The organism is Rhizobium arsenicireducens (assembly GCF_964021225.1).
In genome coordinates, this window is sequence record NZ_CAXHYK020000001.1 from 1,469,393 (window position 1) to 1,525,441 (window position 56,049).

53 protein-coding genes, 2 pseudogenes and 3 riboswitches (2 of these 58 only partly in view) are annotated in these 56,049 nt (G+C 63.3%); of the genes and pseudogenes, 19 read left to right on the forward strand and 36 right to left on the reverse strand.

The features are described 5' to 3' along the window. The 5 genes from cobJ to ACWPVA_RS06975 all read right to left on the reverse strand — a co-directional run. Positions 1–1,797, reverse strand: partial view of a precorrin-3B C(17)-methyltransferase gene (gene cobJ, locus ACWPVA_RS06955; RefSeq protein WP_454286989.1) — the 5' portion only. It extends 228 nt beyond the left edge of the window; 1,797 of the gene's 2,025 nt are visible here — the first part of the coding sequence; it begins with the start codon at positions 1,795–1,797; its stop codon lies beyond the left edge, outside the window. Further along, positions 1,794–2,543: a precorrin-2 C(20)-methyltransferase gene (cobI, locus tag ACWPVA_RS06960; protein WP_454286990.1), complete on the reverse strand. Its 750-nt coding sequence runs from the start codon at positions 2,541–2,543 to the stop codon at positions 1,794–1,796. Before cobI ends, cobJ begins: the two co-directional genes overlap by 4 nt. 241 nt (positions 2,544–2,784) lie before the next feature. Then, entirely contained in the window at positions 2,785–4,032 is a 1,248-nt protein-coding gene (gene cbiE / locus ACWPVA_RS06965) for a precorrin-6y C5,15-methyltransferase (decarboxylating) subunit CbiE (RefSeq protein ID WP_454286991.1), read from the reverse strand. Beyond that, a complete protein-coding gene (locus tag ACWPVA_RS06970; RefSeq protein WP_454289548.1) occupies positions 4,025–4,660 on the reverse strand; it encodes a precorrin-8X methylmutase in 636 nt (211 codons plus the stop codon). The genes cbiE and ACWPVA_RS06970 overlap by 8 nt, the downstream gene beginning before the upstream one ends. 171 nt (positions 4,661–4,831) lie before the next feature. Beyond that, complete coding sequence (locus ACWPVA_RS06975) at positions 4,832–6,250, reverse strand: sirohydrochlorin chelatase (RefSeq protein WP_454286992.1); 1,419 nt, start codon at positions 6,248–6,250, stop codon at positions 4,832–4,834. A gap of 355 nt (positions 6,251–6,605) precedes the next feature. Here ACWPVA_RS06975 and ACWPVA_RS06980 point away from each other — a divergent pair, with 355 nt between their 5' ends. From ACWPVA_RS06980 to ACWPVA_RS06995, 4 genes are all read left to right on the forward strand, one after another. Beyond that, on the forward strand, positions 6,606–6,776 hold the full coding sequence (locus ACWPVA_RS06980) for a hypothetical protein (RefSeq protein WP_156951546.1): 171 nt from the start codon (positions 6,606–6,608) through the stop codon (positions 6,774–6,776). Positions 6,777–6,957: 181 nt separating this feature from the next. After that, positions 6,958–7,743 carry a TSUP family transporter gene (locus tag ACWPVA_RS06985; RefSeq protein ID WP_454286993.1) on the forward strand — a complete coding sequence of 262 codons (786 nt, stop codon included), beginning with the start codon at positions 6,958–6,960 and terminating at the stop codon, positions 7,741–7,743. Positions 7,744–7,855: 112 nt separating this feature from the next. After that, complete coding sequence (locus tag ACWPVA_RS06990; protein ID WP_454286994.1) at positions 7,856–8,218, forward strand: nuclear transport factor 2 family protein; 363 nt, start codon at positions 7,856–7,858, stop codon at positions 8,216–8,218. After that, a complete protein-coding gene (locus ACWPVA_RS06995; protein ID WP_454286995.1) occupies positions 8,215–9,003 on the forward strand; it encodes a helix-turn-helix domain-containing protein in 789 nt (262 codons plus the stop codon). Before ACWPVA_RS06990 ends, ACWPVA_RS06995 begins: the two co-directional genes overlap by 4 nt. Positions 9,004–9,039: 36 nt before the next feature. On the opposite strand, the gene cobO is transcribed toward ACWPVA_RS06995, so the two are convergent. The 10 genes from cobO to ACWPVA_RS07045 form a co-directional block, all read right to left on the reverse strand. Continuing rightward, positions 9,040–9,675 carry a cob(I)yrinic acid a,c-diamide adenosyltransferase gene (gene cobO / locus ACWPVA_RS07000; protein ID WP_454286996.1) on the reverse strand — a complete coding sequence of 212 codons (636 nt, stop codon included), beginning with the start codon at positions 9,673–9,675 and terminating at the stop codon, positions 9,040–9,042. A 23-nt stretch (positions 9,676–9,698) separates the two neighbouring features. Continuing rightward, a complete protein-coding gene (gene cobN / locus ACWPVA_RS07005) occupies positions 9,699–13,772 on the reverse strand; it encodes a cobaltochelatase subunit CobN (protein WP_454286997.1) in 4,074 nt (1,357 codons plus the stop codon). 275 nt (positions 13,773–14,047) lie between these two features. Next, complete coding sequence (gene cobW / locus ACWPVA_RS07010; protein ID WP_454286998.1) at positions 14,048–15,121, reverse strand: cobalamin biosynthesis protein CobW; 1,074 nt, start codon at positions 15,119–15,121, stop codon at positions 14,048–14,050. A gap of 2 nt (positions 15,122–15,123) precedes the next feature. After that, positions 15,124–15,645: a bifunctional adenosylcobinamide kinase/adenosylcobinamide-phosphate guanylyltransferase gene (gene cobU / locus ACWPVA_RS07015; protein ID WP_454286999.1), complete on the reverse strand. Its 522-nt coding sequence runs from the start codon at positions 15,643–15,645 to the stop codon at positions 15,124–15,126. 233 nt (positions 15,646–15,878) lie between these two features. Next, positions 15,879–16,255, reverse strand: a riboswitch (cobalamin riboswitch). A gap of 44 nt (positions 16,256–16,299) precedes the next feature. Next, positions 16,300–17,028: a hypothetical protein gene (locus tag ACWPVA_RS07020; protein ID WP_454287000.1), complete on the reverse strand. Its 729-nt coding sequence runs from the start codon at positions 17,026–17,028 to the stop codon at positions 16,300–16,302. 63 nt (positions 17,029–17,091) lie between these two features. Continuing rightward, a complete protein-coding gene (locus ACWPVA_RS07025; RefSeq protein ID WP_454287001.1) occupies positions 17,092–17,883 on the reverse strand; it encodes an ATP12 family chaperone protein in 792 nt (263 codons plus the stop codon). A 9-nt stretch (positions 17,884–17,892) separates the two neighbouring features. Next, positions 17,893–18,546, reverse strand: a complete 654-nt coding sequence (locus tag ACWPVA_RS07030; RefSeq protein ID WP_454287002.1) for an HAD-IA family hydrolase — start codon at positions 18,544–18,546, stop codon at positions 17,893–17,895. After that, a complete protein-coding gene (locus ACWPVA_RS07035; RefSeq protein WP_454287003.1) occupies positions 18,543–19,535 on the reverse strand; it encodes an RluA family pseudouridine synthase in 993 nt (330 codons plus the stop codon). Before ACWPVA_RS07035 ends, ACWPVA_RS07030 begins: the two co-directional genes overlap by 4 nt. Before the next feature lie 98 nt (positions 19,536–19,633). After that, a complete protein-coding gene (gene crcB, locus ACWPVA_RS07040) occupies positions 19,634–20,011 on the reverse strand; it encodes a fluoride efflux transporter CrcB (RefSeq protein ID WP_454287004.1) in 378 nt (125 codons plus the stop codon). 74 nt (positions 20,012–20,085) lie between these two features. After that, a complete protein-coding gene (locus ACWPVA_RS07045; RefSeq protein WP_454287005.1) occupies positions 20,086–20,622 on the reverse strand; it encodes a flavodoxin domain-containing protein in 537 nt (178 codons plus the stop codon). 283 nt (positions 20,623–20,905) lie between these two features. Between ACWPVA_RS07045 and ACWPVA_RS07050 the strand changes: the two genes are divergently transcribed. Beyond that, complete coding sequence (locus ACWPVA_RS07050; RefSeq protein ID WP_454287006.1) at positions 20,906–21,181, forward strand: hypothetical protein; 276 nt, start codon at positions 20,906–20,908, stop codon at positions 21,179–21,181. 86 nt (positions 21,182–21,267) lie between these two features. On the opposite strand, the pseudogene ACWPVA_RS07055 reads toward ACWPVA_RS07050, so the two are convergent. Beyond that, positions 21,268–21,660, reverse strand: a pseudogene (locus ACWPVA_RS07055) (copper chaperone PCu(A)C); the annotation flags it as partial. Positions 21,661–21,881: 221 nt separating this feature from the next. Further along, positions 21,882–22,220 (reverse strand): hypothetical protein, encoded by a 339-nt coding sequence (locus ACWPVA_RS07060; protein WP_454287007.1) that lies wholly within the window; start codon positions 22,218–22,220, stop codon positions 21,882–21,884. A 282-nt stretch (positions 22,221–22,502) separates the two neighbouring features. After that, positions 22,503–22,591: riboswitch (glycine riboswitch) on the forward strand. Positions 22,592–22,593: 2 nt separating this feature from the next. After that, positions 22,594–22,676, forward strand: a riboswitch (glycine riboswitch). A gap of 64 nt (positions 22,677–22,740) precedes the next feature. On the opposite strand from ACWPVA_RS07060, the pseudogene gcvT reads away from it, so the two are divergent. The 5 genes and pseudogenes from gcvT to ACWPVA_RS07085 all read left to right on the forward strand — a co-directional run bounded on the left by gcvT (position 22,741) and on the right by ACWPVA_RS07085 (position 28,475). Beyond that, positions 22,741–23,882: pseudogene (gene gcvT / locus ACWPVA_RS07065) on the forward strand (glycine cleavage system aminomethyltransferase GcvT). Between the two features lie 114 nt (positions 23,883–23,996). Then, positions 23,997–24,359, forward strand: coding sequence for a glycine cleavage system protein GcvH (gcvH, locus tag ACWPVA_RS07070; protein ID WP_454287008.1), 363 nt, complete (start codon positions 23,997–23,999; stop codon positions 24,357–24,359). Next, positions 24,356–27,220, forward strand: coding sequence for an aminomethyl-transferring glycine dehydrogenase (gene gcvP, locus ACWPVA_RS07075; RefSeq protein WP_454287009.1), 2,865 nt, complete (start codon positions 24,356–24,358; stop codon positions 27,218–27,220). The genes gcvH and gcvP overlap by 4 nt, the downstream gene beginning before the upstream one ends. A gap of 347 nt (positions 27,221–27,567) precedes the next feature. Next, positions 27,568–27,876 carry a flagellar basal body protein gene (locus ACWPVA_RS07080; RefSeq protein WP_454287010.1) on the forward strand — a complete coding sequence of 103 codons (309 nt, stop codon included), beginning with the start codon at positions 27,568–27,570 and terminating at the stop codon, positions 27,874–27,876. Positions 27,877–28,100: 224 nt separating this feature from the next. Beyond that, positions 28,101–28,475 carry a tudor domain-containing protein gene (locus tag ACWPVA_RS07085; protein ID WP_454287011.1) on the forward strand — a complete coding sequence of 125 codons (375 nt, stop codon included), beginning with the start codon at positions 28,101–28,103 and terminating at the stop codon, positions 28,473–28,475. A 104-nt stretch (positions 28,476–28,579) separates the two neighbouring features. Here ACWPVA_RS07085 and ACWPVA_RS07090 read toward each other — a convergent pair whose 3' ends face one another. The 9 genes from ACWPVA_RS07090 to ACWPVA_RS07130 form a co-directional block, all read right to left on the reverse strand. Further along, the gene (locus ACWPVA_RS07090; protein ID WP_454289549.1) at positions 28,580–29,227 is read right to left on the reverse strand and encodes a LysE family translocator; all 648 of its coding nucleotides are present in this window, start codon (positions 29,225–29,227) and stop codon (positions 28,580–28,582) included. A 3-nt stretch (positions 29,228–29,230) separates the two neighbouring features. After that, the gene (locus tag ACWPVA_RS07095; RefSeq protein ID WP_454287012.1) at positions 29,231–29,680 is read right to left on the reverse strand and encodes an Lrp/AsnC family transcriptional regulator; all 450 of its coding nucleotides are present in this window, start codon (positions 29,678–29,680) and stop codon (positions 29,231–29,233) included. Positions 29,681–29,838: 158 nt separating this feature from the next. Further along, positions 29,839–30,234 carry a Fe-S cluster assembly scaffold SufA gene (sufA, locus tag ACWPVA_RS07100; RefSeq protein ID WP_454287013.1) on the reverse strand — a complete coding sequence of 132 codons (396 nt, stop codon included), beginning with the start codon at positions 30,232–30,234 and terminating at the stop codon, positions 29,839–29,841. A gap of 76 nt (positions 30,235–30,310) precedes the next feature. Continuing rightward, positions 30,311–30,691: an SUF system Fe-S cluster assembly protein gene (locus tag ACWPVA_RS07105; protein WP_454287014.1), complete on the reverse strand. Its 381-nt coding sequence runs from the start codon at positions 30,689–30,691 to the stop codon at positions 30,311–30,313. Positions 30,692–30,701: 10 nt separating this feature from the next. Further along, positions 30,702–31,946 carry a cysteine desulfurase gene (locus ACWPVA_RS07110; protein WP_454287015.1) on the reverse strand — a complete coding sequence of 415 codons (1,245 nt, stop codon included), beginning with the start codon at positions 31,944–31,946 and terminating at the stop codon, positions 30,702–30,704. After that, positions 31,939–33,213: a Fe-S cluster assembly protein SufD gene (gene sufD / locus ACWPVA_RS07115; RefSeq protein WP_454287016.1), complete on the reverse strand. Its 1,275-nt coding sequence runs from the start codon at positions 33,211–33,213 to the stop codon at positions 31,939–31,941. Before sufD ends, ACWPVA_RS07110 begins: the two co-directional genes overlap by 8 nt. Positions 33,214–33,236: 23 nt before the next feature. Then, positions 33,237–33,992 (reverse strand): Fe-S cluster assembly ATPase SufC, encoded by a 756-nt coding sequence (gene sufC / locus ACWPVA_RS07120; protein WP_454287017.1) that lies wholly within the window; start codon positions 33,990–33,992, stop codon positions 33,237–33,239. Between the two features lie 74 nt (positions 33,993–34,066). Beyond that, the gene (gene sufB, locus ACWPVA_RS07125; protein WP_454287018.1) at positions 34,067–35,536 is read right to left on the reverse strand and encodes a Fe-S cluster assembly protein SufB; all 1,470 of its coding nucleotides are present in this window, start codon (positions 35,534–35,536) and stop codon (positions 34,067–34,069) included. Between the two features lie 144 nt (positions 35,537–35,680). Continuing rightward, positions 35,681–36,847 carry a cysteine desulfurase family protein gene (locus ACWPVA_RS07130; protein ID WP_454287019.1) on the reverse strand — a complete coding sequence of 389 codons (1,167 nt, stop codon included), beginning with the start codon at positions 36,845–36,847 and terminating at the stop codon, positions 35,681–35,683. Between the two features lie 216 nt (positions 36,848–37,063). Here ACWPVA_RS07130 and ACWPVA_RS07135 point away from each other — a divergent pair, with 216 nt between their 5' ends. Next, positions 37,064–37,741, forward strand: coding sequence for an alpha/beta hydrolase (locus ACWPVA_RS07135; protein ID WP_454287020.1), 678 nt, complete (start codon positions 37,064–37,066; stop codon positions 37,739–37,741). Between the two features lie 174 nt (positions 37,742–37,915). Next, on the forward strand, positions 37,916–38,779 hold the full coding sequence (locus ACWPVA_RS07140) for a patatin-like phospholipase family protein (protein WP_454287021.1): 864 nt from the start codon (positions 37,916–37,918) through the stop codon (positions 38,777–38,779). On the opposite strand, the gene ACWPVA_RS07145 is transcribed toward ACWPVA_RS07140, so the two are convergent. Next, positions 38,765–39,910 (reverse strand): anhydro-N-acetylmuramic acid kinase, encoded by a 1,146-nt coding sequence (locus tag ACWPVA_RS07145; protein ID WP_454287022.1) that lies wholly within the window; start codon positions 39,908–39,910, stop codon positions 38,765–38,767. The genes ACWPVA_RS07140 and ACWPVA_RS07145 overlap by 15 nt on opposite strands. Before the next feature lie 133 nt (positions 39,911–40,043). Between ACWPVA_RS07145 and tyrS the strand changes: the two genes are divergently transcribed. The 6 genes from tyrS to ACWPVA_RS07175 all read left to right on the forward strand — a co-directional run bounded on the left by tyrS (position 40,044) and on the right by ACWPVA_RS07175 (position 45,941). After that, positions 40,044–41,300: a tyrosine--tRNA ligase gene (tyrS, locus tag ACWPVA_RS07150; RefSeq protein ID WP_454287023.1), complete on the forward strand. Its 1,257-nt coding sequence runs from the start codon at positions 40,044–40,046 to the stop codon at positions 41,298–41,300. A gap of 498 nt (positions 41,301–41,798) precedes the next feature. After that, the gene (locus ACWPVA_RS07155; protein ID WP_454287024.1) at positions 41,799–42,410 is read left to right on the forward strand and encodes a transglutaminase-like cysteine peptidase; all 612 of its coding nucleotides are present in this window, start codon (positions 41,799–41,801) and stop codon (positions 42,408–42,410) included. 311 nt (positions 42,411–42,721) lie between these two features. Next, positions 42,722–43,513, forward strand: a complete 792-nt coding sequence (locus tag ACWPVA_RS07160; RefSeq protein WP_454287025.1) for a hypothetical protein — start codon at positions 42,722–42,724, stop codon at positions 43,511–43,513. 130 nt (positions 43,514–43,643) lie between these two features. After that, complete coding sequence (locus tag ACWPVA_RS07165) at positions 43,644–45,065, forward strand: D-alanyl-D-alanine carboxypeptidase (RefSeq protein ID WP_454289550.1); 1,422 nt, start codon at positions 43,644–43,646, stop codon at positions 45,063–45,065. A gap of 46 nt (positions 45,066–45,111) precedes the next feature. Continuing rightward, a complete protein-coding gene (locus ACWPVA_RS07170; RefSeq protein WP_454287026.1) occupies positions 45,112–45,384 on the forward strand; it encodes a hypothetical protein in 273 nt (90 codons plus the stop codon). Positions 45,385–45,413: 29 nt separating this feature from the next. Next, positions 45,414–45,941: a gamma carbonic anhydrase family protein gene (locus tag ACWPVA_RS07175; protein WP_454287027.1), complete on the forward strand. Its 528-nt coding sequence runs from the start codon at positions 45,414–45,416 to the stop codon at positions 45,939–45,941. Positions 45,942–45,983: 42 nt separating this feature from the next. Here the strand turns inward: ACWPVA_RS07175 and ACWPVA_RS07180 are convergent, their stop codons facing one another. The 3 genes from ACWPVA_RS07180 to ACWPVA_RS07190 are packed head-to-tail and all read right to left on the reverse strand — an operon-like array spanning position 45,984 to position 48,208. Then, positions 45,984–46,382, reverse strand: a complete 399-nt coding sequence (locus ACWPVA_RS07180; RefSeq protein ID WP_454287028.1) for a Fur family transcriptional regulator — start codon at positions 46,380–46,382, stop codon at positions 45,984–45,986. A 7-nt stretch (positions 46,383–46,389) separates the two neighbouring features. Further along, positions 46,390–47,199 (reverse strand): zinc ABC transporter permease subunit ZnuB, encoded by an 810-nt coding sequence (znuB, locus tag ACWPVA_RS07185; protein WP_454287029.1) that lies wholly within the window; start codon positions 47,197–47,199, stop codon positions 46,390–46,392. Then, positions 47,192–48,208, reverse strand: coding sequence for an ATP-binding cassette domain-containing protein (locus ACWPVA_RS07190; RefSeq protein ID WP_454287030.1), 1,017 nt, complete (start codon positions 48,206–48,208; stop codon positions 47,192–47,194). The genes znuB and ACWPVA_RS07190 overlap by 8 nt, the downstream gene beginning before the upstream one ends. 109 nt (positions 48,209–48,317) lie before the next feature. Between ACWPVA_RS07190 and ACWPVA_RS07195 the strand changes: the two genes are divergently transcribed. Then, positions 48,318–49,331: a zinc ABC transporter substrate-binding protein gene (locus tag ACWPVA_RS07195; protein WP_454287031.1), complete on the forward strand. Its 1,014-nt coding sequence runs from the start codon at positions 48,318–48,320 to the stop codon at positions 49,329–49,331. Between the two features lie 91 nt (positions 49,332–49,422). On the opposite strand, the gene lpxB is transcribed toward ACWPVA_RS07195, so the two are convergent. The 6 genes in view from lpxB to bamA are tightly spaced (at most 49 nt apart) and all read right to left on the reverse strand, a layout consistent with a single transcriptional unit that may run on beyond the window. Beyond that, a complete protein-coding gene (gene lpxB / locus ACWPVA_RS07200; RefSeq protein ID WP_454287032.1) occupies positions 49,423–50,598 on the reverse strand; it encodes a lipid-A-disaccharide synthase in 1,176 nt (391 codons plus the stop codon). Beyond that, positions 50,595–51,470: an LpxI family protein gene (locus ACWPVA_RS07205; RefSeq protein WP_454287033.1), complete on the reverse strand. Its 876-nt coding sequence runs from the start codon at positions 51,468–51,470 to the stop codon at positions 50,595–50,597. The genes lpxB and ACWPVA_RS07205 overlap by 4 nt, the downstream gene beginning before the upstream one ends. A gap of 5 nt (positions 51,471–51,475) precedes the next feature. Further along, positions 51,476–52,291, reverse strand: a complete 816-nt coding sequence (gene lpxA / locus ACWPVA_RS07210) for an acyl-ACP--UDP-N-acetylglucosamine O-acyltransferase (RefSeq protein WP_454287034.1) — start codon at positions 52,289–52,291, stop codon at positions 51,476–51,478. Then, positions 52,288–52,755 (reverse strand): 3-hydroxyacyl-ACP dehydratase FabZ, encoded by a 468-nt coding sequence (gene fabZ / locus ACWPVA_RS07215; RefSeq protein ID WP_454287035.1) that lies wholly within the window; start codon positions 52,753–52,755, stop codon positions 52,288–52,290. Before fabZ ends, lpxA begins: the two co-directional genes overlap by 4 nt. Beyond that, positions 52,752–53,810 (reverse strand): UDP-3-O-(3-hydroxymyristoyl)glucosamine N-acyltransferase, encoded by a 1,059-nt coding sequence (lpxD, locus tag ACWPVA_RS07220; protein ID WP_454287036.1) that lies wholly within the window; start codon positions 53,808–53,810, stop codon positions 52,752–52,754. Before lpxD ends, fabZ begins: the two co-directional genes overlap by 4 nt. Before the next feature lie 49 nt (positions 53,811–53,859). After that, on the reverse strand, positions 53,860–56,049 hold the 3' portion of the coding sequence (gene bamA, locus ACWPVA_RS07225; protein WP_454287037.1) for an outer membrane protein assembly factor BamA. Its footprint extends 168 nt past the window's final position; only the last 2,190 of its 2,358 coding nucleotides appear in the window; its start codon lies beyond the right edge, outside the window — the gene reads right to left on this strand; it ends in the stop codon at positions 53,860–53,862.

Below are 56,049 nucleotides of genomic sequence, written 5' to 3' on the forward strand. Positions count from 1 at the left end.
GGCCGGGCGGTATTCGAGCAGCTTGTCGCGGGCGTAAGCAAGCTGGGTGCGGCGCTTCATCGACACGGGATTGTAGAAGGCAATGACGAAATCGCCCTCGCCCGCGGCCTTAACCCGGCGCTGGATATGTTCCCAGGGGGTCAGAAGGTCGGAGAGCGAAATGGTGCAGAAGTCGTGGCCGAGCGGCGCGCCGATGCGGGCGGCGGCGGCCTGGAGCGCCGAAATGCCCGGCGAGACCTGCACTTCGATGCGCGACGCCGCATCCGAAATGCCGCCCTTGTCGAACAGTTCGAACACCAGCGTCGCCATGGCATAGATGCCGGCATCGCCCGAGCAGACGAGGGCTACGGTCTTGCCCTCGCCCGCCAGTTCCATCGCATGGACGACGCGTGCCTCCTCCTTGCCAAGGTCGAAATCGTGGCGGGTCTTGCCGATGGCGAGCGGACCGAGCAGGTCGAGATAGAGCGAGTAGCCGACGAGATCGGTAGAGGCCATGACCATGGCCGAGACCTCCGGCGAGCGCCACTGGTCGGCGCCAGGGCCGATGCCGACGACGTAGAGTGTGCCGCGCGCCCGGCCGATTGTCACCGGATCGACGGTCGCGGCGCTATGGGCGATCGCGGCGGTGACGCCCTTCGACTTGATTTTTGGGAAGACGAGGTCGCCGCTGCTGCCGACGCCGGCAAGGGCAGCGCCTTCGGCCACGCCATGGCAGCCGACCTCGGCAAAGACAATGTCCGACGGGTTCTTCAGCCGCGGCGCTTCCGCTTCCAGCCGCGCGGCGGGGAAGAAGCGGGCCGGCACGCCGAAATGCGCGGCGACGTCGTGGATCGCGGTTTCATCGGCCTTGACGTCGATCGAGGCGACGGCGGCGAGGCTCTGCCAGGCGAGGTCACTGTCCGCCAAAGCCTGTTCGGCGAGCGCGATTGCTTCCTCGCTCGATGCATGGCGTTCGCAACCCATGCCAAGCACCAGCGTCTTCGGATGATAGACCAGTTCGAGCGGACCGGCGTGTTTTGGGCGGTCAGTGACCGTCAGCGTCACCGTGCCGTCCTCGGCGAAGGGGATGCGGGAGGAGATGAGCCAGGCGGCGACACCCCCCTCTGCCCTGCCGGGCCTCTCCCCCTCAAGGGGGGAGATCGGACCATCGCCCGTGTCGAGTAGCGCGGCTGCGCCGGCGCGCGGATGGGCAGCGTTTTCGACAGACAGAGCGCCTCCCCGAGCACCTGCGATCTCCCCCCTTGAGGGGGAGATGTCGCGAAGCGACAGAGGGGAGTGTCCCGCAAGTTCGACGAAAACTTGCGCCTTCGCCCCGGCCACAAGCTCCGCCATCACGGCCTTGGCGTCGGCCGGATTGGTGAGCCCATAGTCCTGCGGCGACTGGTCGAGGGCGACGCCGAATTTCACGTCGCCGGCGGTGGTCACCGCGGCATGGGCATCGAAGGCTGCGGCGATGGTACGGGCAAGATCGTTGGCGCCATGGTGGCCGCCGAGCAGCGGGACGACTGAGGCGCCATCTTCTGAGACGGCGACGACGGCCGGTTCCCTGTACTTGTCGGCAAGCAGCGGCGCCAGGATGCGGATCAGCGCGCCGGAGGCCATCACCGCGACGATCGGCCGGCCGGCGGAGAAGAGCGCCGTCAGATGGGACCTGGTCTCATCGAAGGCGACGTCGACATCCGAGGTGCGGGCCCGGGCGCCGTGGAGTTCGCCGCCGATTGCGTCGGCGATCTTGCGGCCAAGCGATCGGCTCGCCTCGGACAGGATGACGACGGCGGGTTGTGATGCGAGGGTCATGGCGTCTTTCCGTCATGGCGGGGCGTTGCGGCGGCAAGCGATGCATTCCAGCCCTCCCCGCCCTTGTAGATCAGGATCATCGAGAAATAGGGCGCGACGTCTTCCGCCACGGCGGACAGCGGCAGCACGCGCTGTTCGGGCAGGCTGACGCGTTCGACATAGCCGGCGCAAGCGGTCAGCCCCATGGCCTCGATCAGCGCGCGGATGCGGTGAAAATGCCGGCCGACCTTGATGATGGCCACGGCGGCGGCGGCGTCGATCCGGCTCCTCAGCGTCTCGTCGTCGAGCGGTCCCGGCACGACGGAAAGCAGGTCGTTGCGCGCGGCGAGCGGCCGCCCGAGGGCGGCAGCGGCCGCCATCATCGACGACACGCCGGGCACGATCTCGGTCTCGTAACGGTCCGACAAGCGATCGAACAGATACATGAAGGAGCCGTAGAAGAAAGGATCGCCCTCGCACAGCACGGCGACATCGAGGCCCGCATCGAGGTGGCGCGATAGCGTCTCGGCCGCTTCGTCGTAGATCTCCCGGGCGGGAAACCGCTCGACCCGCATGGGCACGACGATCGGCACCTCGACCTGGTGGAAACTCAGGTAAGCGGCGGCGATCTGGCGCGCGAAGCTCGGGCCGGTGTCCGGAGCGGGATAGGCGACGACCGGGGCAGCACTCAGGATGCGGTGCGCCTTCAGCGTGATCAGTTCCGGATCGCCGGGGCCAAGGCCGAGGCCGTAGAGTTTGCCGGTCATGAGGATCGCCCCTCGCTCTTCTGAAAAATACCCCCTCTGCCCTGCCGCGCATCTCCCCCACAAGGGGGGAGACAGGCACGCGGGAAGGCCCGCGACCTCAGGGGGACGTAGGTCAACGCCCGAACAGCAATGTCCGCGAGGAGAGAATGGCCGCCGCGCAACACGTTGGCGACACGGGTCTCTCCCCCCTTGTGGGGGAGATGGCCGGCAGGCCAGAGGGGGTCTTGAAAGGCGAAAAGGGTCATGCAATTTCCCCCTTCGTCACCGACCAGATCGTCACCGGCATCAGCGACTTCCAGCCGCAATAGCGGCCGACCGGGGCGGCGCGGGCGACGGAAAGGCGGATCAGTTCGCCGCCGAAGGCGCCGCGCAGGTCGGCGAGGCGCGCCTCGCCTTCGATCGTCACGGCATTGGCGACCAACTGGCCGCCGGGAGCGAGCGCCTCCCAGCAGGCCTCGAACAGACCCTCGTGATTGATGCCGCCGCCGATGAAGATCACGTCCGGCTCTTCCAGCCCTTCAAGCGCATCCGGCGCCGCACCCTCGACGATCTCCAGATCCGGCACGCCCAGCGCATCGGCATTGGCGCTGATCATCGCAATGCGCTCGGCCTTGCCCTCGATGGCGATGGCGCGCGTGCCCATGCCGGTGCGCATCCATTCGATGCCGATCGAACCGCAGCCGGCGCCGACGTCCCAGAGTAGCGCATTGGGAAAGGGCTGGAGCTGCGACAGGGTGACGGCGCGGATCTCGCGCTTGGTCAACTGTCCGTCATGGCGGAAGGCTTCGTCCGGCAGGCCCGGCACGGGCGAAAGCAGCGGCGATTCGGAGGCACAGTCGATCGCCAGCGTGTTGAAATCGGATAGCGGCGGCGTGTTTTCCAGCATCTGCTGCGCCGTCATCACGGTGATCCGCTCGGCATCGCCGCCCATGTGCTCGAGCACCGACAGCATCGAGGCGCCGAAGCCGCGCTTCACCAGAAGGGCGGCGGCGGCAATGACGGTCGAGGCATCCGAGGTCAGCGCCAGGATGCGGGCGCGCGGCAGGAGATGACGGTTCAAGTGGGTGAGCGGGCGGCCATGCAGGGAAATCTGCGCCACAGATTGCAGCGGCCAGCCGAGCCGCGCGGCCGCCAGGGAAAACGCCGAGGGAGACGGCAGGATCACCATTTCCTCGACCGGGACATAACGCCTGAGCGTCGCGCCGATGCCGAAATGCATGGGATCGCCGGTGGCGAGAATGGTGACCGGCGCGCCGCGCAACCTCATCACTTCGCTGAGCGTCTCGCGAAAGCCGGCGCTCCAGCTGAGAATGCGCTTCAGGCCCGGCAGATGCGCGCCTTCCAGCACGCTGTCCAGCCGCTCGCCCAGCACGATCGTCTCGGTCTGCCAGAGCAGCGCCTGGGCCTGCGGGGTCAGGCTGGCAAGCCCGTTGTCGCCAATGCCGATGATGGTGAGCCAGGGTGTCGTTTCGGCCGTTCTGTCAGTCATTGGCGCCGAGCCCCCCGGCCAGTGCGTTGACGGCGGCAGACGCCATGGCCGAGCCCCCACGCCGGCCGCGAACGGCGATGAACGGTACGCCGCGACTGTCCGCGATCAACGCCTCCTTGCTTTCGGCGGCGCCGACGAAACCGACCGGAAGTCCGAGGATCAGCGCCGGCTTCGGCGCGCCGGCATCAAGCCGCTCCAGCAGGCGGAAGAGCGCGGTCGGCGCATTGCCGATGGCGACGACGGCGCCGGCGAGATGCTCGTCCCACAGATCGACCTGGGCGGCCGAGCGGGTATTGCCGATCCCGGCGGCCTTCGGGCGCACGCGCGGGTCGTTGAGCAGGCAGATCACCTCGTTCTCCGCCGGCAGCAGGCGGCGGATGATGCCGTGGCGGACCATTTCCACATCGCAGAGCACCGGCGCGCCTTTGGCCAGCGCCGCCGCTCCGGCCTCGAAGGCGCCGGCGGAAAAGACAATGTCGTCGGTCAGATCGGTCATGCCGCAGGCATGGATCAGCCGGATCGCCAGCTTTTCCATACCGCCGGAAAAACGCGCGAGGTCCGCTTCGCCGCGGATCGTCTCGAAGGACTGGCGATAGATCTCGGCGGGATCGCGGATGTAGTCGAGGATCGTCATGAACCGCCCCTCATCCGGCTGCCACCACCTTCTCGCCGCTCGCGGGGAGAAGGAACGTATGGCACCGCCCAGGCCTCATCCCCCTTCTTCCCGTCAAGACGGGCAGAAGGTCCCGGCAGGGGGATGAGGGGCAGACGCCCGCCAGCGATTGTGCCACCTGCCCCATCACTTCTTCTTCTGCATCGACTTCGGGCCGAGCGGATGGTCGGCGTGCGGGTACGGGGCATGATGATGGTCGTGGTGGCCGTGATCGTGGGAATGGCCGCCGGCATGATCGTGGTCATGGCCGTGGCCATGACTGTGACCATGGTCATGTCCGGGTCCCTGCGCATGGGCGTGATCGTCATGTTCATGGTCATGGGCATGCCCATGGGTATGGTCGTGATGATGGTCGTCGTGGCCCTGCTCGTGGCCGTGGTGATGGCCGCAGCCGCAGCTCGGGCCGTGCTCGTGGACATGCACCTTGCCGCTCGACGGCGCGTTCATCACGGCCTCGAGTTCGGCGTCGGGAGCCGCGTTCATCAGGTGGCCGTACTTGCCGCCGAGCGTGGTCGAGGGGGCGTAGTCGAAGGCCGGCTCTAGCTCGTTCGGCTCGGCATGGGAATGAACGGGCGTCCAGGGCAAGCCGTGCTCCTTGCAGAAATCGGGGTCGCGGCAGGAGGCGTCGCAATCGCCCTTGCACGGACAGTTTTCCAGGCCGCCGCCAATGCCTTCGACATGGTGGTGATGGCTCTCCTGCGGCTGGCCGATATCGGCCTCGAAGCCCAGCACCTGCTCGCGGTATTTGCACATCTGGCAGTTCATCACCGCCGCGCCCTCGAGGATTTCCTTGACCCGGTCCTGGAAGGCGTCGAGCACCAGCGGATGGTCGTTGAGATAGCTCGCCTTGACGAACTGGATCTCCGTGTGACGCGCCGCCACTTCGTCGGTGTAGGAATAGATGCGTTTCACCAGCACGCCGGTGAAGAGGAAATACGGGAAGACGATGATGCGCTTGTAGCCGAGCTTGGCCGCATGGGTGAGCCCCGGCTCGACCAGCGGGAAGGTCACGCCGGAATAACAGGTCTCGCCCCAGCCGAAGCCCATGCCTTCCCAGAGCATGCGCATGACCTTGGAAGCGTTGGAATTGGCGTCCGGGTCGGACGAGCCGCGGCCCACAACCATCAGCAGCGTGTCGTGCTTGTCGACCACGCCGAGCGTCCGGTTGGCTTCGTCGACCGCCTGCTGGATGCGGTCGCCGGCGGCACGGATCATCTTCAGGTCGATGCCGAGCTCGCGACCGTAATTGATGACCATGCCGGGGTTCTGGGCCTGGTAGGTGTTGAGCACGGAAGGAATGTCGTTCTTGGCATGGCCGGCGGCAAAGAGCATGCCCGGCACGGCGAGAACCCGCGTCACGCCCTCGGCGCGCAGCTTGTCGAGGCCGGCCGAGATCACCGGATTGCAGAATTCGAGATAACCGTATTCCACCGGCATGTCGGGGTTTCTGGCCCGCAGCGCCTCGGCGATGATGGCGAATTCGCGCGCCGCATTCTGGTTTCGGCTGCCGTGGCCGCAGACCATGATTCCGAGTTTTTCCGACATGTATAGGCCTCCTGCTTCGTTTTCTCATGTACGAAGCGCCGGAGCCGGCACCTGACGGCAACTCCATGGCCTTTACGGACAGCTCCGGAATTGGCCCCCTGCTTGGGTCGGCCGCACCGGACTATTTCCAGCCTGTCGAACAGGCGCCGTCGCACATGGACAAGAGCTTTAGCCAGTCGGCACCATCAGGTCAAACCTGTTTGCGCCATTCTGTGGGCCATCCGCGCTCGGACGGACGCGACGGCCCACGGGACCGGACGGAGACTATATTTCCGACCTCATGGAACTTTGGTCGGTCCACGTCATTAGACGATGTCGTCCTGAGCCCAGGACCACCCATTTGGAGCACCATACAATGTATCTGAGCCGCCCCACCCAGGCCGTTTTCGTCATCGCGGTTCTGCTTGCCATCGCGGCAGTGTTGATTTTCCTCAATATCCTGCCGTTTGCGGCGATTCCGTCGTTCTGGATCATGACCGCCGCCTTCGTTCTCCTGCTGCTGGGTAATCTCGTCAGAGGCATGTGATCCCGGCCGGCCGGGAGTTGCGCCCTCCTTCGCTGGCCAGGCGGGAGAGCGGACTTCCGGGCGGCGGGCCTTTGAGGCGCAACAGCACAGCGAACGGGCTTTTTGTGCCGTCCGGTTTGTGCGATAGGGGCAGTCGGGCGAAGCGATCCGCCTGCCGTTTCCCTCCGTGCGGACCTTTGCCTTGCCCGAAATCCTGTTCTCCACGCTGCTGCTATTGTTCATCGCCGCCTTTCTGGCCGGCTTTATCAATTCGATCGCCGGCGGCGGCGGGCTGATCACCATTCCCGCCATGCTGATCGCCGGCATCCCGCCGCTCCAGACCCTCGGTACCAACAAGCTCCAGTCGATGTTCGGCGCCGCCTCGGCGACGATCGCCTATGCCCGCAAGGGCCACGTGGACCTCAGGAGCCAGTTGCCGATGGCGGCGCTGGCCGGGCTCGGCGGCGCCCTTGGGGCGGTGCTTGCCACCGTGGTGCCCGGCGACGTGCTGCGCGCGCTGATGCCCTTCCTGCTGGTGGCGATCGCCGCCTATTTCGCGCTAAAGCCCAATCTTTCGGATGTCGACCGCCATCAGCGCATGACGCCCTTCGTCTTCGGCCTGACCCTCGTGCCGCTGATCGGCTTTTATGATGGTGTGTTCGGCCCCGGCACGGGATCGTTCTTCATGCTGGCCTTCGTATCGCTCGCCGGCTTCGGCATGCTGAAGGCCACCGCCCACACCAAGCTCCTCAACCTCTCCTCCAATCTCGGCGCTTTCCTCGTCTTTCTGGCAAGCGGCGTGGTGCTGTGGAAGGTCGGGCTGCTGATGGGCATCGGCCAGTTTCTCGGCGCCCAGGCAGGCTCGAAGCTCGCCATGAAGAACGGCGCCAAGCTGATCAAGCCGCTGCTGATCGTCACCTGCGTGGCGCTCGCCACCAAGCTGCTGATGGACCCGACCAATCCGGTGCGGGTCTGGGTGGGGTTCTGAGACGCCGCGAGACAATCGGCCCTCCATTACCTCCGAGGTAATTGATGCTATGACGCTCCTTGCCGATGATCGGGCTGCCTGGACGAACCGGGCACCCACAAGGAGCAAGATCATGGACACTGCAAACACCATCGCCGAACGCTACATCGCCGTCTGGAACGAAACCGACGCAGCCCGGCGCCATACGCTGATCGTAGAAAGCTGGCTGGAAGGCGCGACCTATGTCGATCCGCTGATGGCCGGAAAAGGCTATGCGGAGATCGACGGACTGGTCAGTGCCGTCCAGGCCCGCTTCCCCGGTTTCCGCTTCGCCCTGCTTGCTGCGGACGGCTATGGCGACCGCCTGCGCTTCTCCTGGAAGCTCGGTCCGGCCGACAATGACGAGATGATCAAGGGAACCGACTTTGCCATCGTCGAGGACGGCCGGCTGAGGGAGGTCAACGGCTTCCTCGACAAGGTCCCGGCGGCCGCATGACCGCCCGGAGCCTGGGTGACATCCTGCGCGAATGGCGGCGGCGCCGCCATTTAAGCCAGCTCAACCTGGCGCTCGACGCCGAAATCTCGCAGCGGCACCTGAGCTTCATCGAAAGCGGGCGCGCGGCGCCCAGCCGCGACCTGCTGCTGCATCTGACCGAGCGGCTGGGCGTGCCGTTGCGCGAGCGCAATCCGATCCTGATCGCCGCCGGCTATGCGCCGGTCTTCGCTCAGAGATCGCTGGACGATCCGGCCCTCGTGGCCGCCCGGGAGGCAATCGACCTCATTCTCAAGGGGCACGAGCCTTTCCCGGCGCTCGCCGTGGACCGCCACTGGACGCTGGTCTGCGCCAATGCGGCCCTTGGCCTCCTGCTTGCCGGCGTTACGGACGAAAGACTGCTTGCGCCGCCGGTCAACGTGCTTCGTCTGAGCCTTCATCCCGATGGCCTTGGCCGCCGGATCATCAACTTTGCCGAATGGCGCAACCATCTGCTGGAGCGGCTGCAGCAGCAGATCGCCGGCAGCGGCGACCCGGTGCTGCGCGCGCTTCTAGAAGAGCTCATCGCCTTGCCGGTGCCGCCGACGACGCGGCGCGCTGTGACGGGCGTCCCGCGCAATCTCGGCGACATCGCCGTGCCGCTCGAGATCGAGACCGAGGCCGGCGTGCTTTCGTTCCTGTCGATGACGACGGTATTCGGCACGCCGCTCGACATCACACTGTCGGAACTGGCGATCGAATCCTTCGTTCCGGCCAATGCGGAGACGGCGGCGATCCTAAGGCGATGACCCGTCCGCACGGTGGGCGGAGCTAACGTGCCCCGCTCAGAACTCCACCCCGATCTGCGCCTTGATGCCGGAGCGGAACGGGTGCTTCACCAGTTCCATCTCGGTCACCAGGTCGGCGATCTCGATCAGCTCGTCCTTGGCGTTGCGGCCGGTTAGCACGACATGGGTCATTTCCGGCTTCTCGGTCTCCAGGAACTCGACCACATCGGCGATGTCGATGTAGTCGTAGCGGATGGCGATGTTGATCTCGTCGAGCAGGACCATGGAATTTCCCGGATCGCGGATCAGGTCCTTGGCCTTTTCCCAGGCGGCCTTCGCCATGGCGATGTCACGCGCCTTGTCCTGGGTTTCCCAGGTGAAACCCTCACCCATGGTGTGGAACTCGCACAGGTCGGAAAAGTGCTTGAGGATCAGGTCGCGCTCGCCGGTCGACATGGCGCCCTTGATGAACTGCACGACGGCGCATTTCTTGCCGTGGGCGATATGGCGGAAGATCATGCCGAAGGCGGCGGACGACTTGCCCTTGCCCTTGCCGGTGTGGACGATGATCAGGCCCTTCTCGCCGGTCTTGGTGGCCATGATCTTCTCACGCGCGGCCTTCTTCTTCGCCATTTTTTCCGCGTGGCGGGCGAGATCGGCTTCGGGTGAAGCGCCGGGAAGCTCGTCAGTCATCGTGTCATCCTCCAATTGTCGTTTCAGGCACGACCTTGCGCGAGCCGCGAAAGGTCGAACATCGCCGAATTGCTGCGCGGCGTCCACAACCCGCGGTCGATCGCCTCGATCAGCCGTTCGGACATTTCGCGCAGCGCCGCCGGGTTTTTCTCCGCCATGAAATCGCGAACGCGTTCGTCGAGGACAAAGGCCTGGTAGACCGCCTCGAAATGATGGTCGCGCACGGCACCGGTGGTAGCGGAAAAGGCGCACATGTAGTCGACGGTCGCGGCGATCTCGAAGGCGCCCTTGTAGCCGTGGCGCATAACGCCGTCGATCCACTTCGGGTTGACGACGCGGGCGCGCACGACGCGGCCGATCTCCTCCTCGAGCGTGCGGATCACCGGCTTTTCCGGCCGCGAATGATCGTTGTGATAGACGGTCGGACGGCTGCCCGCGACATGCTCGATCGCTGCCGTCATGCCGCCCTCAAACTGGTAATAGTCGTCGCTGTCGAGCAGATCGTGCTCACGATTGTCCTGGTTCTGCACCACCGCCTGCACCGTGCGCAGCCGTTCCTCGAACAGGCCGCGCTCGGCCTTGCCGTCTTCACCGGCGCCATAGGCATAGCCGCCCCAGACGAGATAGGCTTCAGCGAGATCGCCGCGGCGCTCCCAGCCCTTCTCGTCGATCAGCGCCTGCAGGCCTGCCCCATAGGCACCGGGCTTGGAACCAAAGACGCGGTAGGCGGCGCGACGGGCGGCCGCCTTGTCATCCAATCCATCCGCCACCAGCCGCGCGGTCTCGGCCCGCACGCGGGCGGCGATCGGGTTGTCGGCCTCGTCCTCATCGAGGGCAGCGACTGCCCGTACCGCCTTATCGTAGAGCGCGATCTGTTCCGGGAAGGCGTCGCGGAAGAAACCGGAGATGCGGAGCGTCACGTCGACGCGCGGGCGGCCGAGGATCGCCTGCGGCAGGATCTCGTAACCGGTGACGCGGCGCGAGGCCATGTCCCAGAGCGGCTTGACCCCGATCAGCGCCAGGGCCTGGGCGATGTCGTCGCCGCCGGTGCGCATGTTGGACGTGCCCCAGGCGGTCAGACCAAAGGAGGTCGGCCACTCGCCATGGTCCTGCACGTAGCGCTGGATCAGCAGTTCGGCCGATTTCTTGCCGAGTTCGTAGGCGGCAGGCGTGGGGACCGAACGGCTGTCCACCGAATAGAAGTTGCGGCCGGTGGGCAGGACGTCCGGCCGACCGCGAGTCGGCGCGCCGGAGGGACCGGGCGGCACGAAGCGGCCGGAAAGACCGGTGAGCAAACCTTCGATTTCCGCTGGGCCTGAGCGGATAATCGAGGGTTTGAGGCAGTTTTCGATCTCGTCGAGCACGGCGCGGGTTTGGCGCCAGTCGACGGGGCAGGACGCGGTGCCCTCAACCAGATGTGCGGCGAGAAGCTCGATGCGCTCGACGGTATCGCCTTTGGTGCGCCACGGCGCGTCGGTGAGATCGGCGAGGGCGGCGGGTTTCGGACCGGTCCAGGGATCGGACATGATGCAGTCGAGGGGGTCGAAATCGGCGTTCGTGCCCGAAATATCCCCCTCTGGCCTGCCGGCCATCTCCCCCACAAGGGGGGAGAGCACCCGTGGCCGGCCTTGACGTTCGACGGAAGCGTCCGGCGCAAGTGGAAGCCCCTCCCCCTTGTGGGGAGGGGTTGGGGAGGGGTTTTCTTTCGCAAGAACATCCGCCGCAATCGCCCGCTGCAGGCTCTGATCGCCGCCCTCGCCCAGAGCGCGCGGCACACGGGCCAGAGCCACGGTCAGGTCGGTCAGCAGCCGGCCCTCCGGGGCAAGACCGAAAATATGCAAACCGTCGCGGATCTGCATTTCCTTCAGGTCGCAGAGATAGGCGTCGAGCTTTTCGAGCGCCGTCTCTTCTGCCTCGCCCCTGGCGATGCCGGCGTCCTGGTCGAGGCCGATATCGGCGATAAGGTCGAGGATCTGTTTCTTGAGCAGTTTCAGCCGGCGCGGATCGCCGCCGGCGGCCTCGTAATATTCGTCGACCAGTGCCTCCAGGTCCTTCAGCGGCCCATAGCTTTCGGCGCGGGTCAGCGGCGGCGTCAGGTGGTCGATGATGACGGCGGAGGTGCGGCGCTTGGCCTGGGTGCCCTCGCCCGGGTCGTTGACGATGAAGGGGTAGAGATGCGGCAGCGGGCCGAAGACGGCTTCCGGGTAGCAGGTTTCCGACAGCGCCAGCGCCTTGCCCGGCAGCCATTCCAGATTGCCGTGCTTGCCCATGTGGATCACCGCATGGGCATCGAACTCCTGGCGCAGACAGGCGTAGAAGGCAAGATAGCCGTGCGGCGGCACGAGATCGGGAGAATGGTAGGTTTCCTTCGGGTCGATATTGTAGCCGCGCGCCGGCTGAATGCCGACCACGACGTTGCCGAGGCGCGACAACGGCAGAGCGAACCGGCCGTCGAGGAAGAACGGATCCGTCTCCGGTCCGCCCCAGCGCGCGGTGACGTCTTGCTGAACCTTTTCCGGAAGACTTTCGAAGAAGCTAATGTAATCGCTTGCTGATAGCGTTTCGCGGATCTCGCGGCCGTCGGTCGCCGCATTGGTCGGGCCGGCCATCAGGTGGGTCATCAGCGCATCGCCGTCGGCGGGCAGAGCGTCGAGTGTGTAGCCTTCGGCGGCCATGGCGCGCAGGACTTCAACGGTGCCGGCCGGCGTGTCGAGGCCGACGCCGTTGCCGAGGCGGCCGTCGCGGTTCGGATAATTTGCCATGACCAGCGCCACCCGCCGCTCCGAAGCCGGCGTCGACCTGAGCCGCGCCCAGTTGGCGGCCAATCTTGCGACGAAGGCGGCGCGGCCGGCATCGGGCTCGTGGGTGACGATATTGGTCTCGACACGGGCATCGAAACGGGCGGCGGCCTTGAAGGAGACGGCACGCGTCATCACCCGGCCGTCGACCTCCGGCAGTGCGACGCTCATCGCGAGATCGCGAGCGGTGAGGCCCTGCGACGAGGCCTCCCAGGCCTCGCGGTTGGAGGATGAGAACAGCGCCTGAAGAACGACCGCGCCGCCCTCGTCCAGCACGGTCGAGACCCGCTCGGCCCCCGGCGCCGAGACGGCAAAGCCGGTGGCGTTGATGACCACAGCGGGCGGCGCCTTGGCGAAGATCGAGCGCAGCGTCTCGACCGAGACGGCGTCCTTCAGGCTGGAGACGAACACCGGCAGCGCTCTCAGCCCTTCGGCCTTCAAGGCGTCGATCAGCGCCTCGACCGGCTTGGTTTCGCCGCTTTGCACGAGGGCGCGGTAGAAGCAGACGGCGGCGACGGGCAGCGGCGTGCGTTCACCCCCCTCTGGCCTGCCGGCCATCTCCCCCTCAAGGGAGTGCTCGGCGCCAGATAGCCCCTCATCCGCCCTTCGGGCACCTTCTCCCCGCAGGCGGGGAGAAGGGGACGCCGACGCCGCCGCAAATCCCTTCGCCCCGTTCGACGGGGAGAAGGTGCCGGCAGGCGGATGAGGGGCAGTCGTCGAAGCCTTCTTCCATTCGCCCACCCCGATGGCGCCCCTGCCCGGCCACCAGATGCCGGCTTTCAGGAGGGGCGCGGCGGGGGCCGGCTTCTCGCCGTGTCCGATCAGGGCGCAGGCATGGTCGACGAAGGCCCGGGCATTGGCGTCCCCGCCCTCGATCAGATAGGCCCAGAGTGCGGACAGGTCGTCGGGCGGAAGGGTCGAGAATTCGGCAAGCCCTTCGTCCCGCTTGTCGTCGCCGGGAAGCACGGCGATCGCCGCACCGGTGCGGCGGGCCATGGCATGCAGCGCCTCGAGCACGTAGTGGAAATAGCTCGCGCCGCCGAGCGCCCGGACGACGATCAGCTTCGCATGCCGCGCGGTGCGCTCGACATAGGTGTCGACGGACATCGGGTGCCTGAGGCTTATCAAGCTGGCAAGCCGGAAACTCGGGCCCTCGGCACGGGCGGTCACCGCCGCGGCAATCGCGGCCAGTTCTGTGTCGGCCGCCGAGAGGAAGAGGATGTCGCCCGGCGTCTGGCCGAGATCGACGGCCTCGTCTCCGTCGGCGATCGAGCCTTTCTGGGCTAGGAGAAGATGCATGCGCGCACGGCATGGGTAACATGCCCCTCATTGCTGCCCTGGAGCGTCGCGGGTACCCCCCTCTGCCCTGCCGGGCGTCTCCCCCTCAAGGGGGGAGATCGGAAGATGGCAAGCCTCGCCGAACGTTCCATCGTCGAGCGAGCACTCCAGGAACTGACAGATGCGGGAAGTCCAGCCACCGTCGTTGCGGGTACCGCATGCCGATCTCCCCCCATGAGGGGGAGATCGGCAGGCCAGAGGGGGGTGAACCGCGCGCTCATACGCTTATTCAAACCTCAAGCCGCCTTCTCGACGGCTTCGACCACCGCGCCGAAATCCCAGTCGTGCAGGCCGATGACGACGAAGCGGGTTTCGCGGGTTTCGCCGGAGGCCCAGGGGCGGTCGAAATAGGTGTCGATGCGGGAACCGACCGCCTGGATGACGAGGCGCATCGGCTTGCCCGGCACGTCGATGAAACCCTTGAGACGCAGCACATCATGGGCTTCGATCACGCTCTTCAGTCGATCGACGAAGCCGGACGGATCGGTGATCGCGCCGAGCTTCATCACGAAGCTCTCGAATTCGTCGTGGTCGTGATGATGGTCATGGGCCTCGCCGCTTTCGTGCAGCGCCGCGTGCTCCATCTCGTGGTGCGACTTGCGGTTCTCGATATCGTCCTCGGTGCCCGCTCCGATGCCGAGCAGCACCAGCGCCGGCACGTCGCCGTTCCTCGCCTCGATCAGCGTCGGCTTGCGGTGGATGCGTTCGGCCACCTCGGCCCGCACCCTGGCGATGCCCTCGGCGTCGAGCAGGTCGGTCTTGTTGAGGATGATGAGGTCGGCGCAGGTCAGCTGATCCTCGAACAGTTCTTCCAGCGGGCTGTCGTGGTCGAGGCCTTCGTCCAGCGCGCGGGCGGCGTCCACCCTGTCGTGATCGTCGGCGAAGCGGCCGGCGGCAACGGCGGCGCTGTCGACCACGGTGATGACGCCGTCGACGGTGACGCGGGTGCGGATGTCCGGCCAGTTGAAGGCGGCGACCAGGGGTTGGGGAAGTGCCAGACCGGAGGTCTCGATGACGATGTGGTCGGGCTTCACGTCGCGTTCCAGCAGGCGCTGCATGGTCGGGATGAAATCGTCAGCGACGGTGCAGCAGATGCAGCCATTGGTCAGCTCGATGATGTCGTCCTCGGTGCAGTTGTCCGCGCCACAGCCCTTCAGCACATCGCCGTCGACGCCGAGATCGCCGAACTCGTTGATGATCAGCGCGATCTTCTTGCCGCCGGCATTCATCAGCAGATTGCGGATGATCGTGGTCTTGCCGGCGCCGAGAAAGCCGGTGATGACGGTCGCGGGGATCTTCTGTTGCAGCATGGTCAACCCTTCATTTTCAGCGGCAAGCCGGCCGCGACAAAATAGACTTCGGCGGCGCTGGCCGCGATTAGTTGGTGGAGTCGTCCGGCATGGTCGCGGAATTCGCGCGCCATGCGGTTTTCGGGCACGATGCCAAGCCCGACCTCGTTCGATACCAGGATCACCCTTGCCTTCAGCTGCGGGAGAAACGCGGCCAATTCGGCCGAGCGGGCCGCCACGTCATGGTTTTCCAGCATCAGGTTGGTGACCCACAGCGTCAGGCAGTCGACCAGCACGACGCGGGACGGATCATCGAGCTTCTTGAGTTGGCCGACCAGTTCGACCGGCTCCTCGTGGGTCGCCCAGCCATCGCCGCGATCGGCCCGGTGCCTGGCTATCCTGTCGCGCATTTCGTCGTCGAATGCGCGACCGGTCGCGACATAATGGAGGTCAGCCGCGCAATCGAGGGCAAGACCTTCGGCAAAGCGCGACTTGCCCGAACGGGCGCCGCCGAGAACGAGAATGGAAGAGGATTTGCCAGCCATGGCTCAGCACCTGCCGGCAGGAATAAGGAGAGTGCGGCAGCCATGGTGCGGCCGCAGGTTCCAGCCGCCGGACGCAGACAGGCGTTGCCCGACCGAGCTGCAGCGGACCTCGCTAAACGAGACCGCAAGATGTGCGCATTCACGGGATCCGGGGATCCCGTTCGTCGATAGTGTCGCCACGACAACCTCCGTGCTGGCAACAAGGGGAGCCTCCCCTTTACAAGGTGTGGGCTTGATGCCCGGCACGGTTGGCAGGTCTCCTGGCTCGCGGGTCGTGGTGCTCGATAAGCACCGGCGGATCTTCCTTGCCTTCCCGGAGGTGGATGCGACGCGAAAGGGAGGACGATTCGTAGATGATAGAGGCGTCCGGCCCCGGCTGATCGCGCAGCCCTCCAGTGGCTTTTCCGGCTCAGGCCTCGCCTTGGATCGTCCGCACCACGCGAACCGCCATCCTTCGTCGAGATCTGTGTCGAACGGAAGACCCTCGCCGCTCTACAGTCGCGGGGTCGGCTGCGATTGGCGGTCCCGGTCTGGATCCCCGCCGTCGCATTCCCTTTTGCTTTCCGAGCCCCCCTTAGGCAGATCGGAAACCATCCGTAGCATTTGAAATAGGTGGAAGGCCTGCCCAAGTCAATCGAAGCGAGCGCGAAGCTTTCACGGCTTCGGTGCTGAGCAGTCCTTGTTCTCGGTCGGATCGCAGGGGACGACTAGCGACGCGCCGCCGAGCTTGACCGCTCCGCGTGCGCCTTCCTCGATGTTCGTTTCGAACGCCTCGGCGGGCGGAGCAACCGCTGCCGGAAGCGTTGCGGTAGGCTCGGCTCTGGTTGCGGTCGCTGCCGTCGGCGCGACAACGGCCGGCGTCTCGGGCGCCAGAGCGGACTTCAGCCTGGTGGATTGCGTGCGCGGCGGCCGGACAACCTTGCGCAAGGATGGCGACGCCAACGAAAAGGCGAAGCGCACGCGGCTGGCGATCTCTTCGGCAAGCCGCTCCTCCGCAATACGCGGATCATTGGTCGGGTTGTGGACCAGGAAGCTGCCCGTTGCGACCGGGTCGCCCGTCTCCACCGAGGCGGCGGTCACCGAGAATCGGGCGGCCTGCAGATGCCGGCGCGCGTTGAAGCCGTACCTGAGCCTTTCGATCCGCACGAGAACGACCACCCGCTCGGCGCCAGCCGGCGGCCGTGTCGCCGCAATGGCAGCGGATACACGACGGTCCACACCGGCGACGATCCTCGTCGGTACGGTCGCATCGGCGATCACGGTGACGTCTCTCACGTTGTAGCTGAGCGGCCGGGTGATGGGCCGGCCGTTGATGAGACTGCAGGACGCCAAAGCACCGAGCAACAACAGCGCAAAGCCAAACTTGAAGAAGCGCGCAAACATGAGCAACCCCGGACGGATGATTCTAATCCGCCAAAGAGTCCCACCTTTATGGTTAGCGAAGCATTAATCCGTGACGCGCAGCGCCTCGAGCAGAGCCGCGGCCGCGGCCATTTCGGTGAAGCGCTTGGCGCGACGCGCTTGTGCCTCCAGATCCACACCCCAGTGCTCGTCCGTCCAGTCCTCGTCGAGGTGGGCGAGCGCCCAGACCTGATCGAGCGTAAGGTGGCGGTCCCGGAGCGCGAGCGTCAGCATCGCCGAACCGGTGAGGGTCGTCATCACATGCAGGCAGGATAGTGCGAGCGGCGACCGCTCCGCTTCCAGCGCCTTGGCGAAGGCGGCCACGGACTCCTCAGGCTGTTCCTGATGGATCACGCCCTCTATCAGGATGAAACGGGCGGAATGGTTTGCGGCCAACCAAGACAGCACCGGATCCCAGCGCTCGTGTTGACGCTCGACGAGTTCCTGCGGGCCATCTGCGCGATAACACAACAGGTCGCTGCCGCTGTAGCGCACGATGTCCTCGAACACCGCCTCGGCCTGATCGGCGACCGCATCGATCGCAGTATTGGCAATGCGCGTTGCCGGCATGCTTTCCGGATCGATTGTAGTGCCCTGGGCACGCCATTCGGCGGCCACGAACTCGCCTGCGGCGCGGGTCGGCAAAGCCAGCAGATTCTTGCCCGGAGTTTTGACGGCGCGCCCGTCGAGTTTCACGGCGAAGGCCTCGCCCTCCGGCTCAACCGTTACATCCGTGTAGAAGCGCTTGGCCTGCGGCCGCTTCATCTGGATCTGCGCCCGGCGCACCGGATCGGCATCGCTCTGCTCGGGGATGAAAACGCTCAACTCTTCGCGCATCGGTAAACCTCAGTGTATGTAATTCAGGATGTCCGCCGGCCGGTCGACGACCGCATCGGCACCAGCGGCCCACAATTCCTCGACGCTCGCATAGCCCCAGCATACGCCGATCGCCGTGGCGCCAGCCGCCTTGGCCATCTGCATGTCGTAGACCGCATCGCCAATGACAATCGTGTCGGCCGGTACGAAACCCGTCTGGTCGCAGCATTCGGTGACCATGGCCGGATGCGGCTTCGACGGACAGTCGTCCGCCGTGCGGGAAACGAAGAAATGGGACCCAAAGCCGTGGGTTTCAAGCACCATATCGAGGCCACGACGGGACTTGCCGGTGACGGCACCGATCAGCACGTCTTCGCGAGCCGATAGAGCCATGATCAGCTCGGTTATGCCGGGAAACAACGGCTCCTGGAAACCGACCTCACCGCGAACGTCGCCGAAAATCTCTTTGTAATAGGCCATCATCGCTACGGCTTCCGTGTCTGCATGCGGCTTGCCGTCCATGCGGGCGATCGCGATGTCGAGGGTCAGTCCTATGATCGCTTTGGTCGCCGCGATCGAAGGCTCGGCCTTGCCGAACTGGCGGAAGGTCCGGACCATCACCTCGTGAATCAAGGCGACGCTATCGACCAGGGTACCGTCACAATCGAAGAGGACGAGTTTCATTCCTCTTCCCTGTCGCCGTCCGCCTGGTCGAAGCCCAAAAGGTTCCACGACTGCACCATATGCGGCGACAGCGGCGCCGTGACCTTCAGGCGTCCCCCGTTCGGATGCGGTATGTCGATGCGACGCGCATGCAGGTGCAGCCGCTTCTGGACGCCGCCGGGGAAATCCCAGTTGTGGTCGTCGATGAAGTATTTCGGGTCGCCGATGATCGGATGGCCGATATGCAGTGCATGGATACGCAACTGATGGGTGCGGCCCGTGTAGGGCTCCATCTCCAGCCAGGCGAGGTTCTGTGCAGCAGTATCGATGACGCGGTAATAGGAAACAGCGTGATCGGCGCCATCCTCGCCGTGCTTGGCGACGCGCATGCGGTCGCCTTCGTCGGTCTGGTCCTTGACCAGCCAGGTCGATATCTTGTCCTCGTGCTTGCGCGGCACTCCCCTGACCAGCGCCCAGTAGGTCTTGTGGGTGTCGCGTTCGCGGAAGGCCGCGGTCAGCTTCTGCGCCGCACCGCGCGTGCGGGCAACCACCAGTACGCCGGAGGTGTCGCGGTCGAGCCGGTGCACAAGCCGTGGCTTCTCGCCCTTCTTGCTGGTCCAGGCCTCAAGCATCTTGTCTATGTGGCGGGTCAGACCGGAGCCGCCCTGCACGGCGAGTCCGGCCGGCTTGTTTAGCACGAACACCTTCTCGTCCTCATGCAGCAGCATGCGCGACAGAAGCTCGCCGTCCTCGGAATGCTTAAGGTCGTGCGAGCCGATCGGCCCGGACTTCACCTTCAGATCCACATCCAGGGGCGGCACGCGCACTACCTGCCCCGGCTGCACGCGGGCATCCGTCTTCACCCGGCCGCCATCGACTCGCACCTGACCGGAGCGCATCAGTTTCTGCAACTGGCCAAAGCCCAGGCCAGGGAAATGCACCTTGAACCAACGGTCCAGACGCATGCCCGCCTCGTCGGCCTCCACGGTGATATGTTCGATGCCTGCCATAGCCCATTCTTCCGGTCACTGCTGCGGAAAAGCCCGCAGATCTCGTCTTCAGCAGGGCTTTAGAGCATTTCGAACGAAGATGGAAACAGGAAAACCGGTCAGAGCAACGAACGCATCAGGCCGATACCGGCGAACGCCGCAGCAATCGTGGCAGCAATGCTGAGGATCAGGTAGGCCATCAGTGCAAGCGAGGCGCCTCGTTCGAAAAGCGTGACGGCATCGAGTGCAAAGGCAGAAAAGGTGGTGAAGCCGCCGAGAAAGCCGGTGATCAACAAGAGCCGTAATTCGGCGGAGGCACCGAAACGGGCGACGATCAGCTCGGCCAGCATGCCGATGGCAAAGGAACCGACGATATTGACTGTAACCGTGCCCCAGGGAAAGGACGGCCCCATCAAGCGCAACGCCCAAACGCCGACCAGATAGCGGCAAACCGAACCGACAGCGCCTCCAGCGGCCACGAGCAGGATCTGGGTCATGCTATCTCACTAGCCGTCGGGGCATTCAACGCCGTACAAAAGAAACCCGCCGGCCGGACCGGCGGGCGGTTCGGTCAGGCCTTGGCGGCAGCGACGAAGTCCTTTGTAAAGGTAGCGAGGGCCGCCCAGTCGGTAAATTCGTGGATCTGCTTGACGTCAGTCGGCGCACCCTCGCGTTCGGCGAGGCGCTTGGCCATCCAGCGCTTGAAGAAGTCGTATTCCGTATACCGAAGCGCGCCGGCGGCGTGATGAACCATGCCCGGCGTCCAGCCGGTCTGCGCCATCAGCGCGTCGGGGAAATGCATTGCTTCCTCGCGCTCTTCGGCAAACTCGCTGCGAATGAACAGCGAAACGGAAACGAAGGCGCTCGGCACTGATTTCAGCCAATCCCGCTCGCGTTCGACGAAATCGACGAATGGGGCCGGGTAGCGGCCGGCATGGATCGGGGCGCAAAGAATGACCGCCTGCGGATGGTCAACTCCATATTCCGCCCCTGTGACGACGTTGAACAGAATGGCGCGGTCACCACCCTTTTCGATCTGGGCGGCGACCGTCTCGGCGATCTTCTTCGATTGCCCCTCGATGCTCACATAGCCGACAAGAATGATCATGCTTCCCTCCCATCACAGCCCCTGTCGCCTGACTGGCGCGGGAGCCTAATTGTTGTCCGTCAAAATAATCGCGTGGACCGCAAATTCAGCTGGAAAATGACAGATTGCGCCGCAATTGCAAGCGGATCAAAGCCGTCTTGCGCCTCCTGCACGCAATAATTCAACATTGAACAATCCACTTATCGCTCAATCCAATTTTACTAAAATTCAAGCGCTCGATTTAAAGAAGCGGTGAGGCGCCTCGTGTAACGTTGTTCGATCGATAAACGAATTGGTGAAGCCTATGACCCAGGTCGTCACAGTCTCGGCCACGACGGCCTCCTATGCGATGGACACCGCGAAGACGCCACAGCGGACTTCGCGCAACTCCTTTGTTGAGGAGAACACCCGCCATCTCGCCGAGAAGGCCGCCGCCAGCGAAGACTTCCAGCTCAGGGCGCTCATCAGCGTCGTGCAGCCGCCGGCACTCGCACTCTACTTTCTGACCGCAAGCCCGACAACTCATGCGCAGGCCAGTCTCAAAGACACCCTCGAGGCCTACAAGAACTCGGCCGCCTGACGCATTTTCACAGACGACGCCCATGGGAATCAAAAAGGGCCGCGGCGAATGATAGCGCCGCGGCCCTTTCTGTAGTTCAACCTGGCTTACATGCCCTGGATAGGGCCGACCGGCAGGACGAGTTCGGCAGTGCCTGCCTTCTCGAAGGTGAGCGTCACAGATACCTGGCCGCCTTCGACAAAAGGCTCCTTCACATCCATGAACATCAGGTGCAGGCCGCCGGGCTTCAGCTCGACCGTCTCACCGGCCGGGACCGGGATCCCGTCCTTCAGCTGACGCATGGTCATGACATCATTGACGACGGCCATTTCGTGCAGTTCAACTCGACCCGATACCGGCAACTCGGCGGCGATCAGTACGTCATCGGTTGAACCGGCGTTCTTGATCGTGACAAATCCGCCGCCGACAGGCTGGCCCGGCAGCATGGCGCGAGTGTAGCCCGCTACGAGTTCAATGTCGCCCACCTTGACGACCTGCATCGTCCCGGGATTGGTGCCAACCATGCCCGTGCCATCCATCGCGCCATGGCCTTGCATCTGATGACCTTCCATCTGCGCGACAGCAGCCGAAGCAAAGAGGGTGACGAGGGTAAGAGTCCTGAATACGTTCATTTTAGTTCTCCAGCGGTGTCGGGCGTGGCATCCCACGACTACGAACTTCCGCGACCTACTTGATTTCACTTGAAGTCGACGTCTCGAAATCAGGCAAAGCCAGGGGGAGCACGCGCCCGCTGGCGCAGGGTGGTACGGCGTTCAGGGAGATTTTGCGGCTCTCGAAGCTGGTTCTCCAGCGAAGTGAAGCGGCTCAGAAGCCAGGCTCCGTCATCCGGCAGCGGCAAAAGCGCCGAGGAGGCCAGCAGACATACTTCGCAGAACTGGCGCACGAGCGGATGCTTGATCGCCTTATCACCGATGCACATGTCGGCATAGGTGCCGTCCGGCAACTGCAGCGACACCGTCGCATAAGCGGCGGCCATGACCTGCGGCGGCTTGTGGGCGAAGCCGAGCGACAATAGAGCGAACGCGCACAGCATGCGCAACAGTCCGCTCCCTGTCCACCTTGGCTTCGACATAGACATCCTCCACTCAGATCGCCTCATTAGCCGCTTCCAGCGGAGAATCAAAGCCCGTCTCGACGCTAAGGTAACTCTTAGCGGCACGCGGCACACCGTTCTTTGATCCTTCGCAAATGGCGCGCGCCTGCATCGGCCGTCGGCCGGCATGTCGCCGCTACTATACGAAAGACCACAGCTGGGGCGACAATTATTTGCCCGGCCACGACCTTTGCCTCTTGCCAAGCAAGCGTCCAGCCCGATAATGGCCGCATCCCTGCAGGGAGAAACCGGTTCACTCCGGTGCCGAAGGAGCAACCGCCCCGGAAACTCTCAGGCAAAAGGACCGCAGGGCGTCGATTTGAACTCTGGAGAGAGACCTTCCCCAATTGGAAGGTGCGCCGAAGGGATAACAATCTCAGGCAAACGGACAGAGGGGGCTCATGACACCGGCACATCCGTGCCACGACCTGAGCCTGCGCGCGAGCGCCAATGACGGAGACGCCCCTTGGATCAGTCCGCCGAACTGCAAAAAACTGCTCTTTACGACCTCCACATCGAACTCGGCGCCCGCATGGTACCATTTGCCGGTTATGACATGCCGGTCCAGTATCCGGCCGGCGTATTGAAGGAACACCTCCACACCCGCGCCAAGTGCGGCCTCTTCGACGTCTCGCACATGGGCCAGGTGGAGATTCGGGCGAAGTCGGGCACTTACGAGGATGCGGCGCTCGCGCTCGAAAGCCTGGTGCCGGTCGATATTCTCGGCCTCAAGGAAGGCCGCCAGCGTTACGGCTTCTTCACCGACGACAATGGCTGCATCCTCGATGACTTGATGCTCGCCAATCGCGGCGACCACCTGTTCGTCGTCGTCAATGCCGGCTGTAAGCAGGCCGACATCGCCTATATGCGGAAACACCTCTCCGATCGGGTCGACGTGACCTATCTCGAGGACCGGGCCCTCCTGGCGTTGCAGGGGCCGAAGGCCGAAAAGGTGCTGACCGAGCTTCTGGGCCGGTCTCTACGCCATGAAGTTCATGGACGTGCGCGAAGTGGCGCTCCACGACATCCCGGCGATCGTATCGCGCTCCGGCTATTCCGGCGAAGACGGCTTTGAGATCTCCGTGCCGGCGGACAAGGCCGAGGAGCTTCGCCCGGATCCTGCTCAACCATCCGGACTGCGAGGCGATCGGACTTGGTGCCCGCGATTCGCTTCGGCTGGAAGCGGGGTTGTGCCTCTACGGCAATGATATCGACACCACAACCTCGCCGATAGAGGCCGGCCTTGAATGGGCGATCCAGAAGGCCCGCCGCACCGGCGGCGCCCGCGTCGGCGGCTTTCCGGGTGCGGATCGCATCCTGTCCGAACTGGAGAACGGCACCAGCCGCCGCCGCGTCGGTCTGAAACCCGAGGGCAAGGCGCCGGTGCGCGGCCATGCCAGGCTCTACGCCGACGCCGAAGGCAAAACGGAACTTGGCGAAGTGACGTCCGGCGGATTCGGCCCGAGCGTCGAGGGACCCATCGCCATGGGCTACGTCCCCGCCACCCATAGCGAACCCGGCACGCAGATCTATGCGGAAGTGCGCGGCAAATACCTGCCCGTCACCGTCGCGGCCATGCCCTTCGTTGCCCCGACCTACAAGCGTTGAACCCATGACGAGACTCTCCCTCATCCGGCTTCCGCCACCTTCTCCCGGCATTGACGGGGAGAGGGTCAGCGTGAGGGGAAAATCGTTCGCACCACACCAAGAGAGGAACATCACATGCTGAAATTCACCGCCGAACACGAATGGTTGAAGCTCGAGGGCGACGTCGCGACCGTTGGCATCACCAGTCATGCCGCCGAGCAGCTCGGCGACCTGGTCTTCGTCGAACTGCCAGAAGTCGGCGCCGCCTTCGACAAGGGCGCGGATGCCGCGACCGTTGAATCGGTCAAGGCGGCATCGGAGGTTTATTGTCCGCTTGACGGCGAGATCACCGAGATCAACCAGGCGATCGTCGACGACCCGTCGCTGGTCAATTCCGATCCGCAGGGCGCCGGCTGGTTCTTCAAACTGAAGCTGAAGACGGTTGCCGATGCCGACGCCCTTCTCGACGAAGCCGCCTATAAAGAGCTGATCGCATGACCACACCAACCGAATTCCAGTTCACCGACTACCAGCCCTATGATTTCGCCAATCGCCGCCATATCGGCCCCTCGCCGGCCGAAATGGAGGAGATGCTGAAGATCGTCGGCTACAAGAACCTCGACGCGCTGATCGACGCCACCGTACCCTCGTCGATCCGCCAGGCTGTTCCCCTCACCTGGGAGGCCGCCATGACCGAGCGCGAGGCGCTCGACAAGCTGCGCGAGACCGCAAATAAGAACAAGGCGCTCGTCTCGCTGATCGGCCAGGGCTATTACGGCACGATCACGCCGCCGGTCATCCAGCGCAACATCCTGGAAAACCCCGCCTGGTACACGGCCTATACGCCCTACCAGCCGGAAATCTCCCAGGGCCGTCTCGAGGCGCTGCTCAACTACCAGACCATGGTTTGTGACCTGACCGGGCTCGACGTGGCCAACGCCTCGCTGCTCGATGAGGCGACGGCGGCCGCGGAAGCCATGGCGCTGGCCGAACGTGTTTCAAAGTCAAAGGCAAAGGCCTTCTTCGTCGACGAAGCCTGCCATCCGCAGACGATCGCCGTCATTCAGACCCGCGCCGAGCCGCTCGGCTGGCAGGTGATCGTGGGCAACCCGTTCACCGATCTCGACCCGGTCGACGTGTTCGGCGCGATCTTCCAGTATCCGGGCACGCATGGCCATATCCATGATTTCACCGGCCTGATCGCAAGGCTGCACCAGACCGGTGCGATCGCCGCGGTCGCCGCCGACATCCTGGCGCTGACGCTGCTCAAGTCACCCGGCGAAATGGGCGCCGACATTGCCATCGGCTCGACCCAGCGCTTCGGCGTGCCGGTCGGCTATGGCGGCCCGCACGCCGCCTATATGGCGGTCAAGGACGCCATCAAGCGCTCCATGCCCGGCCGCCTCGTCGGCGTCTCGGTCGATGCGCGCGGCAACCGCGCCTACCGCCTGAGCCTGCAGACCCGCGAGCAGCATATCCGCCGCGAAAAGGCCACGTCGAACATCTGCACCGCGCAGGTGCTGCTGGCCGTCATGGCCTCGATGTATGCCGTCTTCCATGGCCCCAAGGGCATCAAGGCGATCGCCCAGCAGGTTCACCAGAAGGCCGTGCTGATGGCCAAGGGCCTGGAAAAGCTCGGCTACACGGTGGAGCCGGAGACCTTCTTCGACACCATCACTGTCGAGGTCGGCCACATGCAGGGCCTGATCCTGCGGGCGGCCGTCGCCGAAGGCGTCAACCTGCGCAAGATCGGCGAAACACGGATCGGCATCAGCCTTGACGAACGCACCCGGCCGGCGACGCTCGAAGCCGTCTGGCGCGCCTTCGGCGGCGACTTTGCCGTTGCCGATTTCGAGACTGGCTACCGCCTTCCCAAGGGTCTGCTGCGCACCAGCGATTACCTGACGCATCCGATCTTCCACATGAACCGCGCCGAAAGCGAGATGACCCGCTACATCCGCCGGCTGTCCGACCGCGACCTCGCGCTCGACCGGGCTATGATCCCGCTCGGCTCCTGCACGATGAAGCTCAACGCGACGGCAGAAATGCTGCCGATCACCTGGCCGGAATTTTCCGAGATCCATCCCTTTGCCCCGACCGACCAGGCACTCGGCTACAAGGAAATGATCGACGACCTGTCGGAAAAGCTCTGCTCGGTGACCGGCTATGACGCGATCTCCATGCAGCCGAATTCCGGGGCGCAGGGGGAGTATGCGGGCCTTCTGACGATCCGCAACTACCACCTGTCGCGCGGCGATACGCATCGCACGATCTGCCTCATCCCGACCTCGGCGCACGGCACCAATCCGGCCTCTGCGCAGATGGCCGGAATGACCGTCGTGCCGGTCAAGGCGCGCGACAACGGCGACGTGGACCTCGACGATTTCCGCGCCAAGGCCGAGCAACATGCCGACACGCTGTCGTGCTGCATGGTCACCTACCCCTCGACGCATGGCGTGTTCGAGGAAACGGTGCGGGAGATCTGCGAGATCACCCACGCCCATGGCGGCCAGGTCTATCTCGACGGCGCCAACATGAACGCCATGGTCGGCCTTGCCCGCCCCGGCGACATAGGTTCCGACGTCTCCCATCTCAACCTGCACAAGACCTTCTGCATTCCGCATGGCGGCGGCGGCCCGGGCATGGGGCCGATCGGCGTCAAGGCGCATCTGGCAGCCTTCCTGCCGGGTCATGTGGCCACCGATGGCCGTCCGGGTGCCGTCTCTGCGGCCCCCTATGGCTCGCCGTCGATCCTGCCGATCAGTTGGTCCTACTGCCTGATGATGGGCGGCGAAGGCCTGACGCAGGCGACCAAGGTGGCGATCCTCAACGCCAACTACATCGCCGCACGCCTGACCGGCGCCTATGAAGTGCTCTACAAGTCGGAGGCCGGCCGCGTTGCGCATGAGTGCATCATCGACACCCGACCGCTTGCCGAAAGCTCGGGCGTCACCGTCGACGATGTGGCGAAGCGCCTGATCGACTGCGGCTTCCATGCGCCCACCATGAGCTGGCCGGTCGCCGGCACGCTGATGATCGAGCCGACGGAGTCGGAGACCAAGGCCGAGATCGACCGTTTCTGTGATGCCATGCTGGCGATCCGCGAGGAAGCCCGCGACATCGAGGAAGGCCGCATGGACAAGACCGACAACCCGCTGAAGAACGCCCCCCACACGGTGGAGGACCTGGTCGGCGAGTGGACGCGTCCCTACACGCGCGAGCAGGCATGCTTCCCGCCCGGCGCGTTCCGGGTCGACAAATACTGGTCCTCGGTGAACCGCGTCGACAATGTCTACGGCGACCGTAACCTGGTGTGCACTTGCCCGCCGATGAGCGAGTACGCCGAGGCGGCTGAATAAGGCCGAACCAAGAACAGCATGACGAAGAAGGCCCGCCCGACAAGGCGGGCCTTCTGCATTTGGCAATAGCACGGCTATGAAGCGGTTTTCCGGGGACAGGCAATCGCCCGGCTAAAGCCCAATGACTACAGGCATAAATCGTATTAATTAGCTAATTAGGCGATCAGCTAATTCCTTTTTATTGCCTTGCTTCTCTACCGGATGAGAGATCGTCCCGTTCCGGTACATAAGGCCGACAAAGCGACGAAATCCGTCAACTCTGCCCCTTCAAGCTTTGCTAATCTGGGCTGTCTAGGGTGCCACGAGATTAAACGGTAAGGGGCAGAGCATTGGGAATCTCCGCGATAATGGGCATTGCCATCTCCGGCATGCAGGCGCAGACGACGCGGCTTTCGACCAGCGCCAACAATGTGGCGAACGCCCTGACGCCGGGCTATGACCGCGCCGTCACCTCGCTTTCCACTCGCGTAGATGGCGGCGCCTCGGCATCCGTCTCCCCCTCGGGAGAAGCCACCTTGCCGGGAGGCCCCAATGTCGACATGGCGAGCGAAATGCTCGATGCGATCGGCGCCGAATTGTCGTTCAAGGCCAATGCCTCCGTGTTCGAGACCGGCGCGGACATGTGGGACGTGCTGATGCGCATCAAGCGCGATTGATCAATAGATGGGCTGACTGCGGGCTACAAAAGCCGGGCCCGGTTCCGACCATTCTGGCGTCCTTCCCGCCGCCGCTAGCCGGATTGCCTAAACGCAAATCCGCGCACCCAAAATAGTCCAACGCCGGTCTGAAGCGCTTTCTATAACAGAAAAGCCAGCGCGTTCTGGCATCCCTGAATTCCGTTGAATCAGGCGATCAAACTGGACATTTGAAAGGGAGTTTTATGCGCTTCAAAACTGTACTGACCCTTGCAGCCATGCTCTCCACGATCGGGGGCGCGGGGACAATGGCGCAAACGCAGGGAGACTGGGTGCTTGGCAATTACAAGGGTGCCGGCTACTGGTTCCCGGGCGTTGCCGAAAAGGTCAGCAACGGCAAGGTGACCATTCGCTACGACGACGGTGACCGTGAAACGGTCGCCATCGGGGATGTGCGTCCGTATGACTGGATGATCGGGATGAAAGTCGAATGCAATTTCAAGGGCCAGGGCGACTGGTATACCGGCACGATCGCGTCTCTCGCAGGGGAAAAGATCGGCATCGCGTATGATGATGGCGACAAGGAAACGACCAGAACCGGCCGCTGCCGCTCGCGTTGAGTTCATTCTTCATCCGTGTCGGCGACCCAATCACGCCGACACGGATGAAAGACCCGCGCTGGGGCTCAGCCGATCGGCCTTCAAAGATCTCTTCCGCGCCTTGGTCAGGCGCCCAGAACAGCCGTTGACGCGACCAGCGCGACAAATCCCATGGCAATCGCCACAATGCCGAAGCCGATCAGCACCACACCGGAGATCCGCGACACCCAGAGGGCAAAGCTCTCCGGCAGGCGGTGATGCAGCAGGGCCACCGTGCCGCTGAGGAAGACCCACCAGAGCATGGAGCCGGCAAAGACGCCGGCGACGAGCGATCCCGCCGACCAGCCGTCGCCCTGCGACGCCAAACCCAGCCCTGCGAAGATCGCAGCAAAGGAGAGGATGGTGGCCGGATTGGTGATGGTCAGCAGGAAGGTAGCACCCGTGGTGCTGAGGAGATCGCGCGCGCCCACCCTGGCGGCGGTTGCCGGCGGTTTTGGCTGAAAGCTCTTCCAGCCCAGCCAGAGAAGGAAGAGGCCGCCGAAGATCTGCAGTGGCACCGATATCGTGTCGAGCAGGACGGCGAAGGCGGCAAAGCCGGCGGCGGCCATCAGCGCATAGGCGCCGTCGGCGAGCGCGGTTCCAAGGCCGCCCGCGACACCCGCCCAGAAACCACGCTCCAGCGTGCGTGAAATGCAGAGCGCGCCGATGGGTCCGAGCGGCGCGGCGATGGCGAGCCCGAGCAGGATGCCCTTGCCGAACAGAAGAAGGCTCAACATTCAAACCTCCGCCGGGGTGAAACCGCGCTCGACGGCGGTCGACAGCGCGATCATGGTTTCGCTGCGGGCGTGGAAGCGCCGTGCCTTCAGTTCAGCGAGGAAGGCCTCGACGCCGGCGAGATCGGCCAAGCGGACCTTGAGCAGATAGGACCAGCCTCCCGTTACGTGATGGCATTCCGCAACGGAAGGATGCGCGGCGACGAAGGCCTTGAAGGCCTCCTCGCCGGCATCGTAGTCGAGCCCGATGAGGACGAATGCGGTGACCGCAAGGCCGAGCGCCTTGTGATCGGCATCTACGGTGAAGCGCTTGATCGCGCCCGAGGCGGTCAGACGCCGGATCCGTTCATTGACGGCCGAGGGGGATAGGCCCACAGCCTCGCCGATATCGGCGAGCGAACGGCGGGCGTCTTCGGCGAGCAAAGCGGTGATTTTCCTGTCTACAATATCCATTTCCGCAATATATGCGAAATTGTACGTAACTTCAACATATTTTGCACAATTCCGTGCCAGCGCCGCATTTCCCGCGGCACCTACGTCTGATCGCCGCACAATAAAAGGCCCGGTCGGTAACCGGGCCATTTTCAGACGATTCTCGATTTGCGGATCCCCTAGCCGGCGACAGGCGCATCTTCATGCTTCCGGCGAGCCAGTTCGGCCAGATCGGCCGCCTTCAGCTCAACCAATTCGCCACAACCGCAGGCCGACGTCTGGTTGGGGTTGGTGAAGGTGAAGCCCGATCGCAGGGTGGTCGTCTCGAAATCCATCTGCGTGCCGAGCAGGTAGAGTACCGCCGAGGGCTCGACCCAGACGCTGGCGCCTTCGCGTTCGATCAGGTCGTCCTTCGGATTGGGTTCGCGCACGAGGTCGATGGTATACTCCATCCCGGCGCAACCGCCCTTCTTGATCCCGACGCGGATGCCCTTGGCGCCCGGGCCGGAATTTTCGACGATCGCGCGGACGCGGGCTGCTGCCGCATCCGTCATGGTCATCACCTGAAAGCCCATCTCGTTCTCCTGTCACGACCGGGTTCAAGGCCCGGCGCTTCGAGTCATCCAAATGTAGTGGGCGACCTGGCTTCTATCAATACCAGCCGATGGCGACCTGGGCTTCTTCCGACATGCGGTCCGGCGTCCATGGCGGATCGAAGGTCATCTCGACCTCGACGCCGGAGACACCCTCCACGGCGCTGACCGCATTCTCTACCCAGCCCGGCATCTCGCCGGCCACCGGGCAGCCGGGCGCCGTCAGCGTCATCATGATCTTGACCATGCGGTCGTCGTCAATGTCGATCTTGTAGATCAGCCCGAGTTCGAAGATGTCGGCCGGGATTTCAGGATCGTAGACGGTCTTCAGCGCGGCGACGATGTCGTCGGAAAGACGCGCAATCTCGTCTTGCGGAATGGTCGACTGGACAATGCCTTCACGGACATCCGGCTTCTGTTCGCTTCCGTTGACGCTCATCGACGTATCCTCATGCGAAGAAGGTGCGGGCATGATCGAGCGCATCTGCAAGCGCATCGACTTCCGCACGAGTGTTATAGAGACCGAAGGAGGCCCGGCAGGTCGAGGTGACCCCGAAACGGGCAAGCAACGGCTGGGCGCAATGGGTACCGGCACGCACGGCGACGCCGCGACGGTCGATCAGCATCGACACGTCATGGGCATGGATGCCGCCGAGCTCGAAGGAGAAGATCGCCCCCTTGCCCGGCGCATTGCCGATGATCCGCAGCGAATTGATCGCCGAGAGCCGTTCATGGGCATAGGCGCGAAGGCTCTCCTCGTGGGCGGCGATCGCCTCGCGACCGAGGCCTTCGATATAGTCTAGCGCATGGCCGAGGCCGATCGCCTGGACGATCGGTGGGGTGCCTGCCTCGAAGCGGTGCGGCGGATCGTTGTAGGTAACGGTGTCTTCGGTGACCTCGACGATCATCTCGCCGCCGCCCATGAAGGGCTGCATGTCCTTCAGCCGGTCCATCTTGCCGTAGAGCACGCCGATGCCCGACGGGCCGTAGAGCTTGTGGCCGGTGATCGCATACCAGTCGCAATCGAGATCCTGGACGTCCACCGGCATGTGGACCGCGCCCTGGGAACCATCGACCATCACCGGAATACCGCGTGCATGGGCGATGCGGCAGACCTCCTTGATCGGCACGACCGTGCCGAGCGCGTTGGACATGTGGGTGATGGCCACGAGCTTGGTGCGCTCGGTCAGGCATTTCTCGAAGGCTTCGAGGTCGAAGGCACCATCGTCGGTGACCGGTGCCCAGACGAGCTTCGCCCCCTTGCGCTCGCGCAGGAAATGCCACGGCACGATATTGGAATGGTGCTCCATGATCGACAGGACGATCTCGTCGCCTTCGCCGATATGGGTCATGCCCCAGCCATAGGCGACCGTGTTGATCGCCTCGGTCGAGGACTTGGTGAAGACCAGTTCGTCGATCGAGCCGGCATTGAGGAAACGACGCACTTTTTCCCGCGCGCCTTCATAGGCGTCCGTCGCGGCGTTCGACAGGAAGTGCAGGCCGCGATGGACGTTGGCATATTCGCTGGAATAGGCGTGGCTGATGGCGTCGATCACCTGTCGCGGCTTCTGCGCCGAGGCGGCGTTGTCGAGATAGACGAGCGGCTTGCCGTACACTTCGCGCGACAGGATCGGGAAGTCGCGGCGCACCGCCGCGACGTCATAACCGACCTGTGCGGGGAGATGATCAGCCATGATTGTCCAACCAGTCGGTGATGATGCCCTCCAGCGCCTCGACCAGCGCCTCGTCTTCCAGCTCCTCGACCACCTCCGCCACGAAGGCGTTGATCAGCAGGCCGCGCGCCTTCTTTTCCGGAATGCCGCGCGCCATCAGGTAATAGAGGTGGTTGTGATCGATGTCGGTGACCGTCGCGCCATGGGCGCACTGCACGTCGTCGGCAAAGATCTCGAGTTCGGGCTTCACCGAAAACTCGCCGTCATCCGACATCAGCAGCGTGTTGCAGGCCATGCGGGCATCGGTCTTCTGGGCGTCCGGAGCGACCCTGATCATGCCCTGGAACACGCCCTTGGCGCGATCGAACACGACGCTGCGGACGATTTCCGTCGATGTGGTGTTCGGCACGTCGTGGCCGAGCGTCATGGTGAGGTCGGTATGGGTCTCGCCACCGAGCAGATTGACAGCGCGCAGCTTGAAGTCCGAGCCTTCGCCTGCGGTGCGCAGATGGACTTCCTGGCGCACCAGCTTGCCGCCGGCATTGACGACGAACAGACGGAACTGGGCATTGGCGCCGAGTTCGACCTTGATCTGGCCGAGATGGGTGTCGTCCCGGCCTTCCGTCTGCAGGATGATCCAGGTGACGTCCGCGCCGTCGTCGATCTTCAGATCGGTGACGCTGGAGACAAGGGCCGCCCCTGCCCCGTTGCTCAGATGGCGCTCGATCACCATCGCGCGGCTTTCCTTGCCGAAGCGGCAAGGGAAACGGACGTGGACGGGGCCGGTCGCGTGAACGTTCTGCAGTTCAATTGGTGCTTCGATCCGGGCACCGGCTTCGATGCGCAGTTCAATGCCGTCGCGCACGAAACTGCCGTTCAGCCGGCCGATCGTATCGTCGCCATCACGGGCGGATAGCGTGCCGACAGCGGCGCCGCTGGCAAGGCCGTCGCCATAGGAGGTCGCCTGGACGCCGTCCGGCAAGGAGCCAAGTTTGGCTTGGCCCTGCAGTATAGGCATCACCGTCGCTCCAGCAACGATCGGCTCGACCGCCTTGACGATCGCCGAGGGATCGATGGCAGGCACGCCGCGCATCAGCGCCTTGAGGTCCGTATAGTGCCATGCCTCGATGCGGCGGGTCGGCAGGCCGGCCCGCTTCAGTTCGTCGAACAGGCGGTCACGGGCGACCAGCACGTCGCCATCGCCCGGCAGCCCGCCGATCTGGCTCGTATACGCATCGATAAGCTGGGTTTCGGCAACCGTCAGTCGGTTGGCAGCTTGCAATGTCATCGTCGGAACTCCCTCCCCGCCCCTCAGGCCGCTTCGCCGATGATGTCGGCGTAGCCGTTGGCTTCGAGTTCGAGCGCCAGGCTCTTGTCGCCGGTCTTGATGATCTGGCCCTTGTAGAGCACGTGGACTGTATCCGGCACGATGTAGTCGAGCAGGCGCTGGTAATGGGTGATGACGATCACGGCGCGGTCCGGCGACTTCAGCGCGTTGACGCCGTCGGCGACGATTCTCAGCGCGTCGATGTCGAGGCCCGAATCGGTTTCGTCGAGCACGCAGAGCTTCGGCTCGAGCAGCGCCATCTGCAGGATTTCGGCACGCTTCTTCTCGCCGCCGGAGAAGCCGACGTTCAATGGGCGCTTCAGCATGTCCATGTTGATCTGCAACTCGCCGGCCGCCTGCTTGACGCGGCGGATGAAGTCCGGCGTCGTCAGTTCCGCTTCGCCGCGGGCCTTGCGCTGCTCGTTCATCGCCACCTTCAGGAACTGCATGGTGGCGACGCCGGGAATCTCGACCGGGTATTGGAAGGCGAGGAAGATACCCTTGGCGGCGCGCTCGGCTGCGTCGAGCTCCAGAATGCTCTCGCCGTTGTAGAGGATGTCGCCCTCGGTGACTTCATAGTCCTCACGACCGGACAGGATGTAGGACAAGGTCGACTTGCCCGAGCCGTTCGGACCCATGATGGCAGCCACTTCGCCGGCCTTGACCGTCAGGTTCAGGCCGCGGATGATCTCGGTGCCGTCTTCGGCGATGCGAGCATGGAGGTTTCTGATTTCAAGCATGTTCAAATCCTTCCGGACGAATAAGAGCGGCGCCTAGCGCCAAGAAACGGTTGCGGAGCGTGGTCGGCCGGCAATCAGCCGACCGAACCCTCAAGGCTGATGCCGATCAGCTTCTGCGCCTCGACTGCAAATTCCATGGGCAGTTCCTGGATGACCTCGCGGACGAAGCCGTTCACGATCAGCGCGATCGCCGCCTCCTGCGGAATGCCGCGCTGCAGGCAGTAGAACAGCTGATCCTCGGAGATCTTCGAGGTGGTCGCCTCGTGCTCGAACTGCGCCGTCGAGTTCTTCGCCTCGATATAGGGCACCGTATGGGCGCCGCATTTGTTACCGATCAGGAGACTATCGCACTGGGTGAAGTTGCGGGCATTCTCCGCCTTTCGGTGGGCCGAAACCTGGCCGCGATAGGTGTTGTTGGAGAAGCCGGCGGAAATGCCCTTGGAGATGATGCGACTCGACGTGTTCTTGCCGAGATGGATCATCTTGGTGCCCGAGTCGATCTGCTGGTGGCCATTCGATACGGCGATCGAGTAGAACTCGCCGCGCGAACCGTCGCCGCGCAGGATGCAGGACGGGTATTTCCAGGTGATCGCCGAACCGGTCTCGACCTGGGTCCAGGAGATCTTGGAGTTCTTGCCGCGGCAGTCGCCACGCTTGGTGACGAAGTTGTAGATGCCGCCCTTGCCTTCCTTGTCGCCCGGATACCAGTTCTGGACGGTGGAATACTTGATCTCGGCATCGTCCAGCGCCACCAGTTCGACCACAGCGGCGTGCAACTGATTCTCGTCGCGCTGCGGCGCGGTGCAGCCTTCGAGATAGGAGACGTAAGCCCCTTCCTCGGCGATGATCAGCGTGCGCTCGAACTGGCCGGTGTTCTTCTCGTTGATACGGAAATAGGTCGACAGTTCCATCGGGCAGCGAACGCCCTTCGGCACGAAGACGAAGGAACCGTCGGTGAAGACCGCGGTGTTGAGCGTCGCATAGTAGTTATCGGTCACCGGCACGACCGTGCCGAGGTACTTCTGCACCAGCTCGGGATGCTCCCGGATCGCTTCCGAGATCGACATGAAGATCACACCGGCCTTCTTCAGCTCTTCTTTAAAGGTGGTGACGACCGACACGCTGTCGAAAACTGCGTCAACGGCGATCTTGGAGGTCTGAACGCCGGCCAGCATTTCCTGTTCGCGCAAGGGAATGCCGAGCTTTTCGTAGACCTTCAGCAGCTCCGGATCGACATCATCGATCGAGGTCGGGCCGGCCGTGCTCTTCGGCGCGGCATAATAATAAAGGTCGTTGAAATCGATCTTCGGATAATTGACGCGCGCCCAGGTCGGCTCTTCCATCGTGAGCCAACGCTTATAGGCGTCGAGGCGCCAGGCAAGCATCCATTCCGGTTCGTTCTTCTTGGCGGAAATGAATCGGATGATATCTTCCGACAGGCCCTTGGGGGCCTTGTCGACTTCGATCATCGTCTCGAAACCGTATTTGTACTGGTCGACATCGATCTGGCGGACCTGATCGATTGTTTCCTGCACGGCAGCCATTCGCGTTCTCCAATCTTGCCGGATCAAAGGCCGGCAGCTTGTCAACGTTTTGAGCGGAAACCCGCTCTTATGTAGTCGCCAGAGGCGTGTTTTTCACCCTCGCGGCAAGGAGAAAATTGGTTTTTGCCAATTTTTCCCAGTCTTTCATGCGGCCTCGCCGGCAAGCTTCCGGCGACCCGCAATTCTCCCCAATATGTCGACCGCCCGGTCGATCTCAGCTGGCGTGGTGTCCACCCCGAGCGAAATGCGCAGGGCACCCATCTTGGCGTCCCGGCCCATGGCGGTCAGCACGTAGCTGGCTCCTACCTTGCCGGACGAACAGGCCGATCCGGCCGAGACTGCAATACCCTCCAGATCGAAGGCGATCTGGCCTGTCTCCGCTTTCAACCCTGGAAGGGTGAAGAAACTCGTATTGGCGACCCGTCCGACAGTCTCGCCGTGAATGACGAGATCAGGGGCCACCTTCCGCATGCCTTTTTCCAATCGGTCGCGCAAGGCGCCGATTGCCGCATTCCTCGCCTCCAGTCCGGTTCGTGCCCAGGCTGCGGCCGCGCCGAATCCGGCAATCGCCGCAACGTTCTCGGTTCCCGCTCGGTGTCCCTTCTCCTGGCCGCCGCCCCGGATCAGCGGCGCGGGCATCAGGGTCTCCCCACGCGCAATCAGCGCGCCGGCGCCCTTTGGCCCTCCCAGCTTGTGTGCGGAAATGATCAGAAAGTCAGCACCGATCTCTTCCATGTCGAGGGGAATGCGCCCGGCCGCCTGCACGGCATCGACCAGTAACAGCCCGCCAAACTTATGTACGATGGCCGCGGCCTCCTGGATCGGCTGAACGATGCCGGTCTCGTTGTTGACCGCCATCACCGCCACCAGCGGCAGCCCCTTTGTCGCATCATGGGCCGCGAGCAACGGCTCCAGCGCCGCGAGATCTGTCAGCCCGGCAGCGGTGACCGGAATCTCACTGAGTTGCTCGGGGGCGAAACGGCCAGCCTCGCGCACCGCCGGATGCTCGATCGCCGAGACGTAGAGACGGCCGATCTGCAACGGCGCCTTGCCCATCCGGTAGGACGGCGTCAGCGCCAGATTGGCGGCTTCGGTGGCGCCGGCCGTGAAGATGACATTGGCGCTCGTGGCACCGACGAGGGAAGCGACTTCGCGGCGGGCCGTCTCGATCACGGCTCTGGCGGCGCGGCCCTCGGCATGCACGGAATTGGGGTTGCCCGTCAGAGCAAGCGCATCGACCATGACGGAGCGCGCCGCCGCCATCAGGGGGGCGGTGGCATTCCAGTCGAGATAGATGCGCTCCTTGGCCATATCGCGTCCGTGCCGCGCTCGCTGGCAACCAGCAAGCGCATTTTCCTTGAAATTTCCGTCGGGCTTGTCCTATGACACGTTCGACCTTGGATGGACAGCCGATCCAGTTTCGAACAATTCTAAACTGGGTTTTATGAAAGTTGACTGACTTCGTCAAGTCAGCTGGCAGGAATGCTTGTCCAGGAACCACAGAAATTTGCACGGACCGGAGTTTCAATGCCTGAAGTGATTTTCAACGGCCCGGCGGGCCGCCTCGAAGGACGGTACCAGCCGTCCAAGGAGAAAAGCGCGCCGATCGCGATCATCCTGCATCCGCATCCGCAGTTCGGCGGCACGATGAACAATCAGATCGTCTACCAGCTCTTCTACATGTTCCAGAAGCGCGGTTTCACGACGCTGCGCTTCAACTTCCGTGGCATAGGCCGCAGTCAGGGCGAATTCGACCATGGCGCGGGCGAGCTGTCGGATGCGGCCTCGGCGCTCGACTGGGTGCAGAGCCTGCATCCGGATTCGAAGAGCTGCTGGGTGGCCGGCTACAATTTCGGCGCCTGGATCGGCATGCAGCTTCTGATGCGCCGTCCGGAGATCGAGGGTTTCATCTCGATCGCGCCGCAGCCCAACACCTATGACTTCTCCTTCCTCGCCCCCTGCCCTTCTTCGGGCCTGATCATCCATGGCGATTCGGACAAGGTGGCACCGGAAAAGGACGTCCAGGGCCTCGTTGACAAGCTGAAGACGCAGAAGGAAATCCTCATCACGCATAAGACCATTCCCGGCGCGAACCATTTCTTCTCCGGCCAGACCGAAACGCTGATGACCGAATGCGAGGACTATCTCGACCGTCGCCTCGAAGGAGAACTGGTGCCTGAGCCAGCCGCCAAGCGGATCCGCTGAAGAGAGCGCATGTAAATCTGAAAGCGCCGGTCGAGAGGCCGGCGCTTTTTGCTGTGAAATGTCTACGGGGCGCCGGATCATTGCGCACCGCCAGCGTTGACAAAGCACGGCAAGGTTGTTCTGACTTGAACAATAGCCTCGGTACTTTTCAACCAGCCGTTAGATCCACCTGACATGCCCGACGCCCTTTCCTTCGATGCGATCGGTTTTGCTGGCGGCGGAAACCGCTGCTACTGGCAGAGCGGTTTCTCGCTGGCGCTGAACCTGCGCTATCCGCAACGCCCCTCGTATTATGTAGCGGTGTCGGCCGGCGCCTATCACTGCGCGATGAGCCTGGCGGGCGTCGGCGAGCGGGTACGCAATGCCGCCTTCACCTTCGCGGAACGCAATATTCCGGATCTCGACTGGACGGCGTTGAAAGAGCGCCGGTCGCCGCTGGTTGTCGGAGGCCTGTTCCGGCAGTTTCTCGCCGAGCAATTCGGCGAGGCGGAGCTTGCGGCGCTCAAGGCCGCGCCGCCGATGCTGATCCAGCTCGCGCGCCCGCCGGAATGGATGCCGGGCGGACTGGCGGCACTTGGCTCGATCGCCGCCTACCAGATCGAGAAACGCCTGACCGGTGGCGCCCATTCCAAGGCCGGCCGGTATCTCGGGCTGAAACCCGTCTGGATCTCGACCCATGAGATTTCCTCCGCTGCCGATCTGGTCGACGCGATGATGGCAACTTCGTCGGTGCCACCCTTCATGCCTGTCGGCCGGATTGCCGCACGCGCCCATCTAGACGGCGGCCTTGTCGACAATCCGCCGACGATCCGGCTCTCGGAGACCGAGGCGGCAGGCGGCAGAACGCTGTTGCTCACCACGCGCTATGGCCGCATGCCGCCAGCGGCACAGAACCGGGTCGTGGTCGGACCGAGCGAGGACATCCGTGTCAACAAGTTCACGGTTTCGGATGCCGCCGGCCTCAGGCATGCCTTCGAACTGGGCCTGAGGGATGGCGCCGCCTTCGCCAGGACCATGCCGAAACTATTTGGCCGCTGACGGTAACCGTGCATCGGAGCGGGCCAACGCACCGCCGGTCACCGGAGCCTTGACTTCCGTCGTGCCGGGAAAGGTCAGCGGCAGGCGCTCCAGCGAGCGCACGGCGAGATAGGCCCAGGCTTCCGCCTCTGTCGCGTCGCCGTCGAAACCAGCCTCTTCCGCCGTCAAAACGGTTGCACCACTGCGGGCGGCGATTTCCGCAAGATCACCCATGATGGTGCGGTTGAGCCGCCCCCCGCCGCTGATAATGTAGGTCTGTGGCGGGTGAGGCAGATGGCCGGCCGAACGCAGGATCGCTGCGGCGGTCACATAGGCGAGCGTACGCGCGCCATCGTGCAACCCCGCCTCATCCGGCTCCGGCGGCCGAAAATCATTGCGATCCAGAGAGCGGCGCTGGTCGGTGGTGAAGAACGGATGGTCGAGATAGCGCTCTGCAAGCGGCATGAGAACCGAGCCTTCGGACGCGATCCTGCCGCCCTGATCGAAGGGCACGCCGGCATTGACTTCCATCCACTGGTCGATGAGCGCATTTCCCGGCCCGCTGTCGAAGGCAAGAATCCGGCCCTCGTCATCGATGTAGGTCAGATTGGAGATACCACCGATATTGACGAAGCAGACCGGCCAGGCGGCCTGCTCGAGAGAGGCGGCGAGTGCTGCATGATAGGCAGGCACGAGCGGGGCACCCTGCCCGCCATGCATCATGTCGTTGGCCCGCATGTCATAGACCACGTCGATGCCGGTCTCCCGGGCAAGGAGCGGGCCATCACCGAGCTGCACGGTCAGCGCCTGATCAGGACGATGCAGGACCGTCTGGCCGTGAAAACCGATCACGGCTATCTCGCCCGCCGCCAGGCCATGGGCCTCAAGGAAGGCCTTGACTGCTCGCGCGTGGCGAAGCGTGAGTTCCTGCTCCAGTTCACCGAGACAACCGGGACGCTCGGCCCGTTTTGTCATTGCTTTCGCGTCTTCCAGCCCCTGCTTCAACCGATCGCGAAAGGCCGGGTCATAGGGAACGGAAAGAAAGGGCCCTCGCTCGACGAAGCTTTGGCCGTCCGTCGTCAGCATGGCGACGTCGATTCCGTCCATCGAGGTGCCGCTCATCAGTCCGATCGCCCGCATCCTGTCACCCAAAGCCGTTCTCCGCCGATTCGAATGAATGCCATCAACCTTATTCATGGCTGAAACGGGTGCACATTTCAAAAAACAATGCTAAAGCCGCCGCAAAATTCAATGTTCTCGGTATAGTCCAGAAAGCCTGAAGGTCATGACGAAGTTCAAGTCCGATTTCCTCCGCACCATGCAAGAGCGCGGCTTCATTCATCAGATTTCCGATGAAAGCGGCCTCGATGATCTGCTCGCCAAGGAAACCGTGACGGCCTATATCGGCTTCGACCCCACTGCGCCGTCGCTGCACGCCGGCGGCCTCATCCAGATCATGATGCTGCACTGGTTCCAGGCCACCGGCCACCGGCCGATCTCGCTGATGGGCGGCGGCACCGGCATGGTCGGCGATCCGTCCTTCAAGGAAGAGGCCCGCCAGTTGATGACGGTCGAGACGATCGAGAGCAACATCGCCTCGATCAAGCGCGTGTTCGCCAACTACCTGAACTACGACCATGGCCCGCAGGGCGGCGCGCTGATGATCAACAATGCCGAATGGCTGCGGTCGCTCAACTATCTCGAATTCCTGCGCGACGTCGGCCGGCATTTCTCGGTCAATCGCATGCTGTCCTTCGACAGCGTCAAGACGCGCCTGGATCGCGAGCAGTCGCTGTCTTTTCTTGAATTCAACTACATGATCCTGCAGGCCTACGACTTCGTTGAACTCGCCAAGCGCTACGACTGCCGCCTGCAGATGGGCGGCTCCGACCAGTGGGGCAATATCATCAACGGCATCGATCTCGGCCATCGCATGGGCACCCCGCAGCTTTATGCGCTGACCTCGCCGCTACTGACGACCTCGTCCGGCGCCAAGATGGGCAAGTCGGTCAACGGCGCGGTCTGGCTTAACCCGGACATGCTCTCTGCCTATGACTTCTGGCAGTACTGGCGCAATACCGAGGATGCGGACGTGCCGCGCTTCCTCAAGCTCTACACCACGCTGCCGATGACCGAAATTGGCCGGCTAGCTAGCCTCGGAGGTTCGGAGATCAACGAGGTCAAGAAGATCCTGGCCACCGAGATCACCGCCATGCTGCACGGTCGCGAAGCCGCCGAGCAGGCGGCCGAGACCGCCCGAAAGACCTTCGAGGAAGGCGGACTTTCAGAAAACCTGCCGACGATCGAGGTTCCGGCTGCAGACCTTGAGGCGGGCATCGGCCTGCTCTCGCTGATCGTCCGCGCCGGCCTTGCCTCCTCCAACGGCGAGGCGCGTCGGCACGTGCAGGGCGGCGCGGTGAAGATCAACGATGCCACCGTCAGCGACGATCGCATGGCGATCGGTACTGACCAGATGACCGGAGACGGCGTGATCAAGCTGTCGCTCGGCAAGAAGAAGCACATGCTCGTGCGGCCCGCCTGACGAGTATCCCGGGGCCGACCGAGCAAGAGCCCCGGCGCCCACATTTCTTGCACTCATGGCCGGCATCGGGACGCACCCCCCCGTGTCGGCCAAACATTTTTTCCAGATTATTTTTTTGCGCGCCGAACCTTACGATCGGCATTGAGGCTGCCTTTGCGCGTGCCTTGCCACGCAGTCCCCAGGATCTTCATCGCCTTCTTGCCAAGTTGCATCCCAGCGCGCATCGGGCACCGTCCCCCTTTAACCTATGCGCGCCCTTCTCATTCCAATTTATTTTCAATGGCTTAACCTCGACAGAGATCGCCCAACGCGAGTCACGCTCGTTAAAATTCGACACAAATTTTCGACAAATACAATTAAAATCAATTTTGCATTTTATACTTGTTTTCGTTATTTTTTACTCGACTTTGATTTCATTTAACCTCTATTTTTACTTCGTGATTTTGCGAGCAATCAAAACATTGCTGCCATTGTCTCCTCAACACGGGGAGACAACCAATGACAAAAACAAGAAATCTGGGAATTGGACTCTTGGCCATCGCAATCAGCGGCGCTCTGGCGCTTCCTGCGGCGGCTATACCGGCCAGCATGCGCATCGTAGGCAAGGCTAACCCACCGATCGGCCACTACGAGTTCTGCAAGACCTATGGCGGCGAATGCGTCGCCACCAGTTCCGACACTGGCCCGGCTGCCCTGACCCAAGACAGCTGGAAAACCCTGCTCGACGTCAATTACACAGTCAACAGCTCGATCACTCCACTCACCGACCAGGAAATATATGGCGTCGAGGAGCGCTGGGCCTATCCCCGTTCGGTCGGGGACTGCGAGGATTTCGCACTTCTGAAACGCAAGATGCTGATCGACCGCGGCTTTGCGGCATCAGACTTGCTGATCACGGTCGTCCTTCAGCCGAACGGCGAAGGTCACGCGGTCTTGACCGTCCGCACCGACCACGGCGACTTCATTCTCGACAATATGCGCAACAAGGTCATGCTGTGGTCGGAAACCGAATACACCTACCTCAAGCGCCAGTCGTCCGACCATCCGGGTCGGTGGGTCAAGCTGCAGGACGGGCGGGCCACCGCAGTCGGTAGCGTCAGCACGAACTAATAAGGTCATCGCGGCGGCGCAACTGCCGCAGAGCCCCCCGGCCCGGTCCGTCCCCCGCCGACCCCGTCCCCGACCGGAGCCCAAAAGCCGGTCCCGTTCCACGCGGGACCGGCTTATTCCTTGCCCAAAACAACGCTTTGCAATGCCTTGCAGAGCCAGTGAGCGTCCGCGCGCCCCTGGAGTTTAACCGCACGTTAACCACAATCATCGACTGTCGACCCTATCGCGATGGCAGGAATCGCCCGGGCACCATAGTCGACGCCGCACCCGAGCTCCGCCGATCGCCTTGACGCAGTCTTGGGGGCAGAACCATGCACGGGACAGATACCGCAACGGAACCTGCAGATCACACGCCCCTGCTCTCAAATCGCTTCCTGGCGATCCTGACGGTCGCTGTCATGGTATTGGCGCTCCTTTCCCTCGGCATCAGCCTCTTTGGACATCGGTTTGGTGAACGCTGGTCGCTAGCAGGTCACAGCGATAGCACCGAGACCTTCGACACCTCGATCGGCCTCGATCGTCTGCGCATCACGGCCAACACGATCCGCTTTGCAGACCAGAGAAAGCACGGCGCGACCGAACGGCTTGACCTTTACCTGCTCTGGCCGGAAATGACCGGCTACTCCAAGGAGAACCGCCGGCGCTTTGACGACCTCACGCAAACCCAATCGCTGATCTTCCTGCAGCTCTCGCAAAGCACCATGTCGCGCGACATGTCGGGACGCGTCGAACCCATCTATTCCCATCTCTTTGCCGGCACGGCGGAAAGCGGGCCCTTCGGCCTCTCGCTCCATCGCTTCGTTCCCGGCGCTGGTTATGACGGCGAAATCCTGCTGACCGGGTCACGGCACGACAAGCCTGACTATGCCGTTCGCTGCCTTCTGCCAGGCCCAGACGGGCCAGCGAGCGGCAGCGATTGCCAGCGCGACATTCACGTCGGGCGTGACCTGACGGTGCTTTATCGCTTTTCAAGCGATCTCCTCTCGGACTGGCAGCGGATCGACAGCGCCATTGAGGGATATATACGCAGCAGGATCGTCAGCGCGCCTAGGTCCGCGACGCTTCAAAAGCGGGCGAATGCGGCAACGAATGATTCATTATAAACCTCTTGGTAAGGCTGTTTTCGTATTGTCGCAGCGAGTGGTCGCGTGGGGGTGCGTCCGATCCGAAATTCAGCATGTGAAGAGTCTTGCGGTGAACAATACAATCCGACGCCTTAACCTCGCTCTCCTGATGCGCAAGCTGGCAGTCGCCATAATGGTGCTGATTTCTGCTCTGGGGATGAGTGTTTCCGCGGCAGTCGCCAAGCCGACCTATGCCGGTATCGTCGTCGACGCCAAGACGGGCAAGGTCTTGTATAGCGAGAATGCGGACAGCTTGCGCTATCCCGCATCCCTTACCAAGATGATGACGCTCTACATGGCGTTCGAGGCGCTCGAAGCCGGCCGTATCCGCCTTAGCGACAAGGTGACGGTCTCGGCCAATGCTGCCAAAGAGCCGCCATCGAAGCTTGGCGTCGGTGCCGGCCGCTCGATCACGGTTGAGCAGGCCATTCTATCGCTCGTCACCCGTTCGGCCAATGACATTGCCACCGCACTTGGCGAGTTTCTCGGGGGCTCGGAAAGTCGCTTCGCCCAGATGATGACCGCCAAGGCTCGCAGCCTCGGCATGACCAAGACGACCTACCGCAACGCCCACGGCCTGCCGAACACCGCACAGCTGACGACCGCGCGCGATCAGGCCCGCCTCGGCATCGCGCTTCGCGAGCACTTCCCGCAATATTATGGCTATTTCTCCACCCGCAGCTTTACCTTCGGCAAGCAGACGATCGGCAACCACAATCGCCTCCTCGGCTCCGTGCGTGGCGTCGATGGCATCAAAACCGGCTTTACCAGGGCCGCCGGCTTCAACCTCGTCACTTCGGCTCAGGTCGATGGCCGCTCCATCGTGGGCGTCGTGATGGGGGCTCCCTCTGGCGCCAATCGCAACGAGCGAATGACGAAGCTGGTGCAAGCCTACCTGCCCAAGGCTTCCCGCTCAGGCGGTGGTGGCGATCTGATTGCCAAGATGAATACGGCTGTGGCTCCTGCCGGGCCAGAAGTGGCTCTTGGCGCACCGTCACTGCCCGTCACCGGGCCACTGCCGCAAACTCGTTACGAGGCAGCGCCCGTTGCCACAGCCTATGCAGCGCCTGCCAACGACAATGCCGCAGCAGCAGCTCTCGATATGGCCCGTGGCGCGAAACCCCAGCCACTGCGTGCGGGCATTCCGGTCCCGCAGCCGGCACCGGCCTACATGCCGGACAGCCAGGTTTCGGTCGCGCCAGCTGGCCAGATCGAACCCGCACAGCAGGAAGCCATGGCATCCGCCGCTATAGACCAGACGACAACCGCCTCCACCCAACCGTCTTCCGGATGGGTGGTCCAGATCGGCACCTCGCCCGACCAGGAACAGGCAATGACCCTTCTGCGCAAGGCGCAGGACAAGGGCGGCAAGGTATTGCGTTCAGCCACCCCGTTCACCGTCGCCTATAATACCGGTTCTGCACAGGTCTATCGTGCACGGTTTGGCGGCTTCGACGACCAGAAGACGGCCGTCAACACCTGCAAGGCATTGAAGAAGATGGGGATCGGCTGCTGGGCTGCTGCCCAGTAAACCGCTCCCTTCACCTCGATTTTGTATCGCGTACGAGGTAAGTGAAATGGCATCGAACGAAAACCACTTCGAATTCGCTCCGACCCAGGACAATAGCGGCAAGCAGAGCCGCCACAGCCTGCATCCACTGCATGAGGCAGCCTATCGGATCGCCGACCTTGGCCTCAGTCGCAAGCGTGGCTCAAGGACCAAGGATCTGATCGGTTTGTTGCTTTGCCACGGTGCACGCGCCTGGCGCTATTCCCAGCCGGAGGCGAGCATACACCTCCATGTATCATCGCATGGCGGCCGTTTTCCCGTCGTCCTGCGCTTGCGCTGAATCCCGATCAGCCGCTCAAGGAATATGCCATGCCACTCTATTCGCTGGGCAATCTCACCCCCAAGGTTCCGTCGGCAGACAAATTCTGGGTCGCGCCCGATGCCCATGTCATCGGCCAGGTGGACCTCGGCGATGACGTCGGAATCTGGTTCGGTGCCGTGCTGCGCGGCGACAACGAGCCGATCGTGATCGGCGCGCAGACCAATATCCAGGAGGGCGTGATGATCCATACGGATCCAGGCTTTCCAGTGACCATCGGTGCAGGCTGCACGATTGGTCACCACGCCATCATCCATGGCTGTACCATCGGTGAGAATTCGCTGGTGGGCATGGGGGCGACCATCCTCAATGGCGCAAGGATCGGCAAGAACTGCCTCATCGGCGCCAATGCGCTGGTGACGGAAAACAAGGAATTTCCCGACAATTCACTGATCGTCGGCTCTCCGGCCCGTGTCGTGCGGACCCTTGACGAGGCCGCAGCCGCAGGCCTTGGCTTGTCGGCCCAAAGTTACGTGCGCAACTGGCAGCGTTTTGCCCGGGATCTCAAAGAAATCTGACAGCCGTCCGGCCCGTGGCCGGCCGCCTATCCCATTCATGGTTCACGCCGCGCAGGCAGCGCAGATGCCGCGAAGCTCGATCGTCGTCTTCTCGGCCGTGAAGCGCTTGGCCTTCGCCCAATCGGCGAGGCGATGGTCGATCGCATGGTCGTGGAATTCCTCGGCCTGGCCGCACCTGTTGCAGATTGCAAAGGCCACCGTGCCGTGGGTGCAGCAGTCGCTGAGAGGATGGGCGCAGGCGACAAACGCGTTGATGCTCTCCAGCCGGTGCACAAGGCCAAACTCCACCAGTTTGTCAAGCGCGCGATAGACCTGTAGCGGGGCGCGGAAACCCTTGTCGCGCAGGAGATCGAGAATCCCGTAGGCCGAGAGCGGCGCATTCGATGCCGAAAGCACATCGAAGACAAGCGACTGGTTCTTCGTCAGTTCCGGCTGGGTCATGGCATCCTCACGCTGTTGTATTGTCGCGCTGCCGGCGCGGTGCAGGCAGCAGACTGAACAGGAACAGAATCAGCGCCGCCACAACAATCGATGGGCCGGACGGCGTGTCATAGGTCAGCGAGCCGAACAGGCCGATCACCACGGCAACGACGCCGATCAGCGACGCCAGTATCGCCATGACCTCCGGCGTCGCGGAAAAGCGACGGGCAGCCGCAGCCGGAATGATCAACAGAGATGTGATCAGCATGATGCCCACGATCTTCATGGCGATGGCGATGACGAGCGCCATCAGCAACATGAACGCAAGGCGAGCACGCTCTGGATGCAGGCCTTCGGCTTCCGCCAGTTCGGCATTGACGGTCGCAGCCAGGAGCGGCCGCCACAGCCAGACGATCAGCGCCAGCACAACCGCGCCGCCACCCCAGACGATGGCGATGTCGGTGGTCGTAACGGCAAGGATATCGCCGAACAGGAAGGCGATGAGGTCGATTCTGACCCAGCTCATGAAGGCGACAAGGACAAGACCGATCGCCAGTGTCGAATGGCTCAAGATGCCGAGCAGCGCATCGGCCGAAAGCGCCTGCCGCTTCTGCAACACGAGCAACAGCAGAGACACGATCGCCGCGACGAGAAAGACGCTGACCATCAGGTTCAGGGAGAAAAGTAGCGATAGCGCGACGCCGAGCAGAGCGGAATGCGCCATCGTGTCACCGAAATACGCCATGCGGCGCCAGATAACGAAGCAGCCGAGCGGACCGGTGGTAAGGGCAAGTCCAACACCGGCGAGAATGGCGCGCAGGAAGAAATCGTCAAACATCGCGTTTCTCCTTGGTCGGTGCCGCAACCGGGGTCACAAGCCCTGCGGCCGCGCGAGGACCATGGTCCGCATGGTGATGTCCGTGGTCGTCATCTGCAGCGTGGACATGAGCGTGCCCGTGGTCCGTGTGCCCATGACCTTCGTGTCCGTGGGTGTGATCATTTGCATGGTCGTGACCGGGCTCCCCTCGGTGTCCGTGGTCGTGGTGGTGCCCGTCGTCTGGATGACAGTGATCGGTGATCGTGCCGTCGACATGGCGCACGCGGCCGTCCGGCAGGTGCGTATGGTCGTGGTCGTGGCTGTAGACGGCAAGCGTGCGGCCGGCCGTGGCGCCGAAGAGCCGCATATATTCCGGGCTGCGGCTGACGGCGGCCGGCGTGCCGCGGCAGCAGACATGGCCGTTGAGGCAGATCACCGTGTCAGTCTCGGCCATGACCACATGCAGGTCGTGGGAGATCAGCAGGATGCCACAGCCGGTGGTGTTGCGGATCGATGTGATGAGATCGTAGAGCGCGATCTCGCCGGTGAAATCGACGCCCTGCACGGGTTCGTCGAGCACCAGCAGGTCCGGCTTGCGGGCGATGGCACGGGCCAGAAGCGCGCGCTGGAATTCGCCGCCGGACAGATGCTGCGCCTCGGCGCCTGCAAGATGGCCGATGCCGACCGCTTCGAGTGTGGAGGCGATCTCCTTGTCGGTCAGCCGCACGGTCAGCGTCATGAGGCGCTTGACGGTCAGCGGCATGGTCCAGTCGACTGACAGCTTCTGCGGCACATAGCCGACGCGGAACCCCGGCTGGCGATCCACCCTGCCCTCGTCCGAATTAAGCACGCCGATCGCCATCTTGGCGCTGGTCGACTTGCCGGAACCGTTCGGCCCGATCAAGGTGACGATCTCGCCGCGGCGAACGGAAAAGTCGACACCGCGCACCAGCCAGCGGCCATTGCGCCGGATCCCAGCATTGGAGAGTGTGACGAGCGGCGGTTCGGTCATCGAAATCATTGCGGACATGTCGGACCCGGGGGAAATTTGCTGTTGCATGATCCTATGGCACACGTTATAGCATTACGCAATTGATGTAATGCTATTACATTACAAACGCAAGATGGAGCAGACACCCATGACGTTTTCCCGGCTCGGCCTCGCCGCTTCGACTGCCGCCCTTCTTCTCACGCCGACGCTGGCGCTCTCCGCTCCGCAGGTGGTGGTCTCGATCAAGCCGATCCATTCGCTCGTCGCGGCGATCATGCAAGGGGTCGGCGAGCCGTCACTGATCGTCGAGGGTGCTGCCTCCGCCCATACCTACAGCCTGAAGCCGTCGCACGCACGCGCGCTCCAAAACGCCGACCTGGTCTTCTGGGTCGGGTCTGGGCTCGAAGCCTTCCTCGAGAAGCCGCTCGACGCGCTGGCCGGCAAGGCGAAGGTGGTCGAGTTGGAGGATGCTCCCGGCCTGGTACGCCTGCGCTTCCGCGAAGGCGGCGCCTTCGAGAGCCACGAGGACGAGGGAGACAATGCCGACGGCGCGGATCATGCGGCACATGACGACCACGATCCCCATGAGGATCATGCGGCAGTAGAGCACGCCGCCGAGGAGCCCGGTCACGAGCATGAACACGGCGGCTTCGACATGCATCTCTGGCTCAACCCGATGAATGCCAAGGCCATGGCAGCCGAGATCGAGAGCGCCCTGGTCGCCACTGATCCGGCCAATGCTGCCCGTTACAGGGCCAACGGGCTGGTCCTGGCGCAGGATATCGACACGCTCGACAAGGACATCGCGATCGCCGTGGCGCCGGTCGCCGACAGGCCCTTTGTCGTGTTCCACGATGCCTACCAGTATTTCGAAAACCGCTACAAGGTGCGCGTCGCCGGTTCGATCACGGTCAGCCCAGAGACCATGCCGGGTGCCGAGCGGATCTCCGAAATCCATGGCAAGGTGAAGGAACTTCAGGCGGCTTGCGTCTTCGCAGAGCCGCAATTCGAACCGAAGCTCGTTTCCGTCGTGACCGAGGGAACCGATGCCAAGGCCGGCGTGCTCGACCCGGAAGGCGGCGCCCTTGAAGCGGGGCCTGCCCTCTACACCCAGCTGATGCGTAATCTCGCCAAGTCGCTCACTGATTGCCTGTCGCAGTGAGACGTCAACTTTGCGCCTCCTGGCGGGCCTGCGGGCCCGCAAGGAGGCCGGAAAAATGCGGTAGATTTACTCTCATGGCAATGACGCGGGCCTAGAGCCGGCCGCGCCGCGCCAGCAGGTCGAGCACGACGCGGCTGCCCTCGACGCCCGAGGGCTGCTCGGTCTGAAGCCGTTGCCAGACCAGATCGAACCCCTCGAGCATGGCCCGCTGTTGCAGGGTATCGGCGGCAAGACGCTCGGCCATGCGCAGGAGATTGCCCGGGCGAACGTAGTCGTTGAGAAATTCCGGTACGAACGGATAGTCGGCAATCAGGTTGGGAAGCGCACCGGTCCAGGTCTTGATGCGGTGGCTCAGCATCGTCACCAGCCAATCTGTCTTGTACGTCGAAACCACCGGCACAGTGGCCAGCGCTAGTTCCAGGATAACGGTGCCGGACGCTGCAATCGCCGCATCGGCCTCGGCGAAGGCACGCCATTTCGCCTCCTCGCCCATCAGCACCTCCGGCTTCAGGTCCCAGTCGGCGATCATCTGGCGCACACGCGCCTCCTGGCGCGAGACGGTGGGCAAAAGGAAACGGGTCGAACCATTGCGCTCGACGAACTCGCGCATTGTCTGGCCGAAGATCGGCAGCAGCGCCGCGATCTCCGCGCCGCGCGAACCGGGCAACAGCAGGATGGTCTTTGCCTCGTCGAGACGCTTTGGACGCTTGCCGGCGCGCGCTGCGCGCGTCTCCAGCAGTTTCTCATTCGTCGATAACCGATGGCCGACGAAATGCGTGGGCGGGCCACCGAGATCGCGCATCACCTGCGGCTCGAACGGCAGCACGGCCAGAACCTCGTCCACATAAGCCAGCATCGCCTTGGCGCGGTATTCCTTCCAGGCCCAGACGCTCGGGCAGACGTAGTCGACCACGGGCAGATCGGGCAGCGCCTGGCGGACCTTCTTCGCCACCCGGTGGGTGAAATCGGGGCTGTCGACGATCAGCAGCATGTCGGGCCTGGCCGCGATGATGGCCTTGGCCGTCAAGCCGATCAGACGGATGAAGCGCGGCAGGCGCGACAGAACTTGGGTGAGTCCCATCACGGACAGCTCGGAAAAATCGAACAGTGGTCGCAGTCCCTGACGCTCGAGCGCATCGCCACCGACCCCGACCAGTTCGATCGCCCCCCCGTGGCGGACCTTCAGCGCGGCAATCAGGTCCGCGCCCAGCAGGTCTCCCGACACTTCTCCGGCGATCACCGCGATCTTCAGGGGCTTTACGCTCATGGGGTTCCTCCGGCAAGTCCGCGATCGATGCCGATGACGAAGAGTCCGGCCTCGTCGGCAGCACTGATCAGCGCCTGGCGCTGGATCACCAGTGCCCGGCCAGCCTCGACGGCGATGCCGGCCAGCCCTGCCTTCCTGGCATTCGCGATGGTCGAGCGACCGATCGACGGAAGATCGGCGCGCACGTCCTGCTGCGGCTTGCAGAGTTTGACCAGCACGCCCTTGCGGTGCTGAGAGATACGTTTTTCTGCCCTCAGGTGCGCAACGCGCTCCAGCATGGCGTCCGTGCCTTCAACCCCCTCGAGCGCGACGATACGCCCGCCGACGCTCACCGCCCCCTGCCCGACATCCAGTAGCCCGAGCGCCTCGGCGGCTTCCGCGCCGCGCGTGATGTCGCGCCAGTCGTCGGCGGAGGGAGAGACAGCACCGATCGGACCGGTCTCGGCGAGCAGGTCCGGTGCGATCTCGTGCGCGCCGATGACGTGGCAACCTTGCGCCTCGATCAGGCCGATCACCATTTTCAGCACGACGTCGTCGCCACCGGCGAGCAAGGTCTTAACCGCCATAGGTAACTTCAGCAGCGATTTCAGGTTGACCCGGATCTCGCCGAAGGCCGGCCGCCGCTTGACGCCGCCCGATAGCACCACGCGATCGATCGCGTTGGCCTTCAGCAGCGAGGAAAGGCCGGCCATGTCGCCGACGCCGATGACGGCCGAATCGAAGCCCTGCCATTGCTGGTCGGCTTCGTTGCGAAGGCGGAGAATGAAGGGATTTTCGCCGGCCACGCGCGCCGCCTCGGCGACGTAGAGAGGCAAGAAGCCGCCGCCGGCGACGATCGCCAGGCGGCCTTTGCGAGCCCCGGACGGCGCCACGGCGATCAGCTCTTGCCGCGGAACGGCGACGACAGGGCGCGGTCGCTTTCGGCCGCGATGAAATCCAGGATTTCCATAACCGGCGGGCAATCGAGATATTCGTCACGGATGGCGGCGGCATTGACACGGGCCGAGGCTTCGCCGTCGAAGATCTGCTTGAAGGCGCGGCGAACCTGGTGGATCACCGAACGCTCGATGCCGGCGCGCGTCATGCCCACCACGTTGAGGCCGCCGAGCACACCCGGATTGCCGTTCAGCATGCCGTAGGGAATGACGTCGTAGCTGACGGCGGACAGTCCACCGACGAAGGCCTGGCGACCGATGCGGGTAAACTGGTGCACGGCCGAGCCACCGCCAAGAATGACCCGGTCTTCGACCTTCACATGGCCGGCAAGCATGACATTGTTCGACAGGATGATATTGTCGCCGAGTTGGCAATCATGGGCGACATGCGAATTGGCGAGAAAGAGGTTGTTGCTGCCGACCACGGTCTTACCGCCGCCTTCGGCGGTTCCGGTGTTCATCGTCACGCCTTCGCGCATCGTGCAGTTGTCGCCGATGGTCAGCGTGGTTTCCTCGCCGGCATGGTGAATGCTCTGCGGATCGCCGCCGATGACGGCGCAGGCATGGATCCTGGCATTGCGCCCGATGGTCGTGCGGCCGGTGACGACGGCATGGGAGAGAAGTTCGCAACCGTCGCCGAGCTTCGCCTTCGGCCCGACATGGCAGAAGGGGCCGATTTTAACATTCGCCCCGATCACAGCGCCGTCCTCGACGATGGCCATGGGGTGAATGACGGCGCCTGGCGCGATCCTGCTCATTTCTCGTCCTTGCGCATGATCATGGCGCCAATATCGGCCTCGGCCACCAGAGCGCCGTCAACCTTGGCGTCGCAGTGGAATTTCCAGATATTGCCACGCTGCTTCTGCTTGAAGACGTGGAACTCGACGCGGTCGCCCGGCACGACCGGCTTGCGGAAGCGCGCATTGTCGATCGTCATGAAATAGACGAGATTTCCGCCGCCGCCCTGCTTGCGCGTACAGATCGCACCCGCGGTCTGGGCCATACCCTCGACCAGCAGGACGCCGGGCATGATCGGCGAGTCGGGGAAGTGACCGGTGAAGTGCGGCTCGTTGGCGGTGACGTTCTTGATGCCGATCGCCGAGTTGTCGCCGTCGATCTCGATGATCCGGTCCACCAGCAGGAATGGATAACGATGCGGCAGCAGCTTCATGATCTCGAGAATATCGGCGGAACCCAGCTCGGTTTTCACCTGATCGTTCATTCCTTCCCACCCTTCTGTTTGCGGCTCTCCGACTGGCTCAAGGCCGCCGCCACGTCTTTGAGGAAATCCTTCATCGGCCGAGCCGGAATACCGCCATAGCGTTCGCCCGGCGGAACGTCGGACAGCACGCCGCTCATCGCCGCGATCTGTGCGCCGTCGCCGATGGTGACGTGGCCGTTCACTCCACAGGCGCCGCCGATCATCACACCGTCACCAACCTTCGTACTGCCGGCGATGCCGACCTGGGCGACGATGCCGCAATGGCGGCCGATGCGGACATTGTGGCCGATCTGAACGAGATTATCGATCTTGGTGCCTTCGCCGACCACGGTGTCGTCCATCGTGCCGCGGTCGATCGTCGTATTGGCGCCGATTTCGACATTGTCCTGGATGATTACGCGGCCGATCTGAACGATCTTCAGCATGCCGCGAGGCCCGGGTGCGTATCCGAAGCCGTCCTGGCCAATCCTGGCGCCATTGTGGATGATGACATTGTTGCCAATCAGCGCCGACTGGATCGTCGCACCAGCCGCGATCGTGCAGCCGCGGCCGATCCTGACGCCGGTGCCGATCACGGTGCCAGCGCCGATGCGGCTACCCTCGCCGATCTCGACATCCGCGCCGATCACGGCCATCGGCTCGACCAGCACGTCCAGCTCAAGCCTTGCGGTCGGATCGACAAAAGCGGCGGGCGAAATCCCGCCCTGGGACGGAGAGACCGGTACCGGGCGCAAGGCTTCCGGATGGAGCAGGCCCCCGGCCTGGGCGAAAGCCATAGCCGGCGACGGCGCCAAGAGCACCGGAATATGATCGGGAATGAGAGATTTCAGCGCCTTGTCGCACAGAATAGCCGAGGCCTCGCAGGTCTTCAGCTCTTCCTTGCTGCGACGCGACAGGATGTAACAAATGTCACCCTGCTTTGCCCTGTAGACTGGCGCGACCGACCGGATCAACCGCTCGCCCGCGTCCACGTCCAATAGCTCCGCCCCGATCTGCGCCGCAAGCGACGCAAGAGAAACCCCGGCCCGGGGCGGAAAGAAATGATTATGCTCCATCAGCCAAAGCCCCAGAACGTTACCCTGCCAGCAGTTCTGGACTGCAGACTTAGAACGAGTTCGCCATGCTGAAGCGGAAGTTCTGAACCTCGTCGAAGTCTTCCTTGGCGACCGGAACTGCATAGTCGAAGCGCAGTGGACCGAACGGCGACAGCCACAAAATGCCCGCACCAACCGATGCACGCAAGCTCATGTCCGTACCTTCAACGGTCGCACCGCCGGTATTCACCTTGTTGCCGTACAGGGTGCCGGCATCCGCGAAGATTGCACCGCGGATATTGAGGTCCTGCGGGAACAGCGGCAGCGGGAAGTTGGCTTCCGCCGAAACCGTCATATACGTCGTCCCGCCGAGCGCATCTCCGTCTGCACGCCCACCGATACCATTGGTGGCGAAACCGCGAAGTTCCTTGCCACCGATCTGGAACTGATCGAAGACATTGAGCGCATCACCCGTCGCGACCACGTGTCCGGCGCTTGCACCCAACGAACCGACGATATCCATCTCATCCGAGAGTGTGTGGAAGTAGCGGGCGCGGCCATAGACCTTGTAGAAGTCGGAATCGCCTCCAAGACCCGCATATTCGTGCGTGAAGCTGGCATAGATCCCTTCACGCGGCATAGTACGGTCATCGACCGAATTGTAGACAACGGAATGACCGAGAATGGACTGCTTCCAAGGGCTCCCCTCGATCAGGTCGAGATAGGGATCCGACATTCTATCGTCGCCGCCGCCACGAACGCCATCGCCGCCATAGGCGCCATCATCCGTGTATTTCAGTTCCTTGTAGGTATAGCGAACAGTGGTCGCCAGGTTCTCGGTGATCGGCGCGGTTACGCGCAACGTCGCCCCCGTCTCCTCATAGTCGTAATTCGAATTGCTGCTGGTTTCATTGCGGAACACATCGAAGCCGGCTGCAAGGCGATAACCGAGGAAATAGGGTTCGGTGAACGAGAAATTGTACGTACGGCTGTCTTCCAGACCGCCACCGACGGCGACGCGGATGAACTGACCGCGACCGAGGAAATTCTTTTCCTCGACCGAAGCTTCGAGCACGAAGCCGTCGCCACCGACCGAGTAACCTGCGCCAATGCTGAACGAGCCGGTCGGCTGATCCACGACCTCAACGACAACCACGACGCGGTCGGAGGCACTGCCCGGAGCCGTCGAAATGTTCACGCTGGTGAAATAGCCCAACGCCTCAAGACGACGCTTTGCGCGGCTGATGGTTTCCTGATTGAAGGCATCACCTTCGGAAATGTCGAACTCGCGACGAACGACATAATCACGCGTGCGGGTGTTGCCGCGGATCTCGATGCGCTCGACATAGGCGCGCTCGCCCTGATCGACCAGATAGGTCACGCCGATCGTATTGTTCTCGAAGTTGCGGTCGCCGCGCGGAACGATGCGCGCAAAGGGATAACCCGCAGACGAAACCCGCCGCGAGATGGCTTCCATCGACTTCTGCACGTCGCGTGCGCTGTAGGTGTTGCCGGAGCGCGTTTCGACGAGACGCTCGAGTTCGGCGCCATCGATGCCCTCAACGGTCGATTCGACAGCAATGTTACCGAACTTGTAACGTTCGCCTTCATCGACCGTGATCGTGATGGCATATTCATTGCCGGACTCGTTCAGAGTGGCATCGGAAGAAATCACGCGGAAATCGGCGTAGCCGTGATTGTAATAGAACTGGCGCAGCGCCTCTTCATCAGCGCGCAGCTTGTCCTCGTTATAGACGTCCTTGCGGGTCAGGAAGGACAGCATATTGGAGCGCTTGGTCTGCAAGACGGCAGCCAGACGGCTATCCCCATAGGCATTGTTGCCGACGAAGTTGATCTGGGTGATCTTGGTGCGCTCGCCCTCATTGATGACGAAGGCAAGGTTCACGCGTCCCTCGGCGACCGTAACCACCTGGGTCGTCACCTCGATGTCGCTACGCCCGATGCCAGCATAGGCTTCCTTGATCCGCTCGATATCGGCGGAAATCAGGCTGTCACTGTAGGGGCCCATCGGCTGGGTCTGGACCACGCCCCGCAGCTTGTCGTCCTTGATCTTGCGGTTGCCGTTGAAGACGACCTGATTGACGAGCTGATTCTCAGACACACTGACGACGAGCGTGCCGCCGGAAACGGAAATCCGTACATCAGAGAAGAAACCGGTCGCATAGAGACGTTTTACGGACTCATCAATGTCGGCATTGGAGAAGTTCTGGCCGGGCCTGATGGTGATATTGGAGCGAAC

What these genes read in the sequence shown, in the direction of transcription:
- cobI (WP_454286990.1), bottom strand. Translation starts at nt 2,543, where the DNA reads ATGACCGGCAAACTCTACGGCCTCGGCCTTGGCCCCGGCGATCCGGAA.
- ACWPVA_RS06980 (WP_156951546.1), top strand. Translation starts at nt 6,606, where the DNA reads ATGTATCTGAGCCGCCCCACCCAGGCCGTTTTCGTCATCGCGGTTCTG.
- ACWPVA_RS07025 (WP_454287001.1), bottom strand. Translation starts at nt 17,883, where the DNA reads ATGCGCGAAGAGTTGAGCGTTTTCATCCCCGAGCAGAGCGATGCCGAT.
- crcB (WP_454287004.1), bottom strand. Translation starts at nt 20,011, where the DNA reads ATGACCCAGATCCTGCTCGTGGCCGCTGGAGGCGCTGTCGGTTCGGTT.
- ACWPVA_RS07135 (WP_454287020.1), top strand. Translation starts at nt 37,064, where the DNA reads ATGCCTGAAGTGATTTTCAACGGCCCGGCGGGCCGCCTCGAAGGACGG.
- ACWPVA_RS07030 (WP_454287002.1), bottom strand. Translation starts at nt 18,546, where the DNA reads ATGAAACTCGTCCTCTTCGATTGTGACGGTACCCTGGTCGATAGCGTC.
- ACWPVA_RS07195 (WP_454287031.1), top strand. Translation starts at nt 48,318, where the DNA reads ATGACGTTTTCCCGGCTCGGCCTCGCCGCTTCGACTGCCGCCCTTCTT.
- lpxB (WP_454287032.1), bottom strand. Translation starts at nt 50,598, where the DNA reads ATGAGCGTAAAGCCCCTGAAGATCGCGGTGATCGCCGGAGAAGTGTCG.
- tyrS (WP_454287023.1), top strand. Translation starts at nt 40,044, where the DNA reads ATGACGAAGTTCAAGTCCGATTTCCTCCGCACCATGCAAGAGCGCGGC.
- fabZ (WP_454287035.1), bottom strand. Translation starts at nt 52,755, where the DNA reads ATGAACGATCAGGTGAAAACCGAGCTGGGTTCCGCCGATATTCTCGAG.
- sufA (WP_454287013.1), bottom strand. Translation starts at nt 30,234, where the DNA reads ATGGGCTTTCAGGTGATGACCATGACGGATGCGGCAGCAGCCCGCGTC.
- ACWPVA_RS07110 (WP_454287015.1), bottom strand. Translation starts at nt 31,946, where the DNA reads ATGGCTGATCATCTCCCCGCACAGGTCGGTTATGACGTCGCGGCGGTG.
- znuB (WP_454287029.1), bottom strand. Translation starts at nt 47,199, where the DNA reads ATGTTTGACGATTTCTTCCTGCGCGCCATTCTCGCCGGTGTTGGACTT.
- ACWPVA_RS07095 (WP_454287012.1), bottom strand. Translation starts at nt 29,680, where the DNA reads ATGGATATTGTAGACAGGAAAATCACCGCTTTGCTCGCCGAAGACGCC.
- ACWPVA_RS07035 (WP_454287003.1), bottom strand. Translation starts at nt 19,535, where the DNA reads ATGGCAGGCATCGAACATATCACCGTGGAGGCCGACGAGGCGGGCATG.
- lpxD (WP_454287036.1), bottom strand. Translation starts at nt 53,810, where the DNA reads ATGGAGCATAATCATTTCTTTCCGCCCCGGGCCGGGGTTTCTCTTGCG.
- ACWPVA_RS07045 (WP_454287005.1), bottom strand. Translation starts at nt 20,622, where the DNA reads ATGATCATTCTTGTCGGCTATGTGAGCATCGAGGGGCAATCGAAGAAG.
- gcvP (WP_454287009.1), top strand. Translation starts at nt 24,356, where the DNA reads ATGACCACACCAACCGAATTCCAGTTCACCGACTACCAGCCCTATGAT.
- ACWPVA_RS07050 (WP_454287006.1), top strand. Translation starts at nt 20,906, where the DNA reads ATGACCCAGGTCGTCACAGTCTCGGCCACGACGGCCTCCTATGCGATG.
- cobO (WP_454286996.1), bottom strand. Translation starts at nt 9,675, where the DNA reads ATGACTGACGAGCTTCCCGGCGCTTCACCCGAAGCCGATCTCGCCCGC.
- sufD (WP_454287016.1), bottom strand. Translation starts at nt 33,213, where the DNA reads ATGACATTGCAAGCTGCCAACCGACTGACGGTTGCCGAAACCCAGCTT.
- cobN (WP_454286997.1), bottom strand. Translation starts at nt 13,772, where the DNA reads ATGCATCTTCTCCTAGCCCAGAAAGGCTCGATCGCCGACGGAGACGAG.
- sufC (WP_454287017.1), bottom strand. Translation starts at nt 33,992, where the DNA reads ATGCTTGAAATCAGAAACCTCCATGCTCGCATCGCCGAAGACGGCACC.
- sufB (WP_454287018.1), bottom strand. Translation starts at nt 35,536, where the DNA reads ATGGCTGCCGTGCAGGAAACAATCGATCAGGTCCGCCAGATCGATGTC.
- ACWPVA_RS07190 (WP_454287030.1), bottom strand. Translation starts at nt 48,208, where the DNA reads ATGTCCGCAATGATTTCGATGACCGAACCGCCGCTCGTCACACTCTCC.
- lpxA (WP_454287034.1), bottom strand. Translation starts at nt 52,291, where the DNA reads ATGAGCAGGATCGCGCCAGGCGCCGTCATTCACCCCATGGCCATCGTC.
- cbiE (WP_454286991.1), bottom strand. Translation starts at nt 4,032, where the DNA reads ATGACTGACAGAACGGCCGAAACGACACCCTGGCTCACCATCATCGGC.
- ACWPVA_RS07080 (WP_454287010.1), top strand. Translation starts at nt 27,568, where the DNA reads ATGGGCATTGCCATCTCCGGCATGCAGGCGCAGACGACGCGGCTTTCG.
- gcvH (WP_454287008.1), top strand. Translation starts at nt 23,997, where the DNA reads ATGCTGAAATTCACCGCCGAACACGAATGGTTGAAGCTCGAGGGCGAC.
- ACWPVA_RS07175 (WP_454287027.1), top strand. Translation starts at nt 45,414, where the DNA reads ATGCCACTCTATTCGCTGGGCAATCTCACCCCCAAGGTTCCGTCGGCA.
- ACWPVA_RS07140 (WP_454287021.1), top strand. Translation starts at nt 37,916, where the DNA reads ATGCCCGACGCCCTTTCCTTCGATGCGATCGGTTTTGCTGGCGGCGGA.
- ACWPVA_RS06975 (WP_454286992.1), bottom strand. Translation starts at nt 6,250, where the DNA reads ATGTCGGAAAAACTCGGAATCATGGTCTGCGGCCACGGCAGCCGAAAC.
- cobW (WP_454286998.1), bottom strand. Translation starts at nt 15,121, where the DNA reads ATGCTGCAACAGAAGATCCCCGCGACCGTCATCACCGGCTTTCTCGGC.
- ACWPVA_RS07180 (WP_454287028.1), bottom strand. Translation starts at nt 46,382, where the DNA reads ATGACCCAGCCGGAACTGACGAAGAACCAGTCGCTTGTCTTCGATGTG.
- ACWPVA_RS07160 (WP_454287025.1), top strand. Translation starts at nt 42,722, where the DNA reads ATGCACGGGACAGATACCGCAACGGAACCTGCAGATCACACGCCCCTG.
- ACWPVA_RS07130 (WP_454287019.1), bottom strand. Translation starts at nt 36,847, where the DNA reads ATGGCCAAGGAGCGCATCTATCTCGACTGGAATGCCACCGCCCCCCTG.
- cobU (WP_454286999.1), bottom strand. Translation starts at nt 15,645, where the DNA reads ATGGCTGGCAAATCCTCTTCCATTCTCGTTCTCGGCGGCGCCCGTTCG.
- ACWPVA_RS07020 (WP_454287000.1), bottom strand. Translation starts at nt 17,028, where the DNA reads ATGTTTGCGCGCTTCTTCAAGTTTGGCTTTGCGCTGTTGTTGCTCGGT.
- ACWPVA_RS07105 (WP_454287014.1), bottom strand. Translation starts at nt 30,691, where the DNA reads ATGAGCGTCAACGGAAGCGAACAGAAGCCGGATGTCCGTGAAGGCATT.
- ACWPVA_RS07155 (WP_454287024.1), top strand. Translation starts at nt 41,799, where the DNA reads ATGACAAAAACAAGAAATCTGGGAATTGGACTCTTGGCCATCGCAATC.
- ACWPVA_RS06995 (WP_454286995.1), top strand. Translation starts at nt 8,215, where the DNA reads ATGACCGCCCGGAGCCTGGGTGACATCCTGCGCGAATGGCGGCGGCGC.
- ACWPVA_RS06990 (WP_454286994.1), top strand. Translation starts at nt 7,856, where the DNA reads ATGGACACTGCAAACACCATCGCCGAACGCTACATCGCCGTCTGGAAC.
- ACWPVA_RS07085 (WP_454287011.1), top strand. Translation starts at nt 28,101, where the DNA reads ATGCGCTTCAAAACTGTACTGACCCTTGCAGCCATGCTCTCCACGATC.
- ACWPVA_RS07165 (WP_454289550.1), top strand. Translation starts at nt 43,644, where the DNA reads ATGCGCAAGCTGGCAGTCGCCATAATGGTGCTGATTTCTGCTCTGGGG.
- ACWPVA_RS07170 (WP_454287026.1), top strand. Translation starts at nt 45,112, where the DNA reads ATGGCATCGAACGAAAACCACTTCGAATTCGCTCCGACCCAGGACAAT.